Raw genomic sequence first — 57,671 nt, forward strand, 5'->3', positions numbered from 1 at the left:
GCCGATGACGGTGGCCTTCGAAGCGGCCGCCGAATTGGCGTCCGATTCGGTGATGCCGCCCACGCCGGAGTGGATCACGTTGATGCGGATGTCTTCGTTGGACAGCGCGACCAGTGCCTGGCTCAGGGCCTGCACCGAACCCTGCACGTCGGCCTTGATGACCAGGTTGAGGACCTGCTGGCCCTCGCCCTTGCCCAGGGTCGCCATGATGTCTTCCATGCGGCTGCCGGCAGTTGCGACCAGACGCGATTCACGGCGCTTGGTCTCACGCTGCTGGGCAACGTCCTTGGCCAGGCGCTCGTCCTCGACGACCACGAAGTCGTCACCGGCTTCCGGCACGCCGGACAGGCCCAGGACCTGCACCGGGATGGACGGGCCGGCGAACTCCGGCTGCTTGCCGGTTTCGTCGAACAGCGCACGCACGCGGCCGTACTGGATGCCGCACACCAGGTAGTCGCCCTTCTTCAGGCGGCCCTGCTGCACCAGCACGGTAGCGACCGGGCCGCGGCCCTTGTCCAGCGACGATTCGATCACCACGCCGGAGGCGCGGCCTTCGTCGACGGCCTTCAGTTCCAGCAGTTCTGCCTGCACCGACACCGCGTCCAGCAGGTCGTCGATGCCCAGGCCGGTCTTGGCCGAGATCTCCACCATCTGGATGTCACCACCGAAGTCTTCGGCCACGACCTGCTCGGAGAGCAGCTCGTTCTTCACCCGCATCGGGTCGGCGCCGGACTTGTCGATCTTGTTGATCGCCACGATCAGCGGCACACCCGCCGAACGGGCGTGCTGGATCGCTTCCTTGGTCTGCGGCATGACGCCGTCATCGGCCGCCACCACCAGCACCACGATGTCGGTCAGCTTGGCACCGCGAGCACGCATCGAGGTGAACGCGGCGTGGCCCGGGGTATCCAGGAAGCTGATGACGCCCTTGGGCGTATCAACGTGGTAGGCGCCGATGTGCTGGGTAATGCCACCGGCTTCGCCGTGGGCGACCTTGGTGCGGCGGATGTAATCCAGCAGCGAGGTCTTGCCGTGGTCGACGTGGCCCATGATGGTGACCACCGGCGGACGCTGCACGGCTTCGCCCTGGTTTTCACCGGTCGAGGCCAGCAGTGCGTCTTCGGCGTCGTTGTCATTGGCACGGATGGCCTTGTGACCGAGCTCTTCGGTCACCAGCGCAGCGGTGTCGTGGTCGATGGACTGGGTGATGGTGGCCATCACGCCCATCTTGAACAGCGCCTTCACCACCTCGCCGCCCTTCAGCGCGAGCTTCTGCGCCAGGTCAGCCACGGTGATGGTTTCGCCGATCGCCACTTCGCGCACCACCGGTGCGGTCGGACGCTCGAACGCGTGCGGGCCGGCATTGTTGCCACCGCGCGACATGTCGCGACGGCCACCGGCCTGGTTGCGGCCACCCGGACGCCCCGGGTGTTGCTGTTGTTGCTGTTGCCACGACGCGCACGATCGGCAGCCGACAGGTGCATCTGGCCGGCGAAACGGTCGCCCGGGCCACGCTCGTTGCGCGGCGCGCTGCGGTTGTTGCGGTCGTCGTTGCGCGGCGGCGGCGGTGCACCACGCGGCGCTGCCGGAGCGGCGGCCGGGGTACGCGGCGGGCGCGGCGCGGTTTCATCGATCGGAGCACGCTTGGGCTTGCTGGCCGCCAGCGCCTCGGCCGCCTTGGCGGCAGCCGCTGCTTCCTCGGCAGCCTTCTTCTCGGCCTCTGCGCGTTCCTTGGCCGCAACCTCTTCCTCACGGGCACGGACGATGGCTTCGTCGCGCAGACGATCCTTCTCGGCCAGGGCCTGCTGTTCGGCCAGGTTGCGGGCACGCGACTCTTCCAGCTTGCGCAGGATGTCGGCGCGCTCTTCGTCCGGGGTCATGGCGCGAGCACCATCCTTGACGTAGGTGCGCTTCTGGCGCACCTCGACATTCACGGTCGTCTTGCTGCGACCGGAATTGACCGTCACTTCCTGCTGCTTCCGGCGGTTGAGCGTGATCTTCTTTGCAGACTGATCGGTCTCTTCCGGGGCCTGCTCGGGCTTGCCGTGCGAACGACGAAGGAAGCCCAGGAGCTTCACCTTCTCGGAGCTGGTCACGACCTGGTCGGGACCGCTGAACTTCATGCCGGCACCGGCCAGCTGTTCCAGCAGTTTTTCGACCGGCGTGTTGACCAGTTCGGCAAGCTTGCGGATGGTGGTTTGCTGCGACATTCGGATCCTATGATCTTGTGGGCGCCCCCGCATCTGGAGGTGGCGCGGATTCTACGCCCTGAGCGGCTCAGGGCCCTGTTCATTGCCGGCTCATTCGCCGCGTTCCAGTCGGGCGATCTCCTCGGCACGCGCGGCCAGGATCAGCGCCGCGGCGCGCTCCTGGTCCAGCCCTTCGATGCCGAAGTCCATGACCTCGTCGGCGGCCAGGTCGGAAAGCTCCTCGCTGGTACGCACGCCGTGGCCGGCCAGCGCATACGCGGTGGCTTCGTCCATGCCCTTCAGGGACAGCAGGTCCTGCGCCGGCTGGCCGTCTTCAAGGCCTTCCTCGACTGCCAGGGCCTCATTGAGCAGCGCATCGCGGGCACGAGCGCGCAGCTCTTCGACGATGTCTTCGTCGAAACCTTCCACGGCCAGCAGCTCGCCAACCGGGACATAAGCGATTTCCTCGACGGTGCCGAAGCCTTCGCTGACCAGGATGCCGGCGATTTCCTCGTCCACTTCCAGCTTGTCCATGAACAGCTGGCGGGCCGACGCCTGCTCGGCTTCCGACTTGGCGGTGACCTGGTCCTGGGTCATCACGTTGAGCTGCCAGCCGGTCAGGCGGCTGGCCAGGCGCACGTTCTGGCCGCCCTTGCCGATGGCCTGGGCCAGGCGGTCTTCAGCGACAGCCAGGTCCATCGAGTGCTTGTCTTCATCGACGATGATCGACTGCACTTCGGCCGGCGCCATCGCGTTGATGACGAAGTTGGCCGGGTTGTCGTTCCACAGCACGATGTCCACGCGCTCGCCATTGAGCTCGTTGGACACGGCCTGCACGCGCGAACCGCGCATGCCGATGCAGGCACCGATCGGGTCGGTACGCTGGTCGTGGGCCAGCACGGCGATCTTGGCGCGGTCGCCCGGATCGCGGGCACAGGCCTTGATTTCCACCAGGCCCTGGCCGACTTCCGGCACTTCCAGCTTGAACAGCTCGATCATGAATTCGGGGGCGGCGCGGCTGATGAACAGCTGCGGGCCACGCGGCTCCGAGCGCACTTCGGCCAGATAGCCGCGCACGCGGTCACCGGCGCGCAGCACGTCGCGCGGAATGCCCTTGTCCTTCGGAATGAAGCCTTCGGCGTTGCCACCGAGGTCGACGTAGATGTTGCCGCGCTCGGCGCGCTTGACCACACCGGTGATCAGCTCGCCGACGCGATCCTTCCACGCATCCACGACCTGCTGGCGCTCGGCTTCGCGCACGCGCTGGACGATGACCTGCTTGGCGGCCTGGGCGGCGATGCGGCCGAAGTCCGGGTTTTCGATCTGCTCTTCGATGTAGTCGCCGACGTCCACGCCTTCGGCTTCATCGACGGCGTCCATCAGGCGGATCTGGCGGTCCGGCGATTCCATGACCACGTCATCGGCCACCACTTCCCAGCGGCGGTAGGTTTCGTAGCTGCCATCCTTGTGGTCGATGACCACGCGGGTCAGCACTTCCTCGTCGGGATAGCGCTTCTTCGCTGCCGAGGCCAGGGCGGCCTCGATGGCATCGAAGATCACTTCACGCGGCACGCCCTTCTCGTTGGCGACTGCGTCGACTACCAGCAACAGTTCCTTGCTCATTGGCTCACTCCGCGCGCGGCTTCTTTGCCGCCGGCTCGTTGGAAGAAGAATTCGGGTTCGGCTTCGGACGCTTCGGTGCCGGACCGGTCGGCTTGCTCGGGGCCAGCCCCAGCGCCACCCAGTCGGGCATGATCCGTGCCTTGTCGATGTTGTCGGCCGACACCACCACTTCGGTTTTGTCGACGATGAAGGTGATGGTGCCCGCGGCTTCGTCGGTCGCTTCGATGCGGCCCTGCAGACGACGACGATTGTCCTGCGGCAGCTTCAGCGTGACCTTGGCCGATTCACCCTGGTGGCGGGTGAACTGCTCCAGGTTGAACAGCGGGCGGTCCACGCCCGGCGAAGACACTTCCAGCGTGTAGTTGCCGCTGATCGGGTCTTCGACGTCCAGCTGCGCCGACACTTCGCGGCTGACCCGCTCGCAGTCGTCGACATTGATGATGCGCTCGGGCTGTTCAGCCAGCGGCACGTCGATGTAAAGGCGCAGGGTCGCACCGCCGGGGGCCGGCAGATACTCAACGCCCAGCAGCTCCAGGCCCAGCGACACAACGGTCGGGGCGAGCAGATTCGCGATGTCGGTTGCCTTGTCGCTCACAGCCTGCCTTGATCTCTTGGTTGGGTGCCGGCCTTGGCCGGCGTGAAAACATGACGCCCCGGAAACGACAAAGGGCCCGCTGGGCCCTTTTCCGGAAAGACTCCGGTGACTGGATTCCGGTTGCAACCTGCATTGCCTGCCGGTTGCGGCCCTCCTTCCGGGTCCGGACTCCCGCCGGGAGGCCGCCTTCAGGGGTAGTGCTAGGCCACTGATGATAGCGGCTGCACCGCACTGGTGCAAGGTGCGGGGCCCGGGGTCAGATCCCTTTTCCCGCAGGTAGTCGAGCATGGCTCGACTCTACAGAAACGGAAGGACCCCAAAGAAAAACGCCTTCGAAGCAGGACTTCGAAGGCGATCTCTTTACTTGGTAGCGGGGGCAGGATTTGAACCTGCGACCTTCGGGTTATGAGCCCGACGAGCTGCCAGACTGCTCCACCCCGCATCAGAAGCGGAATTATGAGTGATGGCCTCAAAACATGCAAGCCTCCCCTCATTCATCAAGCCGGTTGGCGCCGGTTCGATGTTGGTAGCGGGGGCAGGATTTGAACCTGCGACCTTCGGGTTATGAGCCCGACGAGCTGCCAGACTGCTCCACCCCGCACCGGAAGTGTTTGAACTGCTGCCCTGCTCCTTCGAGGAGGGCTACCGCAACGATGTTCTGGCTGAACCGCTGCAGTGACAACTCAGGCTGCGCATATTACACGAATCGCGCAGCTTTGTGTCAACTTTTATGCAAGATGCGCAAAAGCCTTCTGACACCACAGCATGATCGGGTTCCAGGACAGGCCCAGGGCCAGCAGCGCCAGCGCGTTCACGCCCAGCACCACGCCCAGCACGCGGTCGTTGCTACGCGGCATGGCCTCGCCCACCGGCTCATCGAAGTACATGACCTTGATGACGCGCAGGTAGTAGAAGCAGCCGACCACGGCACACAGCACGCCGAGGATGGCCAGCCACAGCAGGCCGCCGTTGACGGCAGCGCCCAGCACCGCCAGCTTGGTCCAGAAGCCCAGGAACGGCGGGATGCCGGCCAGCGACGCCATGATGCACAGCACCAGGCCGGCCATCCACGGGTTGCGGGCATTCAGGCCCTTGAAGTCCTCGATGTTCTCGGCTTCAAAGCCGGCACGCGACAGCGCGATGATCGCGCCGAAGGCGGCGGTGGACATGATGGCGTAGGCCAGGGCGTAGAACAGCGCCGCCGCATAGCCCTGCGCGCCGCCACCGGCAATGCCCATCAGCAGGAAGCCGATGTGCGAGACGGTGGAGAACGCCAGCATGCGCTTGAGGTTGCTCTGCGCGATGGCCATCAGGTTGCCGATCACCAGCGAAACCGCGGCCAGGCCGGCAATCAGCAGCTGCAGCTCGGTCGACAGCGGGCCCACGCCCATTTCCAGCAGGCGGTAGGCCATGCCGAAGGCGGCCAGCTTCGGCGCCGAGCTGATGAACAGCGCGATCGGCGCCGGGGCACCCTGGTACACGTCCGGCAGCCACATGTGGAACGGCGCGGCGCCGAGCTTGAAGGCGACGCCGGCGATCATGAACACCGCACCGGTGATCAGCAGCACGCGCTCTTCCGAGTGCGGGATGGCATCACGGATCACGTCCAGGTGCAGGCTGCCGGTGGCGCCGTAGATCAGCGACATGCCGTACAGCAGCAGGCCCGAGGCCAGCGAACCCAGCACGATGTACTTCATCGCCGCTTCCGAGGCCAGGCCGTTGTCACGGTTGCTGGCGACCAGGGCATAGGAGCACAGCGCCAGCAGTTCCAGGCCCAGGTAGACCATCAGCAGGCTGCCGGCCGAGACCAGGATCATCATGCCGGCGGTGCCAAACAGGATCAGCACCGGGATCTCGCCCTGGAACAGGTTGCGGTCACGCAGGTAACGCCAGCCGTAGACCAGGGTCAGGCCGCTGAGCAGCACGATCCCGGTCTTCATCACGTCCGCGGCGGTATCGCGCACGAACATGCCATGGAAGACCTCGCCCTGCCCGCCCACGCCGGTAGCCAGCATGAACAGCACCACGGCCAGCGCAGCGAGCGAGAACAGGTGGGTGACGATCTTGTTCCGGTTGCTGACGAACAGGTCGAGGATCATCAGGGCGAAGGCGCTGCCGATCAGCACCAGCTCGGGAGCGAGCGGTGGCAGGTCAGCGGCGGTCAATGGCAGCAGCGGCGAGGTGGTCATCATCAAATCCTGGAATTACAGCAGCTTGCTGGATGCGATCTGCATCGCCAGCTTCGCGATCGAGGGCTCCATCAGGTCGGTCAGCGGCTTGGGGTAGATGCCCAGGGCCAGCACGCCGATGGCGAACACGCCCAGCACCAGCCATTCGCGGCCGTTGATGTCCTTCAGTTCGGCCACGTGGCTGTTGGCCACTTCGCCGAAGAAGATGCGCTTGTACAGCCACAGGGTGTAGGCCGCGCCGATGATCAGCGTGGTGGCCGCGCCCAGCGCGATCCAAGGATTACGCTGGAACGCCGACAGGATGACCATGAACTCACCGACGAAACCGCTGGTGCCCGGCAGGCCGGCATTGGCCATGAAGAACAGCATGGCGAAGGTGGCGAACCACGGCATCACGTTGACCACGCCGCCGTAATCGGCGATGCGGCGGCTGTGCATGCGGTCGTACAGCACGCCGACGCAGGAGAACATCGCGCCGGACACGAAGCCGTGCGAGATCATCTGCACCATGGCGCCCTGCAGGCCCAGGCGGGCCGCATCGGCGTTGCCGGCTTCACGCACCAGCCACAGGGCGATGAAGGTGCCCAGGGTGACAAAGCCCATGTGCGCGATCGACGAATAGGCGATCAGCTTCTTCATGTCGTCCTGCACCAGGGCGACCAGGCCGACGTAGATCACTGCGATCAGCGACAGCGCGATCACCAGCCAAGCCCATTCCTGCGATGCGTCCGGGACGATCGGCAGGTTGAAGCGCAGGAAGCCGTAGCCACCGATCTTCAGAGCGATGGCAGCCAGGATCACCGAACCGGCGGTCGGCGCTTCCACGTGCGCGTCCGGCAGCCAGGTGTGGACCGGGAACATCGGCACCTTGACCGCGAAGGCGATCAGGAAGGCGAAGAAGATCCAGGTCTGTTCCTTGGCCGACAGCGGCAGTGCATACAGGTCGGCCAGCTGGAAGCTGCCGCCCTTCATGTACAGGTAGATCAGCGCCACCAGCATCAGCACCGAGCCGAGGAAGGTGTACAGGAAGAACTTCAGCGCAGCGTAGATGCGGCGCGGGCCGCCCCAGACACCGATGATCAGGAACATCGGGATCAGCATCGCTTCGAAGAACACGTAGAACAGCATCGCGTCCGTCGCCGAGAAGATACCGACGGTGACGCCTTCCAGGATCAGGAAAGCGGCCACGTACTGGTTCACGCGCTTGTCGATGGACGTCCAGGCACCGATCAGTGCCAGCGCGCCCACCAGGGTGGTCAGCAGGATCAGCGCGATGGCAATGCCGTCCACGCCCAGGTTGTAGCCGATCTTGTACGCCGGGATCCACGCATGGGTCTCGACGAACTGCAGGCCGTCGACACCCGGGTTGTAGCCGCTCAGCAGCGAGAGGCTTGCAACGAAGGTGAGCACCGCCACGCCCAGCGACGCCCAGCGGGCGGTCTGCGCATCACGGATCGCAAGGATCAGGGCGCCACCGATGATCGGCAGCCAGATGAGGACACTGAGTAGAGGCCAGTTCGACACGTCTTCTTATTCCGTACAGGTCATCAACGCAGGTAATGCATCAGCACGCCCAGCAGGGCAATCAGGCCGATGATCATCGCGAAGGCGTAGTGATAGAGGAAACCGGATTGGGTACGACGCAGCACGCCGGCTGCGACGTCCACAACACGTGCCGAGAGATTGACCACGCCGTCGACGATGTTGCTGTCGATCCAGCGCGAGACCTTGCCCAGCTTGACGCTGCCGCCGGCAAAGCCATCGATCCACAGCTTGTCGAAGCCGTACTTGTTTTCCAGCACCGAAACGATCGGGGCGAAGGTCTTGCGCGCCTTGCCCGACAGGTCCGGCTTCCACAGGTAGAACAGTGCAGCCAGCAGGAAGCCTGCAACAGTCAGGAAGAACGCAGGCGCCATCATGCCGTGCAGCGCGAAAGCGACCGGGCCGTGGAACTCTTCACCCAGGAAGCCTATGGTGTTCTTGGCCGGATCGTAGAAATCGACGATGCCGGTGAAGAACGTATGCGCCTGGCCCTTGATGGCATCGTGCGCGTGGTGGCCGGCCCAGTCGGTGCCGTACAGCATCGGACCGATGCTGAAGAAGCCGATGGCGATCGACGGGATGGCCAGCAGGATCAGCGGCAGGGTCACCACCCACGGGGTTTCGTGCGGCTCATGCGGACCGTGGCCATGGCCGTGGTCGTCGTGGTGCGCATCACCGTGGTGGGCGTCGGCGGCGTGGTGATCGTCATGACCGTGGCCATGGGCATGATCATCATGCGCGTCGCGGAAGCGTTCCTTGCCATGGAAGGTCAGGAACAGCAGGCGGAAGCTGTAGAAGCTGGTGACGATCACGCCACCCAGCACCGCCCAGTAGCCGTAGGTGGCCACCCAGTTGTTGGACAGGTGCGCGTGCAGCTCGGCCGCCTCGATGATGGTGTCCTTCGAGTAGAAGCCGGAGAAGAACGGCGTACCGACCAGCGCCAGGGTACCGATCCACATGGTGATGAAGGTGATCGGCATGTACTTGCGCAGGCCGCCCATCTTGCGCATGTCCTGCTCGTGGTGCATCGCGATGATGACCGAGCCGGCGCCCAGGAACAGCAGGGCCTTGAAGAAGGCGTGGGTCATCAGGTGGAACACGGCGGCCGAATAGGCCGACACGCCCAAGGCGACGGTCATGTAGCCGAGCTGGGACAGCGTCGAGTACGCGACCACGCGCTTGATGTCGTTCTGCACGATGCCGATCAGGCCGGTGAAGAACGCGGTGGTGGCACCGATGAACAGCACGAAGTTCAGCGCGGTCTGTGACAGCTCGAACAGCGGCGACATGCGGGTGACCATGAAGATACCGGCGGTCACCATGGTCGCGGCGTGGATCAGTGCCGAGATCGGGGTCGGGCCTTCCATCGAGTCCGGCAGCCACACGTGCAGCGGGACCTGGGCCGACTTGCCCATGGCGCCGATGAACAGGCAGATGCAGATGACGGTGGCGATCGACCAGATCACCGGCTCGTTGAGCAGCTGCATGCCGAGGATCGTGCCGTCCCAGATCTGCAGCTGGGCGCGCGGGTCGGCCAGCATGCCGGCCTGCGAGAACACCTGCGAGTAGTCCAGGGTGCCGAACACCCACAGCACGCCGGCGATGCCCAGCAGGAAGCCGAAGTCACCGACGCGGTTGACCAGGAACGCCTTCATGTTGGCGAAGATCGCGGTCGGGCGCTTGAACCAGAAGCCGATCAGCAGGTACGACACCAGGCCCACCGCTTCCCAGCCGAAGAACAGCTGCAGGAAGTTGTTGCTCATCACCAGGGTGAGCATCGAGAAGGTGAACAGCGAGATGTAGCTGAAGAACCGCTGGTAGCCCGGGTCGTCCTGCATGTAGCCGATGGTGTAGATGTGGACCAGCAGCGACACGAAGGTCACCACCACCATCATCATCGCGGTCAGCTTGTCGACCATGAAGCCGACGTGGGCCGAGTACTGGCCAACCTCGAAGAACGTGTAGATGTTCTGGTTGAACGGCTGCGCGCCGCCCCACATCAGCTGGTAGAACGTGTACATCGACAGGCCGCAGGCAACTGCGACGCCGAGGATGGTGAGGGTCTGCGCGCCGAAGCGCTTGACCTGGCGACCGAACAGGCCGGCGATGATGCTGCCGAACAGCGGTGCAAGCACCACTGCGATCAACAGACTCTTGGAGAGAGTGATTTCCATCTGTGGATCAGCCCTTCAACGAATCGACTTCGCCGACATTGATCGTGCGGCGGGTGCGGAACAGGGTCACCAGGATCGCCAGGCCGATGGCGGCTTCCGCGGCGGCGACGGTCAGGATGAAGAACACGAACAGCTGGCCGGACGGGTCGCCCAGCTGGCGCGAGAAGCCGACGAAGTTGATGTTCACCGACAGCAGCATCAGCTCGATCGACATCAGCAGGACGATGACGTTCTTCCGGTTGAGGAAGATGCCGGCCAGGCTGATGGCGAACAGCACCGCGCCCAGCGCGAGGATATGGCCCAGCGTGATCATGCCTTGGTCTCCTCTTCGCCTGCGGCAGGCGTGTTGTTGCTGTGGACCACCGGCTGTTCGGCATCCATCTTGACCATGCGCAGGCGCTGGTCGGCCTTGACCATGGTCTGCTCGCCCGGGTTCTGGCTCTTCACGCCGGTGCGGCGACGCAGGGTCAGCATCACGGCGGCAACCACGGCCACGGTCAGGATGACGGCGGCGAACTCGAACGGCAGCAGGTACTCGGTGAACAGGGTGCGCGCCAGCCAGGTGATGTTGGAGCTGTCGGCGGCGATCGCGGCGGCGTTGTCGGCCGGGAACGGGTTGACCGCCCTGCCCTTCACGCCGATCAGGATCAGCATCTGCACCAGCATCGCCACGGCCACGATCAGGCCGACCGGCAGGTAGCGCACCCAGCCTTCACGCATCTTGGTGGGATCGATGTCCAGCATCATCACCACGAACAGGAACAGCACCATGACCGCGCCGACGTAGACCAGCACCAGCGCCACGCCGAGGAACTCGGCGCCCACCAGCAGCCACACGCAGGCAATGGAGAAGAAGGTCAGCACCAGGCACAGCACGGCGTGAACCGGGTTGCGCACGCTGATCACCGCACCGGCCGAAACCGTTGCCGCGATGGCGAACACCCAGAAAGCGATATTTACCCAATCCATCTCTCGACCTCAGCGGTAAGCGGCGTCGGCGGCACGACGCTCGGCGATCTCGTTTTCGAGACGATCGCCAAGGGCCAGCAGCTGCGGCTTGGTAACGATGTTTTCGCCACGGTTCTCGAAGTGGTACTCGAGGATGTGGGTTTCGACGATCGAGTCCACCGGGCAGCTTTCTTCACAGAAGCCGCAGAAGATGCACTTGAACAGGTCGATGTCGTAGCGGGTGGTACGGCGGGTGCCGTCCTCGCGCTTGGCCGAATCGATGGTGATGGCCAGCGCCGGGCACACCGCTTCGCACAGCTTGCAGGCGATGCAGCGCTCTTCGCCGTTGGGGTAACGGCGCAGCGCGTGCAGGCCACGGAAGCGCGGCGACTGCGGGAACTTCTCCATCGGGTACATCATCGTGTACTTCGGCTTGAAGCTGTACTTCAGCGTCAGCCAAAGACCGGCCAGCAGTTCGAGCAGCAGCAGGCTCTTGAAGTAATGGGTAATCCTGTTCATCACTTAGACGCCCTTTTGAATCACGCCGAAGAACACCATGACGGCGGTAACCGCGATCCACAGAATGGCCAGCGGGATGAAGACCTTCCAGCCCAGGCGCATGATCTGGTCATAGCGGAAGCGCGGGAAGCTGGCACGGAACCAGATGTAGGCACTGGCGAAGAAGAACACCTTGACGAACAGCCACGGTGCACCGCCCTTCCAGATCCAGTCGACCAGCGGCGAGACATCACCGAAGTTGACCCAGCCCTGGACCGGGCTCAGCCAGCCGCCGAGGAAGAAGATCGAGATCAGGAAGCTGATCAGGATCATGTTCGCGTATTCGGCCAGGAAGAACAGGGCGAACGCGCCGCCGGAGTACTCGACCATGTGGCCGGCCACGATTTCCGATTCGCCTTCCACCACGTCGAACGGCGCGCGGTTGGTTTCGGCCACGCCCGACACCCAGTAGATGACGAACAGCGGGAACAGCGGCAGCAGGAACCAGTCGAAGAAGCCGGAGCTGCCGGCCTGCGCCATCACGATGTTGCTCAGGTTCAGGCTGCCGGCGGCGATCATCACGCCGACCAGGGCGAAGCCCATCGCGATTTCGTAGCTGATCATCTGCGCCGAGGCGCGCATCGCACCCAGGAACGCGTACTTCGAGTTGGAGGCCCAACCGGCCAGGATGATGCCGTAGATGCCCAGCGAGGTCATCGCCAGCAGGTACAGCAGGCCGGCGTTGGCATTGGACAGCACGATCTGCGAATCGAAGGGCACCACCGACCAGGCCGCGAAGGCCGGCGCCAGGGTGATCAGCGGCGCCAGCAGGTAGATCGCCTTGTTGGCGCTGCTCGGCTGGACCACTTCCTTGAACAGCAGCTTGAAGACGTCGGCGAAGGCCTGGAAGATGCCCATGCCCACGTACATCGGGCCGTGGCGGACGTGCATCCAGCCGATCAGCTTGCGTTCCCAGACCACGTAGAAGGCCACCGAGACGATCACCGGCACGGTGATCACCAGGATCTTCAGGATGATCCAGATCAGCGCGCCGATGTCACCGAGGCCAAGCAGCCACTGGTGCAGCGGGTCGACCGCGTTCAACAGCAATTCGTTCATGCAGCCACCACCGATACGCGAGCGGCACCCAGCGGCGCGGTCGCGCCGTGGCCCGATTCAATCCAGACCGAACCCGCAGCGACGCGGGCGTCGACCACCACCGGCAGGGTGGCCTTGCCGGCATCGGTGCCGACCTTGGCCATCTGCCCTTCCTGCAGCTGCAGGCGAGCGGCATCGTCAGCGTTGAGCACGATGCGCGGGGCATTGTTGAGCGGATGCGACTGCAGCGCCGGGGCGCGACGGACCACCGCATCGGTGCGGTAGATCGCGGCGGTCGAAGCCACTTCCAGGCCTTCACCGGCAACCGCCGGCTGTGCCGAAGCGGCGACGGTGACCGACACCGGGGCCAGGCTGGCGCGCAGGCCGGCCAGGTCGGTGAAGTCGAAACCGGCCACGGCCAGGTCGCCGCCCAGGGCGCGCAGCACGCGCCAGCCCTCGCGGGCCTCGCCCGGCAGCTTGCCGCCGGCACGCGCCGACTGCTCGCGACCATCGAGGTTGGTCAGGGTAGCGTCGATTTCCGGCAGCGCACCGATCGGCAGGATCACGTCGGCAACGTCGCGGGTCGAGACACAGGCGAACTGGCTGAAGGCCACCACCTGGGCACCGGCCAGCGCCTTGCGCGCGGCCGGCGCATCGGCGAAGTCCAGGCCCGGCTCCAGGCCGTACACCACGTAGGCCTGGCGCGGCTGCGCCAGCATTGCGGCCACGTCCTTGCCGGCCGGCAGCACGCCGGTGCGGGTCAGGCCAACAGCGTTGGCGCCCTGCGGGATGCGGCACAGCTTGGCACCGGTGGCGGCGGCGAAGTCACGCGCGGCAGCGCGGATCGCGGCAGCCTGCGGATGGTTCTCGGCGATGCCACCGACGATCAGCACGGTGTTGTTGCCGCCCTGCACCGCCGAACGCAGCTCGGCGTTGGCCAGCGCGTCGACGAACTTCGACGGCGCGACGATCTGCTTGCCGGCAATGCTGAAGGCGAAGTCGAAGTCCACCGGGTTGACGACGTGGATCTTGGCGCCGTTGGTGGTCTGCGCCTTGCGCAGGCGGGCGTGCAGCAGCGGCAGTTCGTGGCGGATGTTGCTGCCCAGAACGACGATGCGGTCGGCGCCTTCGATTTCGGCCAGCGGCAGGCCGAACACTTCGGCGGCTGCGGCGTCGGAGAAATCGCGGTTGTTGATGCGGTGGTCGATGTTGCTCGAGCCCAGGCCCTTGGCCAGGCGGGCCAGCAGCGCGCCTTCCTCGTTCGAGGTGGACGGATGCACCAGCACGCCCAGGTTGTCGCCCTGGTTGGCCTTCAGGATCTCGGCGGCCGCGGCCAGGCCTTCGGCCCAGCTCACTTCCTTCCACTCGCCATTGACCTTGCGCAGCGGCTTGACCGCACGGTCTTCGCTGTACAGGCCCTGGTGCGAGTAGCGGTCACGGTCGGACAGCCAGCACTCGTTGACGGCTTCGTTGTCGCGCGGCACGGTGCGCAGCACTTCGCCGCGACGCACGTGCAGGAACAGGTTCGAACCCATCGCGTCGTGGTAGCCCAGCGACTCGCGCGCGGTCAGTTCCCACGGGCGGGCGCGGAACTGGAACACCTTGTTGGTCAGCGCACCGACCGGGCAGACGTCGACGACGTTGCCGGACAGTTCGGTGGTCAGCGGCTTGCCGTCGTAGGTACCGATCTGCAGGTTCTCGCCACGGTACATGCCACCCAGTTCATAGGTGCCAGCCACGTCGGCGGTGAAGCGCACGCAGCGGGTGCACTGGATGCAGCGGGTCATCTCGGTGGCAACCAGCGGGCCCATGTCTTCGTCGGGCACCACGCGCTTGCGCTCGTTGAAGCGGCTGACCGAACGGCCGTAGCCCAGCGACACGTCCTGCAGTTCGCACTCGCCGCCCTGATCGCAGATCGGGCAGTCCAGCGGATGGTTGATGAGCAGGAACTCCATCACCGAGCGCTGGAACTTCAGTGCCTTTTCGCTGCGGGTGGCGACCTTCATGCCATCCATCACCGGGGTGGCACAGGCCGGCGCCGGCTTCGGCGACTTCTCCACGTCCACCAGGCACATGCGGCAGTTGGCGGCGATCGGCAGCTTCTCGTGGTAGCAGAAGCGCGGAATGGAGATGCCGGCCTTGTCAGCGGCCTGGATGATCATCGAGCCCTTGGGCACGACCAGCGACTTGCCATCGATCTCGATGGTGACGTGATCGGGTGGGACGCTCGGATTCCCACCCGGATTATTGGGTTGCGCGCTCATGCAGCGGCTGCCTCCACCTTCTTGCCGTCAACCATCGAATGACCGTTGACGATGTAGTACTCGAACTCGTCCCAGAACTGGCGCAGGAAGCCCTGGATGGGCCATGCAGCCGCTTCGCCGAACGCACAGATGGTGTGGCCTTCGATCTGGCCGGCCACCGCCTTCAGCTGGTGCAGGTCTTCCATGGTGGCCTTGCCGGCAACGATGCGCTCCAGCACGCGGTGCATCCAGCCGGTACCTTCGCGGCACGGGGTGCACTGGCCACAGGATTCCTTGTGGAAGAACTGGCTGATGCGGCAGGCGAACTTGACGCAGCACACGCTGTCATCCAGCACCACGATCGCACCCGAACCCAGGCCGGAGCCCAGTGCACGGATGGTGTCGTAGTCCATCGGCAGGTCCTTCAGCTCGGCCGCGGTCAGCACCGGCATCGACACGCCGCCCGGGATCGCGCCCTTCAGGGTGCGGCCCGGACGCAGACCACCGGCCATTTCCAGCAGGTCGTGGAATTTGGTGCCGAGCGGCACTTCGAAGTTGCCACCGTTCTGCACGCAGCCGGACACCGAGAAGCACTTCGGGCCGCCGTTGCCGGTCAGGCTCAGGCCCTTGAACCACTCCGGACCGTTGCGGATGATCGCCGGCACCGAACCGTAGGTTTCGGTGTTGTTGATCGTCGACGGCTTGCCGTACAGGCCGAAGTTGGCCGGGAACGGCGGCTTGTAGCGCGGCTGGCCCTTCTTGCCTTCCAGCGATTCCATCAGCGCGGTTTCTTCGCCGCAGATGTACGCGCCGGCGCCCAGCGCACCGTAGATGTCGATGTCCACGCCCGAGCCCATCACGTTCTTGCCCAGCCAGCCGTTCGCATAGGCGTCGGCCAGGGCCTGCTCGAAGTGCTCGAACGGCTCGTGGTGGAACTCACCGCGCAGGTAGTTGTAGCCCACGGTCGAACCGGTGGCGTAGCAGGCAATGGCCATGCCTTCCACCACCGAATGCGGGTTGTAGCGCAGGATGTCGCGATCCTTGCAGGTGCCCGGCTCGGATTCGTCCGAGTTGCAGAGGATGTACTTCTGCATGTTGCCCTTGGGCATGAAGGACCACTTCAAGCCGGTCGGGAAGCCCGCGCCACCGCGGCCGCGCAGGCCCGAGGCCTTGACCATCTCGATGACCTGCTCCGGCGGGATCTTCTCTTCGAGGATCTTGCGCAGGGCAGCGTAGCCACCGGTCTTCAGGTAGCTTTCGTACGACCACGGGGTGTCGTAATGCAGGGTGGTGTAGACCACCTGGTGCGGCAGCGGCGCGGGGCCGACCGGACCCTTGGATTCGTGGTGATGTGCCATGCCCTTACTCCAGCCCGTCCAGCAGCTCGTCGACCTTTTCCAGGGTCAGACGCTCATGGTAGTGACCGTTGATGACCATCATCGGTGCGCCGCCGCAGCCGGCCAGGCACTCTTCCTCGCGCTTGAGGTAGACGCGGCCGTCCGGGGTCGATTCACCGTGCTTGATGCCCAGCTTCTTCTCGCAATGGCGCACGATGTCTTCGGCGCCATTGAGCCAGCAGCTGATGTTGGTGCAGATGGCCACGTTGTTGCGGCCAACCTTCTCGGTCTCGAACATCGAGTAGAAGCTGGCCACTTCGTAGGCCCACACCGGCGGCAGGTCCAGGTACTTGGCCACGCCGGCGATCAGCTCGTCGGTCAGCCAACCCTCGTTCTGCTCCTGGGCCGCATGCAGGCCCTGCAGCACGGCAGAGCGCTTGCGGTCCGGCGGGAACTTGGACAGCCAGTGATCGATGTGAGCGCGGGTCTTGTCGCTCAGCACCACCATCGGGTCGACGTCGCGCGCCGCCTCGAAATTACCTGTCGCCTTCATCGGCCGACCTCAGCGAAATGCATAACGTGAAATTGCAGAAACTGCGGCGCCGGCTTGCGCCGGCTGCCTGCAGCGGGCGTTGGCGTGGCGGACGGCATTACCGGTCAACCTCGCCAAACACCAGATCGTAGGTACCGATCATGGCCACCACGTCGGCCAGCATGTGGCCGCGCACGATCGAATCGATCGAGGACAGGTGGGCAAAGCCCGGTGCACGCAGGTGCACGCGGAACGGCTTGTTGGCGCCATCGGAGACCAGGTAGCAGCCGAACTCGCCCTTCGGGGCCTCCACCGCCGCGTAGGTCTCGCCGGCCGGCACGCAGTAGCCTTCGCTGAACAGCTTGAAGTGGTGGATCAGCGCTTCCATGTCGTCCTTCATGTCCTCGCGCTTGGGCGGAGCGACCTTGAAGTTCTTCACCATCACCGGGCCCGGGTTGGCCTTCAGCCACGCCACGCACTGCTTGATGATGCGGTTGGATTCGCGCATTTCGGCAACGCGGACCAGGTAACGGTCGTAGCAGTCGCCTTCCTTGCCCAGCGGGATGTCGAAATCGACGGCATCGTACTTGGCATACGGGCGCTTCTTGCGCAGGTCCCAGGCAACGCCCGAGCCGCGCAGCATCACGCCGGTCATGCCCCACTGGTGGGCCAGTTCCGGGCTGACCACGCCGATGCCGACCGTACGCTGCTTCCAGATACGGTTGTCGGTCAGCAGGGTTTCGTATTCGTCGACGCGACCCGGGAACTCGTTGGTGAAGTTTTCCAGGAAGTCCAGCAGCGAGCCTTCGCGCGAAGCATTGAGCTGCTTCAGCGCCTTGCCCTTGTGCCAGCGCGATTCCTTGTACTTCGGCATATGGTCCGGCAGGTCGCGGTAGACACCGCCCGGACGGTAGTACGCCGCGTGCATGCGCGCGCCGGAGACCGCTTCATAGCAGTCCATCAGCTCTTCGCGCTCGCGGAAGGCGTACAGCATCACCGCCATCGCACCCAGGTCGAGTGCGTTGGAGCCCAGCCACATCAGGTGGTTGAGGATGCGGGTGATTTCGTCGTACATGGTGCGGATGTACTGCGCACGCTCCGGCGCTTCGATACCCATCAGGGTCTCGATCGCGCGCACGTAGGCGTGCTCGTTGCACATCATCGATACGTAATCCAGGCGATCCATGTAGCCGATCGACTGGTTGAACGGCTTGGATTCGGCCAGCTTTTCGGTACCACGATGCAGCAGACCCACGTGCGGGTCGGCGCGCATGATGGTTTCGCCGTCCATTTCCAGGATCAGGCGCAGCACACCGTGCGCGGCCGGATGCTGCGGGCCGAAGTTCATGGTGTAGTTGCGGATTTCCTGCCGTGCTTCGGCCGGATTGCTCGCGAACGCTTCGCGGGCCTGGTGGAACTCGCTCACTTCACTGCCTCCTGCGCGCGCTCGCCTTCTGCGGTCTGCAGACGGGCGTCGTCACGGATCACGCGCGGCACGCCGACGCGCGGCTCCACCGAGGTGACCGGTTCGTAGATCACGCGCTTCTTTTCTTCGTCGTAGCGGACTTCGACATTGCCGATCAGCGGGAAGTCCTTGCGGAACGGATGGCCGACGAAACCGTAGTCGGTCAGGATCCGGCGCAGGTCCGGATGGCCTTCGAAGATCACGCCGTACAGGTCGAACGCTTCGCGCTCGAACCAGTTCAGGCCCGGCCAGATGCCGGTCAGCGAGGACACCACCGGCAGTGCTTCGTCAGGGGCGAAGCAGCGCAGGTGCATCATCAGGTTGTGCTGGTACGAACGCAGCTGGGCGACCACGGCGAAACGCTGGGTCGGCATGTGCTGCGGGCGGGCGCCGTCGGCACCGTTTTCCTCGGTGGGGAATTCACCCCACGCGAAACGGCCCTGGGCCTTGCCTTCGACGCCGCGGCTGAAGCCCTGCGAGGACACGTCAGCTGTGTCCCATTCGTCGGAGCCATAGCCGAGGTAATCGACGCCGCAGAGATCCACGGCCTGTTCGAAACCAAACTCGTCACGCAGCGCCAGGGCGGTGGCGTGCCACTCGGCGGCAGGCACTTCCAGCGTCACTTCGCCGCGGGTTCGACCACGATGACCTTCGCACCTGCGAAACGTGCGGAGAGTCGGTCGATGAAGGATGCTTGCTCTGCCATGGGGGCTTGGCGCGCTCTTGTCAGGTGAAGGGGTCAGCGGGCGATGGTCTGTGTACGCCAGATCTTCTTCTGCAGCTGCAGGATCCCGTACACCAGCGCCTCGGCGGTCGGCGGGCAGCCCGGGACGTAGACGTCCACCGGCACCACGCGATCACAGCCGCGCACGACAGAATAGGAGTAGTGGTAATAGCCACCGCCGTTGGCGCAGCTACCCATGGAGATGACCCACTTCGGGTCCGGCATCTGGTCGTAGACCTTGCGCAGCGCCGGGGCCATCTTGTTGACCAGGGTACCGGCCACGATCATCACGTCGGACTGACGCGGCGACGGGCGGAACACCACGCCGTAGCGGTCAAGGTCCAGGCGCGCGGCGCCGGCGTGCATCATCTCGACCGCGCAGCAGGCCAGACCGAAGGTCATCGGCCACATCGAGCCGGTGCGCGCCCAGTTCAGCAGTGCGTCGACGCTGGTGGTGACAAAGCCCTTTTCCAGCAGCGGGTTGTCGCCTTCCGGCCGCAGGATGTCATCAACCCGGCCTTCCGGCGTGGGGTTGTTCATGAGGCCATCGAGAGTCTGAATCACTCCCATTCCAGCGCTCCCTTCTTCCAGACGTAAATGAAACCGAGGAACAGCATGCCGACGAACAGGCCCATGGTGACCAGCGATCGGGCACCGAGTTCCATGAAGACCTGGGTCCACGGCACGATGAAGATGATTTCCAGGTCGAAGACGATGAACTGGATCGCGATCAGGTAGTAGCGCACGTCGAACTTCATGCGCGCGTCTTCGAAGGCTTCGAAGCCGCACTCGTACGGCGACAGCTTTTCCAGATCGGGGCGGCGGGGACCGAGGAATCGGCCAACCAGCATCAGCGTAATGCCGATACCGGTGGCAACGATCAGAAACAGCAGAGAAGGCAAATATTCGGCCAGCACAGCGATTCTCTCTTGCCTCTGCCGCCGCGCCTGCAGGCGCTTTGGCATGGGGAGTGGACGGGAATGCGCCTGGCGCCTTGCGCGCCAGACCAACCCGCTTTACTTACAAATGGTGCCCAAGAGGGGACTCGAACCCCTACGACTTGCGTCGCTACCACCTCAAGGTAGTGCGTCTACCAATTCCGCCACCTGGGCAAACGATCACATCAGACTATCTTCCCGATGCGCCGCGTATTGTAACCGGCTTCAGTGTTTCTGGGAGCCTTCCGAAGGCTTTTCTTCACCAGAAACCGAAGATTCCGCCTGAGCCGGCACATTCGCGGCCGGAACCGGGGCGGCCGGGACCGCATCGGCCTTCGGAACGGCCGGCAGTTCGCCCGCCGGAGCCGCCGGAGCAGTCGCCGCCGGGGCCGACATCAGACCCAGGTCCTGGTCGGCCGCCGGACGGCTGCCGTGGCCGGCGTACCAGGCCATGAAGAGGCTGATGCCAAAGAACACGACAGCCAGCCACTTGGTCGACTTGGACAGGAAGTTCGAGGCGCCGCGCGCACCGAACACCGTCCCCGAGGCGCCGGCACCAAAGCCCGAACCCGCCGCCGCACCCGAGCCACGCTGCATCAGGATCAGCGCGATCATGGCCACAGCGACCAGCACGTAGACGACATTGAGGATCAACATCAGCATTGGAAACCGCCCTCGGACAATACTTCTAGGATTAGTTCGCGGCCGCCGCCCGTGCGATGGCCAGGAAGTCCGCGGCCACCAGGGAGGCGCCGCCGACCAGCCCACCATCGACATCCGGCTGCGCGAACAGTTCCCCGGCATTGTCGGGCTTCACGCTACCGCCGTAAACAATGGGCAGTGAATCAGCAATTCTAGCATCGAAGCGCGCGACTTCGCCACGGATGAACGCGTGCACCTGCTGCGCCTGCTCCTTGCTGGCGGTGCGGCCGGTGCCAATGGCCCAGACCGGCTCGTAGGCGACCACGGCCTGGGCGAAACCGGCCGCACCGGTAAGCTCCAGCACCGGGGCCAGCTGGCTGGCGATGACCGCTTCGGTCTGCCCGGCTTCGCGCTGTTCCAGGGTTTCGCCCACGCACAGCACCGGCACCAGCCCGGCATGCAGGGCCGCGGCGAACTTGCGCGCGACCAGCTCACTGCTCTCATGGTGGTACTGGCGGCGCTCGGAATGGCCGACCAGGCCATAGCGGGCACCGACCTCATGCAGCATGGCGGCGCAGACCTCGCCGGTATAGGCGCCCTTCTCGTTACTGCTCACGTCCTGGGCGCCGAACACCAGGCCGGTGTCGGCGAAGTCCTCGACCAGCTCCCCCAGGTACGGCAGGGGTGGCAGGATCACCACGTCCACTCCGTCCAGCGGCAGCCCGGCGGCCACCTGCCCCAGCAGTTCATTGGCGAATTGACGGCTGCCATGCAGCTTCCAGTTTCCGGCGACGATCTTGCGGCGCATGAGCGGGTGGCTCCTGTGTGAAGTCAGCCGAGCATGATACCCGTTACGGCAAAAATCCGTTTCCGTGTAAGCGGTTACATGCGTTTTCAGCCAACGGCGCAGCCCCTCGTGGCGGGCGGGCCGGGTGGGGTTGGTCGCGGACAGCCCGGTGGGTTGATGGGCTTGGCCGGGCGGGTGGGGCTGGCGGGGGACGCCGTAAACCCGTCCCTGGGGCTTGGCCGCGGCATCCATGCCGCGGACACCCCCGCCAGCCCCACCCGCCCGACCCCTGACACATTCCGGCGGTTTTGCCCGCCACGGAAAGAAAAAGAAGATCAAAGGCAAAAGCGCGTTGCGGGTGGTTGCCGGGGTCAGATCCCTTTTCCGCAGGAAAAGGGATCTGACCCCTACTCCGCTTCAATCTGGCAGATCTCATCCACGCATGGCGTGGATCTACCGTGCCGACCAAGGTCGACACCTACCGGAAACGCGATTTGCCTACCGTCACCCGGAAACTGTCAGGGGTGGGGCGGTGTGGGCTGGCAGGACCGTTGGCGCCATGGATGGCGCCATCGAGCCCCCATGGATGGGTTCACGGCGTGTCCTGCCAGCCCACACCGCCCCACCCAGCCAGCAGAAAACCCGAGCCGCTTCGGCTCTGGCTTTGGCTTTGGCCTCTGCGGGTGCAGGGTGCAACCCTGCAAAGAAAAGGCCGCCTTTCGGCGGCCTTCTCACTCATTACTTCAGCTTGATCTCGCGCAGGCGTTCCTCGAGGAAACCATGGGCGGTGATCGCTTCCGGGTACCGGCTCGGGTTCTCGGCGGTGATGCACGAGGGCAGCACGTCGATCAGGAAGTCCGGGTTCGGGTGCAGGAAGAACGGCACCGAGTAACGCGGCTGACGCGCCAGCTCGCCCGGGGGATTGACCACGCGGTGGATGGTCGACGGGTACACATGGTTGGTCAGGCGCTGCAGCATGTCGCCGATGTTGACCACGATGGTGTCCGCGTCCGAGGTGAACGGCACCCACTGGCCATCATGCGACTGCACTTCCAGGCCTGCGGCGCTGGCGCCGACCAGCAGGGTGATGAAGTTGATGTCGCCATGGGCACCGGCACGCACGTTCGGGATGTCGTCGGTGGTGATCGGCGGATAGTGGATCGGGCGCAGGATCGAGTTGCCGAAGTTGGTCTTGTCGGCAAAGAAGTTTTCCGGCAGGCCGATATGCAGGGCCAGCGCCGACAGCACGCGCGAGCCCAGGTTGTCCAGCGCCTGGTACAGGCCATAGCCGCGCTCACGGAAACCCTCGACCTCGGTCGGCCACAGGTTCGGTGCCATCACGTCGCGGTACTTGGAGTCGTCGGCGATCTCACGACCGATGTGCCAGAACTCCTTCAGGTCGAAGTGCTTGGAGCCCTTGGCGGTTTCCACGCCGAACGGGGTGTAGCCGCGGGCACCACCGCTGCCGGCCACGTGGTACTTGCGCTTGACCTCTTCCGGCAACGCGAAGAAGGCCTTGAAGACGTCGTAGGCCGCGTCGATGTCGGCCTGCGGGATGCCGTGGTTGCGGATGCCCGCGAATCCCCATTGGCGGTAGGCCGCGCCCAGCTCGGCCACGAAGGCCTCGCGGTCGCTGTCGAAACGGGTGATGTCGAGGGTGGGGATCTGGCTCACAGCGGTTCCTGGCTTGTCGTTGGTCTGGGCGGGCCGCGCATTCACGGCCCACCTGAACATTGTGACAGATCGCCCGGGGTACGCCACCCGATACGAAGAAACAAACCGATACAATGCGCCACCCGCGCGCGGATTAACGATTCCGTCACAACCGGGACTCTCCTTTCATCCCGCGCCCCTGCCCCGATCGTCCATGCACACTGCCGCCCCTTCTACCGATGCTTCGCTGCTGCCCAGTGCCGCCCGCCGCTGGCATCGCCTGGCCTGGTGGTCGCTGTTCGTGGCGGGCAATGCGGTGCTGGCCGCAGCGATCGCGCTGGGCAACGTGCCCCTGCGCGACAACCCCGGCGGCGCTGCCGGCCTGGCCTACCTGGCCATCGCCCTGCCCGGCCACCTGCTGGCCTTCGGTGCCCTGGCCGGCCTGCTGCCCCTGCTGCTCGGCCTGTGGCCACGCAGCGCGCGCATCCTGAGTGTCAGCGCCGTGCTGCTGCAGGGCCTGTGGCTGTGCCTGCTGCTGGTCGACGCCAAGGTGTTCACCCTGTACCGCTTCCACCTCAACGCCATGGTGGTGAACATGGTGTTCGGTGGCGCTCTGCAGGACCAGGTGGCTCTGTCGTGGAAGACCTGGCTGCAGGTCGGCATGCTGGTCGCCGCAATTTTCAGCGCCGAGGGCCTGCTGGCCTGGGCCTGCTGGAAACTTCTGCCTGCCGCTCCGCGCCGGCGCCGCGTGCTGCAGGCGTGGGCGGTGGTTGCGCTGCTGATGGGCGGCGGCCAGGTCGCCACGGCCTATTACGATGCCCGCGGCGACCGCGACGTGATCGCGCAGTGGAACTACCTGCCGTGGGCACAGCCGATCACCGCCAAGAGTTTCATGCGCCATCTGGGCGTGGTCAGTGAGCAGCAGGCCGGCCTGCCCGACCCGCGCCATGCACAGCTGCAGTACCCACTGCATCCGCTGCGCTGCCAGAGCACGCAGCGCCCGAACGTGTTGATGGTGGTGCTCGAGTCCCTGCGCCAGGATGCACTCACCGCACAGGTGATGCCCAATACCACGGCATGGGCGCAGGACGCGCGCGTCTACGACCACCATTTCAGTACCGGCAACGCCACCCGCTACGGCCTGTTCGGGTTGCTCTATGGCCTGCCCGGCGGCTATTGGCCCAGCATGCTTGACGAGCAGCGCGGCTCGCAGCTGTTCCGGGTGCTGGGCCAGCAGGGCTATGACCTGCATCTGTATGGCAGTGCGCCGCTGTACAGCCCCGAGTTCGACCGCACCGCATTCGCCGATGTGCGCGACCAGCTGCACCAGGGCCCGTCGCAACTGAAGTCCGACGGCCGCGATCGCGCGATTGTCAGCGCGTTGCAGCAGGACATCCGGGCCAGCCAGGCGGCACAGCGCCCCTGGTTCGGCTTCGTGTTCCTCGACTCCACGCACGCGCCGTACCACATGCCGGCGGACTATCGCCCCCTGGCCACGCCGATGGCCGGCGACATCGACTTCCTGGCCTTCGGCCCTGACCACGACCCGACCCCGGAACTCAACCGCTACCGCACCGCCGTGCACTACGCCGACAGCCTGATCGGCACGCTGCTGGACGACCTGCGCGCGCAGGGGCTGGAGCAGAACACGATCGTGCTGGTCACCGGCGACCATGCCGAGGAGTTCAACGATCTGCAGCTGAACTACTGGGGCCACAACGGCAACTTCTCCGACTTCCAGCTGCAGGTGCCGTTCGTACTGCATTGGCCCGGGCAGGACGCCGGCAGGCAGGCCCGCACCAGCTCGCACGAAGACTGGGTTCCCACGTTGATGCGCCACGCACTGGGCTGCGAGAACCCGCTGGCCGACTACAGCACCGGCCAGGACCTGCTGGCCGAGCCGCAGGGCCCGCGCGCACTGGTGGTCGAAAGCTGGTCGCAACGCGCGGTCCGCTACGGCGATGCCATCTACGTGTTCGACAAGTTCGGCAATGCCACGGCACTGGACCGGCACTACCGCCCGCTGCCACAGCAGAGCCCCGATGCCAGCGCGGTGCGCGCTGCATGGGAAGCGTTGACCCGCTTCCGCAACCGCTGACCCTCAAGGATCGATTCCGCATGAACCGTCCGCTGCGCATCCTGCACACCGAAGCCGCCAAGGGAATGGGCGGGCAGGAGATCTATATTTTCCGCCACATGCAGGTGATGCGCGCGCGCGGCCACGAGGTGTCGCTGCTGTGCCAGCCCGATGCCCGCCTGGCTGCGCTGGCACGCGACGACGGCTTCACCGTGCACACCCTGCGCATGGGGGCCTGGGGCGCCTGCTGCGGGGCATCTGGTCGGTGTCGCGGCTGGTGCGGCGCGAGCGCTATGACGTGGTCAATACCACCAGCCGCCGCGATGCGCTGATCGCCGCTGCCGGCGCACGGCTGGGAGGCACGCCGCTGGTGGTGCGCTCGCGCCACCTGATGAGCCCAGTCAATTCGCTGCTCACCTATACCGGCCTGCCACACCGGGTGCTGACCGTGAGCAGCTTCGTCAAGCAGCTGCTGGCCGACCGCGGCATCCCCACCGAACGCATCGGCATCGTGCCGCCGATCGCGGTACCGCCGCGCTGGAGCGATGTCCGCAAGGATGATCCCTGGCAATGCCTGCAGGACGTGCGCGCCGAAGTGCGTGCCGAGCTCGGCTTCGGTGCGCAGGACATCGTGGTGGGCTGCGTGGCGGTGCTGCGTGAGCCCAAGGGCCATGTCGATCTGCTGCAGGCGATGGTGCCGCTGTGCCGGACCCACCCCAACCTGCATCTGGTGGTGATCGGCGATGGCCAGACCGTGATGGAACGGCTGCAGGCGTTGCGCGACGAGCACGGGCTGCAGCAGCAGGTACACCTGCTGGGCTACCGCGACGGGGCCTGCCGGTTGATGGCCGGCTTCGACATCTTCGCCCTGGCCTCGCACAAGGAGGCCGCCGGAACCGTGTTCCTGGAAGCGGCCTATGTCGGCGTGCCGATCGTGGCGACGCGGGTCGGTGGCGTTCCGGAAATGGTGGTCGATGGCAGCAATGCGATCCTCACCCGGCTGGGTGACGGCGCCGCCCTCACCGGTGCGTTGCGCCTGCTGGTGGATGATCCGGAAAGGCGCCGGCAGATGGGCCGCGCCGGCTGGGAATGGATGCGCAGCGCCCACCGCTTCACCCCCGCCGGCCACGGCGAGACCACCGAGTACTATTACCACCAGTGGCTGAAGGAGCTGGGACATGGCTGATGCGCGAACCGTACCGGTGCTGATGCACCATCACGTCAGCCCCTCGCCGGGCATGATCACCGTGTCACCGGAGAACTTCGAGAGCCAGATCGCGTGGCTGGCGCGCAATGGCTGGACGTCGCTGACCCTGGACCAGTACGCCGGTTTTCTGGCGGGCAGGCCGGTGCCGCGCAGATCGATCGTGATCACCTTCGACGATGGCTATCTGGACAACTGGGTGTATGCACATCCGATCCTGCAGAAGTACGGCATGCACGCGGTGGTGTTCGTGGTCACCGGCTGGATGGGCGAAGGCCCCGAGCGCCCGCACGCCGGCATCGCCGGCGCGGCACTGCCGGCCACGCCGGACCATCGCGGCTGCGAAGCGGCCATCTACGAGCACAAGCGCAGCGATGAGGTGATGATGCGGTGGAGCGAGGCCCGCGCGGCGATCGCCGCCGGCACCTTCGAAGTGCATTGCCACACCCACACCCATACCCGCTGGCTGCGCCGCGACGACCTGGACCGCGCGCAGCGCCGCGCGGGCCTCAGCCACGACCTGGCGATCTCGCGCGAGGTGCTGCGCGACAAGCTCGGCGAGGTATCGGACACGCTGTGCTGGCCCTATGGTGATTTCGACCAGGACCACATCGAGGTCGCGCGCGAGCACGGCTTCCGCTACCTGCACACCACCCATCCGTTTGGACGCAACGTGGTCGGTGGTGATCCGGAGCGGATCTACCGTTTTGCGATCCGCAACCGGCCGGCAAGCTGGTTGCGCAAGCGCATCGCGCAGAGCTACAACCCGCTGCTCGCACCGCTGTTCAATGGCTTCAAGGCGCGCCAGAAGAAGATGGTGCCGGGGCCGTAACAACGGCCTCAGAAGAAGCGCCCGTACACGACCTGCACGATCTCGCCGTTGCGGGTGTTGATCAGCAGCGCGTCCGGCCCATAGCGCACCCATTCAAGCCCCACCGGCGGCACATCCAGGCCGAACAGCCAGAAGTCGTTGAGGATGTAGTCGCCCACCCAGTAGGGGCGCGGCAGGATCTGGCCATAATGCCAGCGCTGATAGGCGTAGCCGACCGGCGGATGGTAGGGACCGATGCGGAAGGCGTGGTCGGCGCGGAAGTTGTGCCGGTAATCCTCGCGGTACGCCGGCCGGGCAGCGCCCAGTTCACGCGGGCGCTCCATCCGCGGGTAGCCCCACGGCGCGCGCATCGGCTCTTCGCGCGGCGCGGACATGTGCGGTCCGCCTTCAGGGCGGCGTTGCGCGCTGGCAACAGAAACGCCCCCAGCAACGGCAGCACCAGCAGCGCACCTGCCAGCAGGCAGCGGCTGTAGCGCAGTGAGGTGTTCATGGTCGTGGTCCTTGCAGTGAAGGAAGAACAATGGAGCGTGATCGGCTCCGACCGGGTCCTCTTCTGCGCAGGCATCGGGCAGAAGCAGGAATCCTGATGCCCGGAATACGCCGTGCTTCGTTCACGCCACGTCAGCAAGCGCATACGCTGCGCTGAACGCGATTGCCGGTCGCGGTGGGTTCAGCCAACAGCACCAGAAAGCGACATGGCCGCTGTCGCGGCCATGTCGGGGTTACCTCTGCGCGGTGCCGACCGGATCGGCCGTCTCAGCCGGCAGCGTCGCGCACGGCGGCCGACAGGCGATCCAGCGTGTCCTGCATCAGCGTTGCATCGTCGGCCTCGACCGTGACCCGCACCACCGGCTCGGTGCCGGACGGGCGCAGGAACGCACGGCCGCGACCGGCCACCGCCTGCTGCGCGTCGGCCAGTGCCGACTGCACGCGTTCGGCCTGCACGGTGGCCTTGGCCGATACATTGCCCAGGCGCACGTTGACCGTCTTCTGTGGCACCCGCACCAGCCCCTTCAGGGCCTGCCGCAGGGTCTGCCCGCTGTTGCGCAGCGCCACCAGCACCTGCAGGGCACTGATGATGCCGTCGCCGGTGGTGGCCCGATCCAGGCACAGCAGGTGGCCGGAGGCTTCGCCGCCGAGCACGCCGCCGCCTTCCACCAGCGCCTGGTGCACATAACGGTCACCGACGTTGCTGCGCAGGAAGGGAATCTGCAGGTCGGCGAAGGCCTTTTCCACGCCGTAGTTGCTCATCAGCGTGCCCACCACCGGTCCATGCAGGCGCCCTTCGGCTTTCCACGCACGCGCCAGGATGTACAGCAGATCATCGCCATCGACCGGGTTGCCCTGGTCGTCGGCCATCAACACCCGATCGCCGTCGCCGTCGAAGGCGATGCCAAGATCGGCGCGGGTCTCGCGCACCTTGGCCGCCAGGTTGTCGATGTGGGTGGATCCCACGCCTGCATTGATGTTGACGCCGTTGGGCTCGGCACCGATGCCGATCACTTCGGCGCCCAGTTCGCGGAACAGCAGCGGCGCGATCTGGTAGGTGGCGCCGTGCGCACAGTCGAGCACCAGGCGCACGCCACGCAGGTCGAACGTGCGCGGCACACTGGCCTTGCAGAACTCGATGTAGCGGCCCACCGCCTCACGGGCGCGCGAGGCCTTGCCCAGCTTCTCCGATTCGGCGGTGGTGAAGGCGATGTCCAGCGCCGCCTCCAGCGCCAGCTCGGTGGCATCGTCCAGCTTTTCGCCCTGGGCGGAGAAGAACTTGATCCCGTTGTCGTAGTGCGGGTTGTGCGAGGCGCTGATGACGATGCCGGCATCCACCCCCAGCGTGCGGGTCAGGAACGCCACGGCCGGGGTCGGCATCGGGCCCAGCAGCTGCACATCAACGCCGGCAGCGACCAGCCCGGCTTCCAGCGCTGCTTCGAACATGTAACCGGAGATGCGGGTGTCCTTGCCGATGATCACGATCGGCCGGCGCCCGTCCTGGCCGCGCTGGGCGACCAGGACGCGGCCGAGCGCATTGCCCAGGCGCAGCACGAAGTCGGCCGAGATCACGCCCTGCCCGACCCGCCCACGGATGCCATCAGTACCGAAGTACTTGCGGCCTCCCATCAAGCCACCTCCGGCGCCGGCTGACGGCCGAGCATGGCCAGCAGATCGGACAGCCGGTCGCGCAGTTCACGACGGTCGCAGATCTGGTCGATGGCACCGTGCTCGAGCAGGAACTCCGAGCGCTGGAACCCTTCCGGCAGCTTCTCGCGCACCGTCTGCTCGATCACGCGCGGGCCGGCGAAACCGATCAGCGCCTGCGGCTCGGCGATGTTGATGTCGCCCAGCATCGCGAACGAGGCCGACACGCCGCCGGTGGTCGGGTGGGTCAGCACCGAGATGTACGGCAGCCCGGCTTCACGCAGCTTGCCCAGCGCAGCCGAGGTCTTGGCCATCTGCATCAGCGAGAACAGGCCTTCCTGCATGCGCGCACCACCGCTCTGCGAGAAGCACACGTAGGGCGCGCCGATCTCGACAGCGGTTTCCGCGGCCAGCGCGAAGCGCTCACCGACCACCGACCCCATCGAGCCGCCCATGAAGGCGAAATCGAACGACGACGCCACCAGCGCACGGCCCTTGAGCAGGCCGCGCATGGCGATCAGTGCGTCGTACTCGCCAGTGTTCTTCTGCGCGATCTTGATGCGCTCGCTGTACTTCTTCTGGTCCTTGAACTTGAGCAGGTCGGTCGGCCCCAGGCGCGCACCGATCTCGGTGGTGCTGTCGGCGTCGAACAACGCCGCCAGCCGCGCACGCGCGCGGATCGCCATGTGGTGGCCGCACTTCGGGCACACCTCCAGGTTCTCTTCCAGTTCCGGCCGGTACAGCGCGCTGCCGCAGTTGCTGCACTTTTCCCACAGGCCCTCGGGGACGCTGCGCTTCTTGCTGGGGGTGTTGTCGGTGCGGATGCCGGACGGCATCAACTTGCTGAGCCAACTCATGCGGGAGGACACTTCCGTTCAGGGCGGCCCGGGGGCCGCAAAGGCGGACAGTCTAGCTCCGCTTCCCCGCCCGTGCACCCCTTGCCGGGCTTCGGGCTGGCGGGAAAAACCATGCTGGGACGTACGTTTAGCGCGGCAACGCCGTGCGGGGCACGACCCTCAGTCATCCAGGGCCTCGCCGGGAGTGCCGGCCGCTGGCCGGCAAACCGTTTGTGGGTGCGGGCCAAGTGTATGCCGGCCAGCGGCCGGCACGACCGTCAGGCGTCCAGCGCCTGCCGCAACGGGCTGAGGAAGGCCCGGGCACGCCGCGCGGCCTCGTCGGCCGAGTCCGCGTCGGCCAATGCGGCCACCAGCGCGCTGCCGACCACCACACCGTCCGCCTGCCGCGCCATCGCCGCAGCGCTGGCGGCATCCTTGATGCCGAAACCGGCCACCACCGGCACCGTCGCACGTTCGCGCAGGGCCTGCAGGCGTGCACCGGCCGCATCGCTGTCCAACCGCTCCGACGCGCCGGTCACACCGGCAAAGCTCACGTAATAGAGGTAACCACGGGCCAGCGTCAGCAGCTTGCCGGCGCGCGCTTCGCTGGTGGTCGGCGAGGCCAGCAGCACCAGCGCCAACCCGGCCGCGTCGAACGCCTGCTGCGCCTCCCCGGCTTCTTCCGGCGGCAGATCGACCAGCAGCACGCCATCCACGCCGGCCTCGACGGCGGCCTTGGCAAATGCAGCGTAACCGTGGATCTCCACCGGGTTCAGGTAGCCCATCAGCACCACCGGCGTCTGCGCATCGCGCTCCCGGAACTGCGCCACCGCCTGCAGCACGTAACGACTGCCGGCACCGCGTGCCAGCGCGCGTTCGGAGCTGCGCTGGATGGTCGGGCCATCGGCCATCGGGTCGGAGAACGGCACGCCCAGTTCGATCACATCGGCACCGGCCTCGACCAGTGCATGCATGACCGGCACGGTCGCTTCCAGCGAGGGATCACCGGCGGTGACAAAGGGAATCAGCGCCTTGCGGCCAGTGGCACGCAGGCGGGCGAAACAGGCATCGATACGCTCAACGGACATGTCAGGTACATCCTTCAATCAGGTCAACGGCGCCGCTGGCGCCCCAGTACATTCTCGATACAACGCCATCGACGATCTCCACGCGGATCGCCAGGTCCGAACCGGGGTCCTGCCAGAGCAGGCTCTCTCCGGCTTCCGGGTCGTCGCCATAGGCCTGCACGGTCACACCGGACGGGAGCAGCTGCAGTGCCTGCGCGCGGGGCATGTCCAGGCGCAGGCCGAACGGACCCGGCTGCACCACCACCTGCCCGGAATCATCGATCGGGGCCAGGTCGAAACGAACCACGTCGCCGTCCTGCACCATCATCGCCACGCCTTCCGGCAGCGTGCCGCGCTCGTAGTATTCGCAGCGCCCCTGCGTGGCCTCGTGCAGCCCGGCCGAATGCCAGGCGCCCTCCGCTTCGACTTCGCTGAACCGCTGGCCGATCAGCACCTCACCGGCATGGTCCAGGGCCACCGAGACCACCGCCGGTGCGCTGTCCTCATCGGCCTGCGGGGGGACCACCGGCGCAGGGGCGTCATCGATCGGGCGATGCGCCATGTCGTCGTTGCTGGCCGGGCGCTGCGCCGGCGCAATCGCCGCCGGTGCGGCCGGCGCAGGTGCCAGCACCGGCGGATCGGGCGGCGTGCATCCCCCAACCCCACCGCCAGCACCAGCGCGCCGCCGTGGCGCAGCATCGGATTCACAGCACCAGGCCTTCGCGCGCGGCGATGGTGTGCACGTCCTTGTCGCCACGGCCGGACAGGTTGCACAGCACGATCTGGTCGCGCGGGCGCTCACGCGCCAACTTGATCGCCTGCGCCAGCGCATGGCTGGATTCCAGTGCCGGCAGGATGCCTTCGGTGTGCGCCAGCAGGTGGAAGGCCTGCAATGCTTCCTCATCGGTGATGCCGAGGTAGCGCGCACGGCCGGTATCGGCCAGGAAAGCGTGTTCGGGGCCGACGCCGGGGTAATCCAGGCCCGCCGAGACCGAGTGGGTCTCGATGATCTGGCCATCGTCATCGCACAGCACGTAGGTGCGGTTGCCGTGCAGCACGCCGGGGCGGCCGGCGGCGATCGACGCGGCGTGGCGACCGGTGTGGATGCCGTCGCCTGCCGCCTCGGCGCCCACGATCTCGACCTGGCGATCGTTGAGGAAGGCATGGAACAGGCCGATCGCGTTGCTGCCGCCGCCGACGCAGGCGGTGATCGCATCGGGCAGGCGGCCATACTCGGCCAGCATCTGCTCGCGCGCTTCGCGGCCGACGATGGCGTTGAAGTCGCGCACCATGCGCGGGTACGGGTCCGGGCCGGCCACGGTGCCGATGATGTAGAAGGTGTCCTGCACGTTGGTCACCCAGTCGCGCATGGCTTCATTGAGCGCGTCCTTGAGGGTGGCCGAGCCGGAGGTGACCGGCACCACCGTCGCACCGAGCAGCTTCATGCGGTAGACGTTGATCTTCTGCCGCTCGATGTCGGTGGCGCCCATGTACACCACGCATTCCAGGCCCAGCCGTGCGGCAACGGTGGCACTGGCCACGCCGTGCTGGCCGGCGCCGGTCTCGGCGATGATGCGCTTCTTGCCCATCCGCGCCGCCAGCAGCGCCTGACCGATGGTGTTGTTGATCTTGTGCGCGCCGGTGTGGTTCAGGTCTTCGCGCTTGAGCAGGATCTGCGCGCCGCCCACATGGTCGCTCAGGCGCTGGGCGTGGTAGATCGGGCTCGGCCGGCCGACGTAGTGGGCCAGGTCGCGGTCGTAGGCCTGCTGGAAGGCGGGGTCCTGGCGGGCCTGGTCATAGGCCTGGGCCAGTTCCTGCAGCGGGCCGACCAGGGTTTCGGCGACAAAGCTGCCGCCGTAGCGGCCGAAGTGGCCCTGGGCATCCGGGAAGGCGTGGAAGTCGGCAATGGGGAAGCTGACATGGAAGCGACCGCTGGTTCGAGACAGGTGGATACTCTAGCGCACGGGTCGTGACCGGAAAATGGATATTATCTGGCGCATCCTGTCAGGAAATCTCACATGAGCAGCTCATCGCTTCCGCCGCTCAACGCGCTGCGGGCGTTCGAGGCCACCGCCCGCCTGGGCGGTGTCGGCCGTGCCGCGCAGGACCTTCACGTCACCCACGGTGCGGTCAGCCGGCAGCTGAAGCTGCTGGAGGACCACCTGGGCCTGGCGCTGTTCCAGCGCGCTGGCCGTGGCCTGCGCCTGACAGCGGCCGGCACCCAACTGCACGCCGCGTGCGGTGAGGCGTTCGGTCGCATCGAAGACTGCGTGCGTGAACTGCGGCGGCCTGCGGCGTCGCCGGCGCTGGTGCTGGGGTGTAGTGGCAGCGTGCTGGCACGCTGGATGATCCCGCGCCTGCCCGCACTGCAGGCGGCCCTGCCCGGCGTGCGCCTGCAATGGTCGGCGCTGGACGGCAGCTTCACCGAGGCGCAGGCGGCGCTGGACGCGGTGCTGCTGTTGGCACAGGGGCCGTGGCCGCGCGGTTGGCAGGTGCGCGAGCTGGCGCCGGAACGGGTGGGCGTGGTGGTCGCGCCCTCCCATCCGGCCGCGCAGCGCCTGCGCAACGGGCCACCCTCGGTACTGCTGCAGGAGACACTGCTGCACACCCGCTCACGGCCGCAGGCATGGCCGGCATGGGCGCAGGCGCATGATCTGGATACGGCGAAGCTGCAGCTGGGCACCGCCTTCGATCACCTCTACTACCTGCTGGAAGCGGCGGTGGCCGGGCTGGGCCCGGCCATTGCGCCCGAGCCACTGGTGGCCCAGGACTTGGCCGCGGGCCGGCTGGTGGCCCCATGGGGATTCACCGCCACCGGTGGCTTCTGGGTGCTGGCCCGGCCCGATGGCCCATCGGATGCGCGGGTCGATGCCCTGGCCGATTGGTTGGTGGGGCAGCTGTAGCGTCGAGCTTGCTCGACTGCCTTCGCTTCAGTCGAGCAAGCTCGACTCTACGGTACGGCCGTCGTCGAGCAAGCTCGACTCTACGGTACGGTCGCCGTCGAGCAAGCTCGACGCTACGGCGCGGTGGGTGCCGCCAGGCGTTGCTGCAGATCGTCGCGCAGGCGCGCCAGCTCGACTTCGGCCTGCTGGCGCTGCTGCATGCCTTCGCGATGGATGCTGCGCACTTCCTCGACCGTGGCAATCAGCTGGTCGTGCACATGACGCAGCGTGGCAACGTCGATCACCCCACGTTGGTTGCTGCGCGCGGTATCCACCGATGCCTGGCGCAGCAGGTCCGCATTGCGCCGCATCAGCTCATTGGTGGCATCGTCGATGGCGGTGGACAGTTCAACCGCCGCCTTCTGCTCTCCCAGCGAAAGCTGGATCGCGAACTGGCGCTTCCACGACGGAATGGTGATGTCGCGGACGGTATTGAACTTCTCGATCAGCTGCAGCGCGTTGGCCTGGATCAACCGGATCATCGGCAGCGACTGATCGGCAGCATGCTGCATCAGCTGCAGGTCGGACACGCGCTTGTCGATCAGCCGGATCGCATTGTCGATCTCGCCCTGGCGGATGCGCTGCTGCGGATCCTCACTGCCCTGCCCGGCCAGTTGCTCGGCCTGCAGTTCGGCCAGCCGCTGCTTGCCCGCCGCCGCATACAGGCCGAGCGCATGGCGCTCCTCGCGGACGATGTCATGCATGCGGTCGAACTCGCCCACGCGCTTGGCCATCAACGCCTGCTGCACGCCGACATCGCCCAGCAACTGCTCGATCTGCGCGTTGGTATCGCTGAACTTCTGTACCAGCTCGCCCTTGGATACGCGCAGGCGATCGATCAGGCCACCGATCACCGGCACTTTCGACCGTTGCGCGAAGCCGTCCAGCTTCAGGCTGCGTGCAATGCGCACCACTTCGCCCAGTTTCTCGCCACTGGCGTCCAGGTCGCGGTTGCGCACCTGGTCCAGCAACTGGCTGGAGAACGCCGCCGTGCGCGTGGCGGCCTCACGCCCGAACACCTGCAGGTTGCCCGGTCGCAGATCGTCCAGCTCCATGCGGATCTCGGCGATGCGCGGCAGATCCTCGCGGCCCAGGCCCAGGGCCTGCAGTGCGCCCTCATCGAGCGGAGCGGCGGTCGTCGTGCCGGGCATGAGCGCACCGGGGGTCTGGCTGTCCTGGGTCATCGGGCAGTCTCCTTGCAGTTGGGTATGCGGCAACGGCGGCCGGCTCAGGGCAGTCTAGCCTGAGCCGCCGCCACCTCGTCATCGATCTGGGCGTGCAGTGTGCTGGCCCTCGCGGCCAGGGCGGCACCGGCACCGGCCTGCTTCGCCAAAGCGGCCTGTCGCCAGGCCGGCAGCAGAACATCGTGGATGCGCGCGAAGCGCTGCAGCAGCACCGCGTCCTGGTCCTGCAGCAGCTGCCACTGAGCGGCCTCGACACGATGCAGCGCGGCCAGCCGGCGCAGGTGATCCAACCGCTGCGACAACGCAGCCTGGCCGGCCGCATCACATCGATCCAGCCCTGATACGCCCAGCTCGACCCAGGCGTCCAATGCCGTGGCCGCCTCTGCACGCTCGGTGATGGCCAAGGCTCGCGCCTGCTGATGCTGTTGCAGGTGCTGGGCCTGCTCGCGCGCCTGCAGGACCAGTACGCCCAATTGCGACTGCAACGCATGCCCTTCCGCCTCGCGGTCGACATCGCGCCCAAGCAGTCGCCCCCACCAGCTCTCCTGGCGTCGGATCTGCGCAGGGTTGCCGGCCTGGAGTGCCAAGGCAATGTGTGCCAACGCGGCCACCAGGCCTTCGCCGGCAACCGAGGGCGCGCCAGCGGCGCGCTGGGTGAGCGCCTGCAGAAGCGGCGTACCGTAGTCGGCCAGCACGGCGATATCGGCCGTGTCCGGCAACACCGGTGACGGCAGTGTCGCGGGCGCGGTCACGGCAGCGGCGGCGGCTGTGGGCTCGATGCCACGCTGCCTTCAGCATCTTCCGGTGGCAGCGACTCGCCGTAGAAATGGCGCATCAGGGCTTCGTCCAGCGCGCGTTCTTCCGGCGTCGTGGCGCGGCGAACGCGTGCACGCTGCGGCACCGCACTACCGGGCCCACGATGCTCGACCTGCTGCCGCGCCCAGCCGGCAAACGCGGCCAGGGTCTGCGACACCTGTACCTGCTGTGCCTGCGATGCCGCCAACAGCTCGACCAACGGTGCCAGGCCGGCCTGCAGGTCTTCGGCCAGGACCGTGGCCGGCACGCTGGGAGCCGCCGCGATCGGTGCCGACGTGGCAGAGGGCTGACGTGTTTCAGAAAGGCGCTGCAGGGCCTCCAGCAACGCCTGCCACGGCACCGGTGCCGCAACTGCGATGGCTTCCGGCGCCGGCGGTGGCTGTTGCAGGGCCGTGGCGATGTCGGCCAACTGCGCGACCACTCGCCCACCGACGTCGCTGTCGTCGGCGCCCATGGCCTTGTTGCGCAGGAAATCGCGCTTGATCTGTGCCCAGCGCTGGGCCTGCGCATCATCCAGCACGCCGCGCAGTTCGGCCAGCTTCAGCAGGTTCTCCTCGGCGCCGGTGGTCAGCAGCTGCGCCTCGCCCAGGTAATGGTCGGAGATCAGCTGTTGCAGCTCTTCTTCGTTCATCACCGGCGAGATCTTCTCGGCCAGCTTGTTCATGTTGCGGTAGCTGCCCTGCAGTCGGAACGGCGGCTCGGTGCGGTAGCGGTCATCCTGTGCGGCGCTGGCGATGTACTGCTGGTTGACCCGATAGACCACATCGCGCACGCGCAGCATGCGCTGCAGGGTCGCGGTGATCTCGTTGATCTCAGCGCTGCTGTAGGCGTGGCTGAGACCGTTGGTCGACACCTCCTTGCCCATCGCGCGGTCGACCAGCACGTACAAGTCGGCCATGTCACGGGTGGCCAACGGCGCCAGCACCGGATTGGAGGTCAGGCTGTTCTCGATATAGCTGAGGGTGAACGCCGCTTCCATGCCGCCCAGCACATCACCGAGGTTGTAGATGTCGGCACGGTTGGCCAGCATGTCCGGAATCTTGAACACCTCACCCGACTCGGTATAGGGGTTGCCGGCCATGACCACGCAGAATTTCTTGCCGCGCATGTCGTAGGTGCGGGTGTGGCCACGCCACACACCCTCGATACGGCGGGTACCGTCGCACAGCGAAATGAATTTCTGCAGGAACTCGGGATGGGTGTGCTGGATGTCGTCGACATACAGCATGGTGTTGTTGCCCATCTCCAGCGCCAGGTTCAGCTTCTCCAGTTCCCGCCGCGAGGTGGCATCGGGCGCCTGCTGCGGATCGAGCGAGCGCACCTCATGCCCCAGCGCCGGGCCGTTGATCTTCATGAAAACCAGGCCCAGGCGATGCGCCACGTATTCCATCAACGTGGTCTTGCCGTAGCCGGGCGGCGAAATCATCATCAGCAGGCCCATCAGGTCGCTGCGCTTGTTTTCGCCGACCGTGCCCATCTGCTTGGCCAGGTTGTCGCCGATCACGCCCAGGTAGACGTCATTGATGAGCTTGTTGCGCACGAACGAGGACAGCGGCCGCGCCTTGAACTCGGACAGGCGCAGGGCCTGCCGCTCGCGGCCGATGATGCCCTGACGCACGCTCTGGTAGGCATGGAAGGAGGGCACGAAGCGCTGCAGGTGATGCTGCAGCCGCGACTGGAAATCGTCCAGCGTCAGCACCAGCGTGCCGCCCTGGATGCGCGGGTGCTCGCCGAGCAGCCCCTTCACCTCGGCGCGCAGCGTGGCCTCGCTGGCGCGCGTGCGCAGCTGCCGCTGTACCAGCAGCAGCGCGGCGGCTTCGTCGACGTAACCAGCGTGCGCGGCCTGGGCCGGCAGGCTGGCCAGCGCACGCAGCCACTGCCCAGCCAGGGCCCAACGCGTGGCCAGTGGATCCTGGTTGCGCTGCAGCGCGCGTTCGAAAGCATCGCGCTGACCGGCCTGCTCCAACTGTGAGGACAAGGCATCCAACAGCGCCTGCGCGTGGCGGCTGATGCTGAAGATCGGTTCACCATCGCGCAGTTCATCGGCCAGATAGGCGGCCGCATCGGCGGCCATGTCGGCGTCGAACGGAAGGGCCTGCGCCTGCGCATAGTCGTGCAGGGCCTTGGCCATCTCGACGCGCAGCGCCTGACGGCCCTCGTCGGACCCGAACAGACGCGCAATGGTGTCAGCGCCGGCCTGGCGGCTGGGCCACTGCGCCACGCCATCATCGCGTTGCAGCGCGGCCCAGAACACCTGGGCCAGGGCGCGTACCCGTGGCGCGTGCCGCAGCGGACCGGCGGCCTGCTGCAACGGCAACAGCGCCCGAAGTATCAGCGCGGCGTCGTGGTCGTGGATGCCGCGCTCGTAGCCCTCGCGGTAACGCGGCGCGGCAAACGCACGCACGCGCTGGTCCAGGGCCTCCGGTTCGGCGGCGTCGTGCAGCAGTTGCGGCAGATCCAGCCCCTCGCGCCCTTCCTCGGCGGCGCGCAGCAGGCAGCCGGCCAGGTACTCGCCGCGATAGATCGCTGCGGATTCCGAATCCAGAGTGACCGGCCAGAACGGCTTCAGCGCATCCAGTTCCGGGTCGTGCAGGGTTTCCAGGAAATCGGTGCCGGTGAGGTGGATGGCCAGCGTGTCGCCGCGCGGCAGCAAGGTCAGATCCAGTGCCTGTGTGTTGACGCTGAATCGATGCCGCGGCCCCAGCCGCACCACATTGCCACCGGCTTCGTACAGATCGCTGCGGTCGCGCAGCTGGCGCACCGCCTGGTCACGCACGCCCTTCAGGCGCGCCTCGATATCGTCGGCCTTGACGTTGTCATGCAGGGTGCGCAGGCGTTCGGCCAGCTCGCGCAGCTTGAGGATCAACGGATCGCCGGCGAAGAACGCATTGAGCTCATCAGGGCTGGCGAAGCGTTCGGTGCGCTTGGCCAGGCCTTCAAGGATGCGATTGGCCGCATCAAGCACTGAACGCGCCTTGCGCTGGCGATCGTCCAGCAAGGCCTGCTTGTGCGTATCAAATGCCTCAACCAGTTCTTCGCGCTTGCTCAGGATGTCGCCGAGGAATTGTTCATGCTCGCCGAACTGGCTCTCCAGCTCTTCCAGCTGCACCAGCAGGCGCGACAACTGCTCGTCGGCGCGCTCCGGGTCGGTGGCCAGCGCCAGCGCGCTGGTGATCGATTGCGAGAACAGCGCGAACTGTGCGGCGAACTGCGCCACGGCCTCGGCCGAGCCCAGCGATCGGCGGCGCTGATCAGCACGTGCGCGAGCCTGGTTGAGGCGGCCATAGAGCACCGAGATCGACTCGACCACACGCGTTCGGGCGGTGGCATCGTCCACCTTCAGCCCAGCCATCAGCTCGGACAGCATGTCCAGGTCGGCGGCCATGCCACGCAGCCCTTCCAGCTGCTCGTCCAGCTGGCGGGCACTCTGCGCCTGCTGGGCAGCGTCATCCAGCGCCTGCAGCCGTAGGGTGAGCGGCGCCAGTGCGGCCTCGCCCGCCAGGAATTCACCGGTGGCGGCGCCAACGCGGTCCTGCGCCTGTACCAGCTCGGCGGTCATCGCCTCGATGCGCGCGGTGTCGATGTAGCGCAGCTCGCGGATGGTCAGCAGCCGTCCACGCAAGGCAGCGATCGCATTGAGGGCCTCGACGAAGGCCTCCACTTCATTCCAGTTCTGCGGCTGCAGCCGGCCAAGCAGCGCCTTGTGCGCGGCCTCGGCTTCGACCATCGCCTGCGCCGACTGCTGGCGGATCGACTGCACCTTCTCGTATTCGTCCAGCACCGATTCGCCGGTGGCGCTGATCTGCCGCAGCAGCGCCGCAGCGCCATCGCAGGCCTCATCGCCCAGCCAGTGGTGGGCGTCGAACAGCCGACGGGTATCGGCCACCAGGCGCTGGTAGCGCTGGACCGACACGTCCTGGCCGTCGATCTCACGCGCCAGGTTGTACAGATTGGAGATGCCACGCACCAGTTCGGCGTTGCCGATGCGGCCCATGAAGGTGTTGCCGGGCGGGCGGCTGGCGGCGAACTCGTCGCTGCTGAACGGCGTCTGCCAGACCTGCATCGGATGGATGCGGGTCGGTTCGCTGCCTTCGGCATGGAACAGCACCATGCGTCCATCCTGCAGGAAGGCATAGCCGTGGCCGAACACGGGGTTCTGCAGCACGCGCTGGATGGTGTTGTAGACGAACAGCGCCGAGCGCCCACCCTCGCGCTCGTAGAAGATGTACAGCACGTCCTCGCCGTTGGGCGAACGGAGGCTGCGCTTGAACTGCATGCCGGCCATCGAGGCGTCGAACGCCTTGTGCTCGCCGCCCTGCAGGTAATAGCCGCCCGGGAAGATCACGCCGTGGTCTTCGGGCAGCTGCACGCAGGCCTGCACGATCGCATCGTTGCGCACGATGTCGCCGGTGAGCGTGTTGTAGATCAACCCTCGCCACACGGTTTCGCGGTAAGGCAGCACCTTCAGCAGCAGCAGCGAGCCAACGCGGGCGAATTCGAACTGGGCGTCGTCCAGCGACTGCGTGCTGTCCTCGACCGGTTCGCTGAAGATGCCCTGCCCGGTCTCGGTGTTGTTTTCCACCTTGATGGTGAGGTCGCCACCGGTGGTTTCCACGAACAAGGTGTCGAGGATGTTCAGGTGTGAATGGCGGCCGCTGACTGCCAGGTCACGCGTGGCCTTGGTCCATTCGAAATCGAACGGCGGCGGCAGGGCGATATCACGCTCACCGCGCGCATCGAGGTAGGTCAGTTCGCCTTCGCGCGACAGCGCCCAGCGGAACACGCGCACGTCGCTGCTGCGCTCGCCGATCTGGAACGAGGCCAGCAGCTTGTCGCCGACCACGATCAACTGCAGCAGGCGCGCATGCTTGTAATAGGCGTACAGCTCGTTGAAGTCATGCACGAAGCCGGGCTGGTCGAGGAAGCTGCCCTTCAGCTCCAGCGCGGCGACGTCGTAGCCATCGGGGCCCTGCACCAGCCGATACAGGCCGAACACATCCTCGATGCGGGTCTGGGTCTTGAGCCCGATGAAGACGTTGTAGCCGAAAAGGAGGCGGTCCGGGCCCACCTGCACGATGTCACGGCCGACGCAGTTGTTCTCGCTGCGGATGCGGAAGCGACCGACCACCTCCAGCCGGCTGTCGCCGAACTCGGTCAGGCGCTGGCGGTTGAGCGTTTCGGCCAGGCTCTGCAGGCGCTGGCCCTGCTCGGCCAAGCGGCGGCGCAGGACTTCGTAGGCACCGCCCTGGGCAACGGCCTGGTCGACGCTGGTGGCGCCGGCCTCCGCTGCGGTGGATTCGGCGGTCGGTTGGGTTTCAGACATCAGCAGGCTTCCGGCTCACGGGCGGACGGCCGCGGTTGCGGCCGGCGCGGGCGGGCGGTGGTCACAGCGGCCACCGCCCGATGCATCAACGGGCGCTGTCGAGCACGGTGGCCGACACGGTCGGCACCGCTTCGGCGTCCTCGGCGATCTGCCGCGGTGCAGGCTCGGCCACGGCCACGCCCAGGTAGCGCTGCATCAGCTCCTGCACGATCGGGCTCTTGCCGGCGAAGCCTTCGATCGACTTGCCCAGCGACACGGCCTTGACCAGGTTCTCGAACATGCCGCCGTCGCCGCCGACCAGGTCGATGTCGGCGTTGCGCAGCGCGCTGGCGATGACGTTGGCGTTCTCGCGCGACACTTCCTTGCCCGCTTCGATCGAGGCCAGCGCCTGCTTCAGGCTGTTGTCCAGCATCATGCGGAACTCTTCGTGGCCGCGCGCCTGGTCGCTCAGCGAAGCGATCGCCTCGAACTTGCGCACCAGACCCTCGGCCTCGGCCAGCAGCTTCTTCTGCACCACACCGGCCTCGGCGTTGCCCAGCGATTCGGTGGCCGTGGCACGCGCCAGGCCCATCTTTTCTTCGCCCTGGGCCTGCGCCTGCAGCGTTTCGGCCAGCACACGGGCCTCGTTGCTGCCCTGCTTCAGGCTGGCTTCGGCCTTGGCTTCGATCACGCGCGCCTCGGCAATACCGACCTTCTCGATGGCCAGTGCCGAGGCCTCGCGCACCTGCGCCTCGGCCAGGCCCGGTGCGGCCTGTTCGGCACGCAGCGCATCGGCCAGCAGGCGCTTGGCCTCGGCCTGCTTGCCGGCCGCTTCGTGCTCGGCCTGGGCCAGGGTGGTCAGTTCCACCGCACGGTGCTTGGACGCGGTTTCGCGCGCCTGCGCTTCCTTCACTTCGCGCACCAGCGATTCCTGCGCTTTGGCTTCGGCTTCCAGGATCAGCACCTGCTTCTGGCGGTCGGCCTCGGAGACCTCGCGCACTTCCTTGATGCGCTCTTCTTCCTGCGCCACGGTCTTGTCAATGGAGATGCGTTCGCGGGTGATGTTGGCCACGTCCATCTTGCCCTGCTCAACCACCTTGTCACGCTCCACGCCCTGCAGCTGCACTTCGCGGTCGGTGGTGACCTGTTCCAGCTGGCGGGCGCGCTCGACGCGCTCGGCCTCGATGGCCACCGCGCGCTGGCGGTTCTGTTCGGCCACTTCCACCTCGCGCAGGCGGTTCTGGTCACGGATCTCGATCAGCTGCTGCGCTTCGATGCGCGCGTTCTCGGACAGCTGGCGCTGTTCTTCCTGCACCTTGGCGGTCTCGGCCTCCTCGCGCGCGCGGATGGTCTCGATCTCGCGCTTCTGCCGCGCCTCGGCCTCGGCCTGTTGGCGTTCCAGCGCCAGCAGCGCTTCACGTGCCTCCACGTTCTTCTTGGTGATGGCAAGTTTCTCGTTCTGCTCCAGCTCGTTGGTCACCACGTTCTGCGCAGCGGTCAGCTCGGTGATCTTGCGGATGCCCTGCGCGTCGAGGATGTTGAACTGGTCCAGCAGCGACTTCGGCGTCTGTTCCAGGTAGTCGATGGCCACGTCTTCGAGCACATAGCCGTTCAGATCGTTGCCGATCACCGCGATGATCTCGTCGCGGAATTCCTGGCGCTTCTCGAACAGTTCGGTGAAGTCGAACTTCTTGCCGACCGTCTTCAGCGCCTCGGAGAACTTGGCGTTGAACAGTTCGTCCACCGCATGCTTGTCGGAAGCGCGGTCGGCGCCGATGGCCTTGGCCACGCGCAGCACGTCGGCCTGGGTCTCATTGACCCGCAGGTAGAAGGCCACGGCGATGTCGGCCCGCATGTTGTCGCGGCAGATCAGCCCTTCCTTGCCGCGGCGGTCGATCTGCAGGGTGATCAGGCTGATCCGCATCAGCTCGGCGCGGTACAGCACCGGGATGATCAGTGCGCCGGTGAAGTGCACCTTCGGCGTGGAACTCATGTCGTTGACGATCAGGGCCACACCCTGGTCGACCTTGCGATAGAAGGCCTTGAACAGCCCGGCCAGGCCGAGCAGGCCGACCAGCAGGACGGCCACGCCGATCAGGAAGGGGGCCATGGTTGCCAACGTCATCAGTGATTCTCCTTGTTGCCCGGAAGCAGGTTGTCCTGGAAATCGAGGGCGACCGCGTCGGCGCGGACCACCCGGTAGTAATGCTGTTCGGCCACGTGCTCGACCAGCACGATGCGCTCGCCACGCTGCAGTTCGATGTCGCTGCGCACCTGCAGCACCAGCCCGGCGCCGCCATCGTCGACCGTAGCGTGGCCGCTGCGTGCGTCCACCTTCGGCGAGGCGACCACGCCGATGCGCCCCAGCAGCGAGGCCTGGGCCACCGGCCGCAGGCGCAGCAGGAACCGACGGATCGGGCGCAGCAGCAGTGCCGTCACCGGTATCGCCGGTAGTGGAGCGAGCACGGCCACCAGCGCACCGAACCCCCAGCGCAGCAGGTCCGGCAGTGGCAACAGTACGAACAGATGGATGAAGTAGGTCAAGGCCCAGCCGAAGAAACCCAGCAGGGTGACCACGACCATGACCGGCACGCCGCCCAGGCCGAAGCGCTGCAGCAGGGCCGACAGGCCGCTGAGATCGTTGCCGCCGTCCAGTGCGCCGTCGGCGCCGAGGTCGCCGAATCCGTCATCCACCAGGCCAAACGCAGCAAGCCCCCAATAGACCAGCGCTACCGCCAGCACGATGCTGTACGGCAGGGTCGGGAAACCAAACACCACGGTGAGGAATTCCTGCATCGCTTGCCTTCCTGGGCTGAGGGCGGCGGTCGCCCGTTCGGGACGCGCAGAGCGCGCCCCGTCGATCCTCGCGCCCGCCTTCATGGCAGGCGCAGGGGACCATCCTATGTGAAGAATGCGTGCAGGCTCAAATCCGGCGGCAGATCACGACAAATAGTGACGTCAATCACTCCAGAACCGTGCAGTCCGCGCGGCGCACTTCCTCGACGAAGGTACGCATCTTGTAGCCATCCTTGATGCCCGGTTCCAGCTCGATGCCGCTGGAGACGTCCACGCCCCACGGCAGTGTGGCCAGCACGGCATCGTAGACGTTGTCGGGGTTCAGCCCGCCGGCCAGCAGGAACGGCCGGTGCAGCCCGGTCGGGATGCGGCCCCAGTCGAAGGCCACGCCGGTCCCGCCACCGCCGCCCGGGGCGTGGCTGTCGAACAGGAAACCGGCCGCGCTGGGATAGCGCAGCTGCAGGGTGCGCGCGTTGACCTCCTCGCGCCCGCCCATGGCAATGGCCTTCAGGTAGGGCATGTTGAAGCTGCGGCAGAAGCTCTCGTCTTCCTCGCCATGGAACTGCAGCAGGGTTGGCCGCACCGTGCGCAGCACCTCGCGCACCTCTTCCTTGCTGTTGTTGCGGAACAGGGCCACCACATCGACCATCGGCGCGATCGCCTGACGCATCGCGCGCGCCTCGGCCGGGGCGACCCGGCGGCTGCTTTCACGGGCGAAGATGAAACCCACCGCGTCCACGCCCAGCTCACCGGCCAGGCGGACGTCGCCGGCACGGGTCATGCCACAGAACTTGATGCGCGTACGGTAGTAGGAGCGGCTCATAGCGTGACCTCGGCGGGCAGATGCCAGTTGTCGGGGTACAGAGGCCCAAGGAACACCAGGCCCTGTGGCGGTGCGGTGGGACCGGCTACGGTACGGTCGCGCCCGGCCAGCAGTTCGGCGATCCAGTCCACCGGTTTCTCGCCGCTGCCCACCAGGATCAACGAACCGACGATATTGCGGACCATGTGATGAAGGAATGCATTGCCCTGCACGGCCACCTCGATCACCTCGCCGTGGCGGCTGACCTGCAGCGACTGCAGCTCGCGGCGCGCGTGCAGCGCCTGGCACTGCACGGAGCGGAACGCGCTGAAGTCGTTCTCGCCAAGCAGGGCCTGGCCGGCGGCGTGCATCAGGGTTTCGTCCAGCGCCCGGCGCTCCCAGCTCAGGGTCTGCCGATCCAGCGCCGGCCGCACCTCGCGGTTGAGCAGGCGGTAGCGGTAGCGCCGCGCACGCGCCGAGAAGCGGGCGTGGAAATCGTCGGCCACCGGTACGCACCAGCGCACCGCGATCGAACGCGGCAGGCGGGTGGTGGTGCCCAGCATCCAGGCACGTGGATCACGCACCACGCCGGTATCGAAATGCACGACCTGGCATTGGCCGTGCACACCGGCATCGGTGCGACCGGCGCAGACCACCTGCACCGGCGCATCGGCCACCGAAGACAGGGCCTGTTCAAGGCTGGCCTGCACGCTGGGGCCACCTTCTCCCAGGTTCTGCCACCCCCTGAAATCGCTGCCGTCGTATTCGACGCCGAGCGCGTAACGCATGTGCTACCTCGATGTTGCAGATGGGACGGCGCTCAGGCCGGATCGCGTTCCGACCAGACCGCCAGTTCGTTGCCACCGGGCTCGACGAACTGGAAGCGGCTGCCCCCGGGAAGGAAAACACCGCGCGCACGATCTCGCCGCCGGCGGCGCTCACTGCGGCCTGCACCGGCAGCAGCTGGTCGGCGTACAGCACCAGCAGCGGCGCGCCGCTTTCACTGGCCTGCGCAGGCTGGCCGCGGAAGAACCCGCCCTGCAGGCGGCCATCGTCGAAGGCGGTGTAGTCGCAGCCATAGTCGACGAACGACCAGCCGAACACCTTCTCGAAGAAGGCACGGCTGGCCGCCGGATCGCGGGAGGCGAATTCAACGTAGTCGATGCGGCGCTCGCGGCTCATGGCAGGGTCCTTGTTGGCGGAATCGGTCACGGCAGACGGGCCAGCAGTTCGCGGGCCTGGTTCTGGCAGTGCAGGTCGCCGCCTTCGGCCACTTCCTGCAGCAGCATGCGCGCGGTCTGCGCATCGCCCAGGTCGAGATAGGCGATGGCCAGTTCCAGCCGCTCCTGGCCCGCGCGGGGTGACCAGCCGGCATCACTGCCCGGCGCGGCGACGTCTTCGTGCGCGGCCCCGGCCGGCAGGTCATGCAACGCCGCGCTGGAATGCACGTTGTCCTGCGCCTCGGCCGGCAGGTCGAACACGCCGCGGAACTGCGGCTGCTGTTCGGCCTGCAGCGCGTAGTCCGGTACCACCACATCGATGGGGGCCGCCGGCGCGTCCGGCTCATCCCGCACGGATGCAACCGGCCCCCGTCGTCCTGTGCGGCCACGGGCTCGTCCCAGCGTGGCAGATCGGTCACCGCCGCAGGCAGTTCCACCACCTGTTCATCGCGCAGCGTCTGCGCCTGCCATTCGGCCGGGGCAGCGGTGCCGGCGACCGGTTCGCCGCCCACCTCGTCCTGCACCTCCACCTCGGTCGCCCAGGCCGGCATCGCCGGCTCGTGGCGGCCTCCGTCGGCCACCGCCGACGACCAGGAGGACTGCTCGGCCAGCGTATCCAGTGCTGCACCGGCCGGTACCGCTGCGGCCAGACCGGCGGCATCGTCTTCTTCGCGCAGCGGCGGCAGCGGCGACGGTTTGCGACGGCGCAGCAGCCAGGCTGCGGCGGCCGCCAGCAGCAGCACCGGCAGGCCCAGCCAGTACCACGGGGTGGCCGCGTCACGTGACTCCGGCGCCTGTGCCAGCCGCTGCTGTGCGGCGGCCAGGTCGTTGTCCTTCATCGCGATCAGCGATTGCTGCTGTTCCTTCAGTTTTTCCAGATCGGCCACACGCTGCTTCAGCTCACCAATCTCGGCATCGCGGGTGGCGATGTCCTCGCGGGCCTGGCGCAGTTGTTCGTTGCCCAGCATGTCACCCTCGCTGCCGGCACCGGTGCCGGTGGTTGTGCCCGCGTGCGCGGCGTCGGAGGCCAGCGCCGGGGCGATTTCAAGTCGTGCCCCGTTGGCCGCAGCCGGGGAGGAAGCGTCTGCTGTGGCTGCCTTGGCAACCGGTGCGACGGTACCGGCGGGCTGCGGCACGGTACGTGCCTGGCGCCACTGCGCGGTGTGCTCGCGCACCAGCGCGGCGGCCTCGCCTGCATCGATCGCGGCCACTGCATCGGTACCCGGCATGCGCAGCACCGCGCCCTGCTTGAGCAGATTCACGTTGCCGCGGATGAAGGCCTCCGGATTGGCACGCAGCAGGGCGATCATCGCGCGGTCGCGGCTGACCTGGCTGCCGCGCGCGACCGTGGCGGCGATCTGCGACAGCGTCTGGCCGCGCTGCACGGTGAGGCTGCCATCGGCCGCAATCGATGCCGATGCCGGTGCCGGTGCCGAGCGCGACGCTGCCGGCGCCACCCGGGCGGCCGCTGCACGGGCCGGTTCGGCCTGGGTAGCCGGCGTGGGGGCCGGCTCACGGGCGATGGTGTTGGACAGGGTCCCTGCCGGGGCAACAATCTCCGGTTCGGCAACGGCCAGCGCACTGGCCGGCGCGTCAACCAGCGCCGAATACTCGCGCACCAGCCGGCCCTGGCCCCAGTCGGCCTCGATCAGGAAACTCAACGACGGGGTCTCGACCGGCGCCTGCGAAGTCACCCGTACCACCGCCCTGCCCTGCGCATTGCGGGTCAACTCGAACTGCAGCTCGCTGACCAGCCCGCTGGGCCGCTGCAGGCCGACACGTTCGAAGGTGACCGGCGAGGCCAGCGCAACGCGCAGGTTCTCCAGCTCGGAGGGGTCGGCCGAGACCACCGGGATCTCGGCCAGCAATGGCTGGCCGGGCTTGGACAGGACACGGATGTCGCCCAGACCGAGGGCGAGCGCCGAACTGCTGGCCAGGGCCAGCAGCGCAGCGGAAAGATAGGTGAGCGGACGCTTCGCGCCCTTGGCCCGTTTATTCATGGGCGACACTATAAAGCGTGCGGACCGGGGTCCGCACCCACCGATGGCGATACCCGGTAGAGTCGAGCTTGCTCGACTGCACGGCCCGAGCGGAGCAGTCGAGCCAGTCAGTCGAGCATGGCTCGACTCTACAGCGCGTGTGATCAGCGCGCTTCGGCGGCGACCAGCTCGGCCAGCTGCACGGCGTTCAATGCCGCGCCCTTGCGCACATTGTCCGACACGATCCACAGGTTCAGGCCGCGCGGGTGCGACAGGTCCTCACGGATACGGCCGACATACACCGCATCGGTACCCGAGGCATGGGTGACCGGGGTCGGGTAACCACCGGCTTCGTGGCGATCCACCACTTCGATGCCAGGCGACTGCTCCAGCAGTGCGCGCGCTTCGGCCACGGTCACCTTGTCGCGGGTTTCGATCGCCACCGATTCGGAGTGGCCGTAGAACACCGGCACGCGCACGGCGGTCGGGTTCACCAGGATGCTCTCGTCGCCGAGGATCTTGCGGGTTTCCCAGACCAGCTTCATCTCTTCCTTGGTGAAGCCATTGTCCTGGAAGTCGTCGATGTGCGGGATCAGGTTGAAGGCGATCTGCACCGGGAAGCGCTGCGGATCGATCTCCTGGAAGCTCAACAGCTGGCCGGTCTGCTTGCCCAGTTCCTCCAGCGCCGAACGGCCGCCGCCGGACACCGACTGGTAGGTGGAGACGTTGATGCGCTCGATGCCGTACTTGCGGTGCAGCGGCGCCAGCGCCACCAGCATCTGCATGGTCGAGCAGTTGGGGTTGGCGATGATGCCGCGCGGGCGGTTGCCGATCTGGTCCGGGTTGACCTCGGACACCACCAGCGGCACGTCATCGTCGTAACGGAAGGCCGAGGAATTGTCGATCACCACCGCACCGGCGGCGGCGAACTTCGGCGCGTATTCCTTGGACACGCTGCCACCGGCCGAGAACAGGGCGATCTGGACACCACTCGGATCGAACGTAGCCAGGTCCTGGATCTTGATCTTCTGGCCGTTGAACTCGACTTCGCCACCGGCCGAACGCTCCGAAGCGAGCAGGCTCAGGGTGCCGACCGGGAAATCACGTTCGGCCAGGATGGCCAGCATGGTCTCGCCGACCGCACCGGTGGCGCCGACGATGGCGACGTGGAAACTGCGCTGTGCATTGCTCATGGGGGAACTCTCACGAAAACGGGAATGGGAAAATCGTGCACGACAGCTGGGTTCGGGGAACCTCCTCAAGCGGGACGCGCGGAGGTTCCCTATCGTTTGCCGGTTTTTTTGCCCAGGGTCACGCGCGCAGCCAGGGCCGCGTCCGCGTTGATCGCGCTCGGCATATGCGCCGCGTCACCGGCCAGACCGAGGCCGGCCAGCAGGTTGTCCACGGCCAGCTGCACCATCGCCGTACGCGTGGCCAGCGAGGCGCTGCCGATATGCGGGGTCAGCACCACGTTGCGCAGCGCCAGCAGTTCCGGGCGCACCGCCGGTTCGCCCTCGTAGACGTCCAGACCGGCGGCGGCCAGACGGCCGTTGGCCAGCGCATCGGCCAGCGCCAGCTCGTCAACGATGCCGCCGCGGGCGATGTTCACCAGGGTGGCAGAGGACTTCATCTTCGCCAGCGCCGCCGCGTCGATGATGTGATGCGAGGCCGGGGTGTACGGCAGCACGGTGAGCAGGTGGTCGGACTGTGCCAGCAGCGTGTCCAGGTCCACATAGGATGCGCCAAGCGCGGCCTCGGTCTCGGCCGGCAGGCGCGAACGGTTGTGGTACAGCACCTTCATGCCGAAACCGTGGGCACCACGGCGGGCGATGCCCTGGCCGATGCGGCCCATGCCGAGAATACCCAGCGTGCTGCCGTGGATGTCGGCGCCGAGCATGGTCTGGAACGACCACTGCTGCCACTGCCCTTGGCGCAGCCAGCGCTCGGATTCGGTGATGCGGCGCGCAGTGGCCATCAGCAGCGCGAAACCAAGATCGGCCGTGGTCTCGGTCAACACGTCCGGCGTGTTGCTGGCGAGGATGCCGGCGGCGCTCAGCGCATCGACATCCAGATTGTTATAGCCGACGCCGACATTGGCGATCACCTGCAGCTGCGCGGCGTCGGCCACCTGGGCCGCACCGATGCGCTCGTTGAGGGTGATGATCGCGCCATCGGCGCCGGCCAGCTGTTCGGCGATCTGCGCAGGCGACCAGGCGGTAACGGTGTCGGTGACGCGCAGCTGCACGCGATCGCGCAGCGGCGCGATGGCCGCGTCGATCAGCGGCTGGCTCACCCACACCGTCGGCCGCGTGTCAGCCATCGATGCGCCCGGGAATGCGCGGGGTGATCGTGCCGACATCGCCGCACTGCGCGCGATGGCGCAGTGCCTGATCCATCAGCACCAGCGCCATCATCGCCTCGGCGATGGGGGTGGCGCGGATGCCGACGCAGGGGTCGTGACGGCCGGTGGTGACCACTTCCACCACATTGCCTTCGGTATCCAGCGACGGACCCGGCAGGCGCAGGCTGGAGGTCGGCTTCAGGACGATCGAGGCGACCACCGGCTGGCCGGTGGAAATGCCGCCGAGGATGCCGCCGGCATGATTGCTGGCAAAGCCCTGCGGGGTCAGCAGATCACGGTGCTCGGTGCCCTTCTGCGCAGCGCTGGCAAAGCCATCGCCGATCTCCACGCCCTTCACTGCATTGATGCTCATCAGCGCGGCGGCGAGGTCGCCATCGAGCTTGCCGTAGATCGGTTCGCCCCAGCCCGGCGGCACGTTGTCGGCCACCACGTCCACGCGCGCACCGACCGAGTCACCGGACTTGCGCAGCGCATCCATGTACGCCTCCAGCTGCGGCACCTGTTCGGCGTGCGGCCAGAAGAACGGGTTGTCTTCCACCGCCGACCAGTCGAAACCGGCCGGGGTGATCTCGCCCAGCTGTGACAGGTAGCCCCGCACAGTCACGCCGAAGCGTTCTGCCAGCCACTTCTTGGCGACCACGCCGGCGGCTACGCGCATGGTGGTTTCGCGCGCCGAAGAGCGGCCACCACCGCGCGGATCGCGGATGCCGTACTTGTGCCAGTAGCTGTAGTCGGCATGACCCGGGCGGAACTGCTGGCCGATGTTGGCGTAGTCCTTGCTGCGCTGGTCGGTGTTGCGGATCAGCAGCGCGATCGGGGTGCCGGTGGTCAGCCCCTCGTACACGCCGGACAGGATCTCGACCTCGTCGGCCTCGCGCCGCGCCGAGGTGTGCCGGCTCTTGCCGGTGGCACGGCGCTGCAGGTCGTGGGTGAATTCGGCCGCGTCCAGCGCCAGCCCCGGCGGGCAGCCATCGATCACGCAGCCGATGGCCGGCCCGTGCGACTCGCCGAACGTGGTGACGGTGAACAGCTTGCCGAACGAATTGGAGCTCACGGGCGCTGCGCCGCCAGATCGGTGATGCGCGCGCTGTGCGCGATCAGCTCGCGGCACTCCACTGCGAAGATGCCCATCTGGCCGACCTTGAATTCGATCCAGGAGAAGTCGACTTCCGGCAGCAGCTTGATCAAGTGCTGTTCGGATTCGCCCACTTCGCAGATCAGCAGGCCGTCTTCGCTCAGGTGCAGCGGGGCGTCGCGCAGGATCTTCAGCACCAGGTCCAGGCCGTCATCACCGGCACGCAGGCCCATTTCCGGCTCGTAGGAGTATTCCTGCGGCAGGGCATCGGTCTCGTCATTGGTGACGTAGGGCGGATTGGTGACGATCAGCTCGTAGTGGCGACCGGTCAGACCGCTGAACAGGTCGGACTTGATCAGGCTGACGTTGTGCGCCTGCAGGCGCTCCTTGTTCTCTTCGGCCAGCGACAGCGCGTCATCACTCAGGTCCACGCCGTCCACTTCCCAGTTCGGGTAGTAGTGGCCCATGGCGATGGCGATGCAACCCGAGCCGGTGCACAGGTCCAGCGCGCGGTGCACATCGCGGCCGGCCAGCCACGGCTCGAAGCCGCACTCGATCAGCTCGGCGATCGGCGAACGCGGCACCAGGGCGCGCGCATCGCTCTTGAAGCTGAGGCCGGCAAACCAGGCCTCGCCGGTCAGGTAGGCGGCCGGAATGCGCTCGTCGATGCGGCGCTGGAACAGCTCCAGCACGCGCAGCTTCTCGGCCTGCAGCAGGCGCGCCTGGCCGTAGGCCGGGCCGAGGTCGTGCGGCAGGTGCAGGCTGTGCAGCACCAGCTGGGTGGCCTCGTCCAGGGCGTTGTCGTAGCTGTGGCCGAAGGTCAGCCCGGCTTCATTGAAACGGCTGGTGCCGTAGCGGATCAGATCGATGATCGTGTGGAGTTCGGCGGCCGTTTCAGCGGTCATGGCGGTACTGCGGGCAAAGTGGCCCCCGATTATAGGGGCTGGCGTCGGCGCCGGCATCCGTTGCTGAGGAAACGATCAGGCCGCAGCCGGTATAGTGGAGCCCATTTCGCGCGGGGGCCCCCATGTTCAATCGCAACGCCGGCATCATCCTGCTGATCGCCCTGGCGGCAGGCCTGGGCCTGCTGGCCGCCCAGCAGGTGTTCGCGCCGAAGCCCCCGGCCAACGCCCCGGCCACCGAAGCGATCACGCTGTACCCGCAGCCGCGTGCACTGCCCGACTTCAACCTGGCCCAGTCCGACGGCACGCGCCTGATTCCGGGCGAACTGAAGGGCCATTGGACCCTGGTGTTCCTGGGCTTCACCTTCTGCCCGGACGTCTGCCCGACCACCCTGGCCGAACTGGCTGGCGCGCAGAACCAGTGGGAAGCCCTGCCAGACACGCTGCGCCCGCGCGTGCTGTTCATCTCGGTCGACCCGGACCGCGACAGCGCCACCCGCCTGGGCGAGTACGTGCACGGCTTCCACAAGGACACCCTGGCCGCCACCGCCGACATTCCTTCGCTGGAGCGCTTTGCCACCTCGCTGGGCTTCGTGTTCCAGAAGGTGCCGGGCAAGCACTTCGACGAGAACCCCGAGGATTACACCGTCGAGCATTCGGCCAGCCTGGCCGTGCTCGACCCGCAGGGCCGCCTGGCCGGCCTGGTGCGCCCCCGTTCAACGCGCCGGCGATCGCCCGCGACCTGCAGAAGCTGACCGAGAAAACCGCCCCATGAGCCTCACCACCGCCCTGACGTACGCCCTGCCCCACCGCCTGCTGTCCTCGATGGCGCGTTCGCTGGCGTACTCGGACGATCCGCGCGTGTCGCGCTGGCTGATCGACACCGTCACCCGCAAGTTCAACGTCAACCTGGACGAAGCGGCCAATCCGGACCCGCGCAGCTACCCGACCTTCAACCAGTTCTTCACCCGTGCGCTGAAGCCGGGCGCGCGCGTGGCCGATGCCGATCCGCGCAGCGTGGTGATGCCGGCCGACGGCCGCATCAGCCAGCTGGGGAAGATCGAGGCCGGCCGCATTTTCCAGGCCAAGGGCCAATCGTTCACCGCCGCCGAGCTGCTGGGCAGCGACGAGGATGCCAAGCCGTACAACGACGGCCTGTATGCCACGGTGTACCTGTCGCCACGCGACTACCACCGCGTGCACATGCCGTGGACCGGCACCCTGCGCGAAACCGTGCACGTGCCGGGCCGTCTGTTCAGCGTGGGCCCGGCGGCAGTGAACGGCGTGCCCCGCCTGTTCGCCCGCAACGAGCGCCTGGTCTGCCATTTCGATACCAGCTTCGGCCCGATGGTGAGCGTGATGGTGGGGGCGCTGCTGGTGTCGGGCGTGGAAACGGTCTGGAGTGGCGAAGAGATTCCCGCTTACGGCGACCGCATCACCCGCAAGGACTACCGTGGCCAGGGCATCGTGCTGGAGCGCTTCGCCGAGATGGCGCGCTTCAACTACGGCTCGACCGTGATCGTACTGTTGCCGCCGGGCGTGGCCGAGTTCGCCCCGCAGCTGGGCGCAGAAAGCCCGGTGCAGCTGGGCCAGGCGCTGGCAAAACTGCGCTGACCTGGCTCTTGCCCGGGCACGGAATGCCGGCCAGCGGCCGGCACTACCAGGTTCGTAGAGTCGAGCTTGCTCGACTGCCGACGTAGACAGCCGAGCATGGGCTCGGCTCTACAGAAATCGATCCGTTATTGCAGAGCCGGGGCCGGGCCGACGTCCATGCCGTCGTAGTCCTCCACGCCATGTTCGGCGGCCAGCGCTGCGAATTCCTGGTTGCGGCGGTCCAGCGAGGCTTCGTCGTGGATCTCCACGCGCTCCACATGCAGCACGTGGAACGGCGCGTCACCTTCTTCCGGTTCCTGCTCGAACAGGTCAACGAAGCTGTAGCCCTGGGCCTGCAGGTGCTCGGCCAGGGCCTGCAGCGGCGCCGCGCTGGAGTGGACGAAGAAGTACCCCCACAGCAATGGGCCGTTGATGTCCCAGTCGGTGTTTTCGCGGAGGTTGGCAAACAGGTTGCGGGTGGCTTCAAGGTCCATGCGGGTTCCGGAGGTCGGGGGAATTACTTGTCACAGCCCTGCAGCTTCAGCGTCTGGCCGTGGCGCAGGCTGTAGGCCGGCGCCTTGAGGCCATTGGCGCGGGCCAGGGTCGGCACGTCGCACTGGAACCTGGCAGCGATGGCGCCCAGGGTCTCGCCCCTGCCCACCTTGTGGCTGCGCACCGGCTTCGGGCGTGCGGCCGGGCGCGGCGTCGCCACCGTGGCCACCGGCGTGGTCGGCACGCTGGTCGACGCTGCGGCATCGGCCACCGGCACCACGCCGCCCACCGCCACGCTGCCGGTGTAGCTGGCCGCAGTCGGGCGCACGATTGCCGCGTTCAGATCGGCGGTGATCAGGGTCCGCGCCAGATCGGCGCGCGGGCCGCTGACGCAGTTGCGCTGGTACAGGCCAGCGATGCGGGTGGTGGCGTTGATCAGCGTGCCAGCCGGAATCCAGCCGTCGGCCTCATACCGCGGGTTGAGGTTGCGCAATGCGCGCATGTAGCCATCGCGGGTGCCGTGGCTGCCCAGGCAGATGGTCAGTTCGTAGATGGTGGTGGACTTGGCCAGGCGCAGCGTGGCCGGCTGCGCACTGATCTTCGGGAACTCCACGCCGTACTGCTGCGGGTGCAGGAAGATCCAGGCGGCGGCGATCACCATCGGCACATAGTCCTTGGTCTCGCCCGGGAACTGGTTGTAGACGCTGTCGGTCCAGAAGCTCTGGCCACCGCTCTGCTTGAACACGCGCGCGGCCCGGCCTTCGCCACCGTTGTAGGCGGCCACCGACATTTCCACGTTGTTGTTCAGTTCGCGCAGGCGCTCGTTGAGGTAGCTGGCGCTGGCCTCGGCGGCGCTGCGTGCATCAAAGCGCGTATCGAAGCCGGTGCCGTCCGGGCCCAGGCCGAAGCGGCGGCCGGTGGCCGGCATGAACTGCATCAGGCCCGCCGCACCGGCGCGCGAAGACGCGTGCACGCGGCCGTTGGATTCCTTGGCCATGATGCCGAACAGCAGCGCTTCGGGCAGGCCGCGCTTTTCCCATTCCGGCCACATCACCGCGCGCAGGTTCTGGTAGTTCTCGTAGCTGGTCAGCAGCGCCGGGCGCATGTCGGTCAGCCAGCGGCGGATGCCGGCCTGCACCGCCGGGTTGTATTCGACCATGGTGTCGAAGGCGTGCCGCTTGTCGTTCAACAGCGCGGCGGCACGGGCCGCCTCGGGCACGTCGGCGGTGAGCGGGCCGATATGGTCGGGGTCGGCCTCCAGGCGGTCACCGCCCTCGTCGGCCACGTCATCGCCGGCTGCGGCGTCGGCATCGTGCTTGAGCAGGCGCTTGTAGCTGGCCAGCAGGGTGCCCATCTGGCAGCCCTTCTGCTTCACGCAGTCGTTGAGGACGTCTTCCATGTCCTCCAGCGCGGCGTCGGCCTCGTTGCTGCCCTTGGGGTCGGCGTTGGCGACCCGCAGCAGGGCGTCGCTGTACCGCTTCTCGGCGGCGGCCATGCGCTGCTGCAGCGCATCCACCTTCACCTTGTCCCGGGCCGAAACCCGCTGTGCATGGGCGTCGGGTGCCAGGGAAACCAGGCCGGCCAGGGCCAGCAGCGGCCAACCACGGGAAATCAGGACAGGAACGGGCATTGATGGCACTGTGTGCGAAACAGGCAGGCAGAGTAGCGGCGCCGCCAAGGTCCGGGCAAGCGGACCTTCGGACCGTCACCGCCGGCGGTTAACATTGGGCTATTCACCACAAGGGCTGGACCATGGATCCGATTCTGCTCGGCAAAGGCATCACCGACGATGTGGCCGTCACCCTGCTGCCGAAACTCGGCAACCGTCACGGCCTGGTGGCCGGCGCCACCGGTACCGGCAAGACGGTGACCCTGATGACCCTGGCCGAGGGCTTCTCGCGGCTGGGCGTGCCGGTGTTCCTGGCCGATGTGAAGGGTGATGTGTCGGGCCTGGCCGTGCCGGGTACCGGCGCCGAGAACCTGCTCAAGCGCGCCGCCGAGATCGGCGTGGCCGACTATGCGCCGACCGCCAGCCCGGCCATCTTCTGGGACCTGTACGGCAAGCTCGGCCACCCGGTGCGCACCACCGTGAGCGAAATGGGGCCGACCCTGCTCTCGCGCATCCTGGAACTGAATGACACCCAGGCCGGCGTGCTCGACATCGTATTCAAGCTGGCCGACGACCGTGGCCTGCTGCTGCTGGACATGGACGACCTGCGTGCGCTGCTCGGCCTGGTCGCCGAGGAACGCAAGGACATCTCCACCGAGTATGGGCTGGTCAGCGCGCAGTCGATCGCGGCGATCCAGCGCGCGGTGCTGCGCCTGGCGCAGGATGGTGGCGAGAATTTCTTCGGCGAGCCGGCGCTGGAACTGGCCGACATCATGCGGGTCAACCACGATGGGCGCGGCGTGATCGGCATCCTCGCCGCCGACCAGCTGGTGCTCAAGCCCAAGCTGTATTCGACCTTCCTGCTGTGGCTGCTGTCGGAACTGTTCGAACAGTTGCCGGAAGTGGGCGACCTGGACAAGCCGAAGCTGGTCTTCATCTTCGACGAGGCCCACCTGCTGTTCGATGACGCACCCGCCTCGCTGGTGCAGCGCATCGAGCAGGTGGTGCGGCTGATCCGCTCCAAGGGCGTGGGCGTGTACTTCTGCTCGCAGTTCCCCGACGACGTGCCCGGCAACATTCTTGGCCAGCTCGGCAACCGCGTGCAGCATGCATTGCGTGCGTTCACCCCGCGCGACCAGAAGGCGGTGAAGACCGCCGCCGAGACCTTCGTGCCGAATCCGAAACTGGATGTGGCCAAGGTGCTGAGCCAGCTCGGCACCGGCGAGGCGCTGGTGTCCACGCTGCAGGACAAGGGCGTGCCGATGCCG

At 66.7% G+C, this 57,671-nt stretch carries 41 protein-coding genes, 3 tRNA genes and 7 pseudogenes (2 of these 51 cut by a window edge); 7 read left to right on the plus strand and 44 right to left on the minus strand.

Annotation, left to right across the window (positions count from 1 at the left end; translation table 11 throughout):
• From infB to N4G47_RS13420, 23 genes and pseudogenes are all read right to left on the minus strand, one after another.
• Positions 1-2,210: pseudogene (infB, locus tag N4G47_RS13310) on the minus strand (translation initiation factor IF-2); it reaches 435 nt to the left of the window's first position.
• 90 nt (positions 2,211-2,300) lie between these two features.
• Positions 2,301-3,812 carry a transcription termination factor NusA gene (gene nusA / locus N4G47_RS13315; RefSeq protein ID WP_107231059.1) on the minus strand — a complete coding sequence of 504 codons (1,512 nt, stop codon included), beginning with the start codon at positions 3,810-3,812 and terminating at the stop codon, positions 2,301-2,303.
• A gap of 4 nt (positions 3,813-3,816) precedes the next feature.
• Positions 3,817-4,407, minus strand: coding sequence for a ribosome maturation factor RimP (rimP, locus tag N4G47_RS13320; protein WP_475287687.1), 591 nt, complete (start codon positions 4,405-4,407; stop codon positions 3,817-3,819).
• Between the two features lie 365 nt (positions 4,408-4,772).
• Positions 4,773-4,849 (minus strand) — tRNA-Met (locus tag N4G47_RS13325).
• Positions 4,850-4,931: 82 nt separating this feature from the next.
• Positions 4,932-5,008 (minus strand) — tRNA-Met (locus N4G47_RS13330).
• A gap of 127 nt (positions 5,009-5,135) precedes the next feature.
• On the minus strand, positions 5,136-6,596 hold the full coding sequence (nuoN, locus tag N4G47_RS13335) for an NADH-quinone oxidoreductase subunit NuoN (protein WP_475287689.1): 1,461 nt from the start codon (positions 6,594-6,596) through the stop codon (positions 5,136-5,138).
• Positions 6,597-6,611: 15 nt separating this feature from the next.
• Positions 6,612-8,120, minus strand: a complete 1,509-nt coding sequence (locus N4G47_RS13340; protein WP_475287691.1) for an NADH-quinone oxidoreductase subunit M — start codon at positions 8,118-8,120, stop codon at positions 6,612-6,614.
• Between the two features lie 23 nt (positions 8,121-8,143).
• A complete protein-coding gene (nuoL, locus tag N4G47_RS13345) occupies positions 8,144-10,312 on the minus strand; it encodes an NADH-quinone oxidoreductase subunit L (RefSeq protein ID WP_107231063.1) in 2,169 nt (722 codons plus the stop codon).
• A 7-nt stretch (positions 10,313-10,319) separates the two neighbouring features.
• Positions 10,320-10,625 carry an NADH-quinone oxidoreductase subunit NuoK gene (gene nuoK, locus N4G47_RS13350; RefSeq protein WP_005417921.1) on the minus strand — a complete coding sequence of 102 codons (306 nt, stop codon included), beginning with the start codon at positions 10,623-10,625 and terminating at the stop codon, positions 10,320-10,322.
• Entirely contained in the window at positions 10,622-11,281 is a 660-nt protein-coding gene (locus N4G47_RS13355; RefSeq protein ID WP_249843340.1) for an NADH-quinone oxidoreductase subunit J, read from the minus strand. The genes nuoK and N4G47_RS13355 overlap by 4 nt, the downstream gene beginning before the upstream one ends.
• Positions 11,282-11,290: 9 nt before the next feature.
• A complete protein-coding gene (gene nuoI / locus N4G47_RS13360) occupies positions 11,291-11,779 on the minus strand; it encodes an NADH-quinone oxidoreductase subunit NuoI (protein ID WP_005410456.1) in 489 nt (162 codons plus the stop codon).
• 3 nt (positions 11,780-11,782) lie between these two features.
• The gene (nuoH, locus tag N4G47_RS13365; RefSeq protein ID WP_107231065.1) at positions 11,783-12,877 is read right to left on the minus strand and encodes an NADH-quinone oxidoreductase subunit NuoH; all 1,095 of its coding nucleotides are present in this window, start codon (positions 12,875-12,877) and stop codon (positions 11,783-11,785) included.
• Positions 12,874-15,120, minus strand: a complete 2,247-nt coding sequence (gene nuoG, locus N4G47_RS13370) for an NADH-quinone oxidoreductase subunit NuoG (RefSeq protein ID WP_475287694.1) — start codon at positions 15,118-15,120, stop codon at positions 12,874-12,876. The genes nuoH and nuoG overlap by 4 nt, the downstream gene beginning before the upstream one ends.
• A complete protein-coding gene (gene nuoF, locus N4G47_RS13375) occupies positions 15,117-16,457 on the minus strand; it encodes an NADH-quinone oxidoreductase subunit NuoF (RefSeq protein ID WP_475287696.1) in 1,341 nt (446 codons plus the stop codon). Before nuoF ends, nuoG begins: the two co-directional genes overlap by 4 nt.
• A gap of 4 nt (positions 16,458-16,461) precedes the next feature.
• Positions 16,462-16,989 (minus strand): NADH-quinone oxidoreductase subunit NuoE, encoded by a 528-nt coding sequence (gene nuoE, locus N4G47_RS13380; protein ID WP_006381132.1) that lies wholly within the window; start codon positions 16,987-16,989, stop codon positions 16,462-16,464.
• Between the two features lie 97 nt (positions 16,990-17,086).
• Positions 17,087-18,394: an NADH-quinone oxidoreductase subunit D gene (locus tag N4G47_RS13385; RefSeq protein ID WP_475287702.1), complete on the minus strand. Its 1,308-nt coding sequence runs from the start codon at positions 18,392-18,394 to the stop codon at positions 17,087-17,089.
• Positions 18,391-19,139: pseudogene (locus N4G47_RS13390) on the minus strand (NADH-quinone oxidoreductase subunit C). Before N4G47_RS13390 ends, N4G47_RS13385 begins: the two are co-directional and overlap by 4 nt.
• A gap of 33 nt (positions 19,140-19,172) precedes the next feature.
• The gene (locus N4G47_RS13395) at positions 19,173-19,727 is read right to left on the minus strand and encodes a NuoB/complex I 20 kDa subunit family protein (RefSeq protein ID WP_005410463.1); all 555 of its coding nucleotides are present in this window, start codon (positions 19,725-19,727) and stop codon (positions 19,173-19,175) included.
• On the minus strand, positions 19,718-20,074 hold the full coding sequence (locus N4G47_RS13400; protein WP_005414075.1) for an NADH-quinone oxidoreductase subunit A: 357 nt from the start codon (positions 20,072-20,074) through the stop codon (positions 19,718-19,720). The genes N4G47_RS13395 and N4G47_RS13400 overlap by 10 nt, the downstream gene beginning before the upstream one ends.
• Positions 20,075-20,184: 110 nt before the next feature.
• Positions 20,185-20,269 (minus strand) — tRNA-Leu (locus N4G47_RS13405).
• A gap of 51 nt (positions 20,270-20,320) precedes the next feature.
• Positions 20,321-20,758 carry a preprotein translocase subunit SecG gene (secG, locus tag N4G47_RS13410; protein ID WP_057497500.1) on the minus strand — a complete coding sequence of 146 codons (438 nt, stop codon included), beginning with the start codon at positions 20,756-20,758 and terminating at the stop codon, positions 20,321-20,323.
• 31 nt (positions 20,759-20,789) lie between these two features.
• Entirely contained in the window at positions 20,790-21,545 is a 756-nt protein-coding gene (tpiA, locus tag N4G47_RS13415; RefSeq protein WP_309336920.1) for a triose-phosphate isomerase, read from the minus strand.
• Between the two features lie 717 nt (positions 21,546-22,262).
• Entirely contained in the window at positions 22,263-23,198 is a 936-nt protein-coding gene (locus N4G47_RS13420; RefSeq protein ID WP_107231069.1) for an isopenicillin N synthase family dioxygenase, read from the minus strand.
• A 193-nt stretch (positions 23,199-23,391) separates the two neighbouring features.
• Between N4G47_RS13420 and N4G47_RS13425 the strand changes: the two genes are divergently transcribed.
• The 3 genes and pseudogenes from N4G47_RS13425 to N4G47_RS13435 all read left to right on the plus strand — a co-directional run bounded on the left by N4G47_RS13425 (position 23,392) and on the right by N4G47_RS13435 (position 27,290).
• The gene (locus N4G47_RS13425; RefSeq protein ID WP_475287707.1) at positions 23,392-25,275 is read left to right on the plus strand and encodes a DUF3413 domain-containing protein; all 1,884 of its coding nucleotides are present in this window, start codon (positions 23,392-23,394) and stop codon (positions 25,273-25,275) included.
• Positions 25,276-25,295: 20 nt separating this feature from the next.
• Positions 25,296-26,440, plus strand: a pseudogene (locus N4G47_RS13430) (glycosyltransferase family 4 protein).
• Positions 26,433-27,290 (plus strand): polysaccharide deacetylase family protein, encoded by an 858-nt coding sequence (locus tag N4G47_RS13435; protein ID WP_107231072.1) that lies wholly within the window; start codon positions 26,433-26,435, stop codon positions 27,288-27,290. The pseudogene N4G47_RS13430 and the gene N4G47_RS13435 overlap by 8 nt, the downstream one beginning before the upstream one ends.
• A gap of 8 nt (positions 27,291-27,298) precedes the next feature.
• Here the strand turns inward: N4G47_RS13435 and N4G47_RS13440 are convergent, their stop codons facing one another.
• The 6 genes and pseudogenes from N4G47_RS13440 to trpB all read right to left on the minus strand — a co-directional run bounded on the left by N4G47_RS13440 (position 27,299) and on the right by trpB (position 33,275).
• The gene (locus N4G47_RS13440; protein ID WP_475287709.1) at positions 27,299-27,664 is read right to left on the minus strand and encodes an RcnB family protein; all 366 of its coding nucleotides are present in this window, start codon (positions 27,662-27,664) and stop codon (positions 27,299-27,301) included.
• Positions 27,665-28,046: 382 nt separating this feature from the next.
• Entirely contained in the window at positions 28,047-29,408 is a 1,362-nt protein-coding gene (gene glmM / locus N4G47_RS13445) for a phosphoglucosamine mutase (RefSeq protein ID WP_475287711.1), read from the minus strand.
• Positions 29,408-30,283, minus strand: coding sequence for an acetyl-CoA carboxylase, carboxyltransferase subunit beta (accD, locus tag N4G47_RS13450; RefSeq protein WP_005417947.1), 876 nt, complete (start codon positions 30,281-30,283; stop codon positions 29,408-29,410). The genes glmM and accD overlap by 1 nt, the downstream gene beginning before the upstream one ends.
• 257 nt (positions 30,284-30,540) lie before the next feature.
• Positions 30,541-31,350, minus strand: a complete 810-nt coding sequence (gene trpA, locus N4G47_RS13455; RefSeq protein ID WP_475287716.1) for a tryptophan synthase subunit alpha — start codon at positions 31,348-31,350, stop codon at positions 30,541-30,543.
• A gap of 1 nt (position 31,351) precedes the next feature.
• Positions 31,352-32,037 (minus strand): annotated as a pseudogene (locus N4G47_RS13460) (hypothetical protein).
• Positions 32,034-33,275, minus strand: coding sequence for a tryptophan synthase subunit beta (gene trpB / locus N4G47_RS13465; protein WP_475289946.1), 1,242 nt, complete (start codon positions 33,273-33,275; stop codon positions 32,034-32,036). The pseudogene N4G47_RS13460 and the gene trpB overlap by 4 nt, the downstream one beginning before the upstream one ends.
• A 72-nt stretch (positions 33,276-33,347) precedes the next feature.
• Between trpB and N4G47_RS13470 the strand changes: the two genes are divergently transcribed.
• A complete protein-coding gene (locus tag N4G47_RS13470) occupies positions 33,348-34,232 on the plus strand; it encodes a LysR family transcriptional regulator (protein WP_475287720.1) in 885 nt (294 codons plus the stop codon).
• A gap of 113 nt (positions 34,233-34,345) precedes the next feature.
• On the opposite strand, the gene N4G47_RS13475 is transcribed toward N4G47_RS13470, so the two are convergent.
• The 13 genes and pseudogenes from N4G47_RS13475 to prmB all read right to left on the minus strand — a co-directional run bounded on the left by N4G47_RS13475 (position 34,346) and on the right by prmB (position 52,712).
• The gene (locus N4G47_RS13475; RefSeq protein WP_475287723.1) at positions 34,346-35,455 is read right to left on the minus strand and encodes a toxic anion resistance protein; all 1,110 of its coding nucleotides are present in this window, start codon (positions 35,453-35,455) and stop codon (positions 34,346-34,348) included.
• Positions 35,456-35,499: 44 nt separating this feature from the next.
• A complete protein-coding gene (locus N4G47_RS13480) occupies positions 35,500-36,207 on the minus strand; it encodes a hypothetical protein (protein ID WP_475287726.1) in 708 nt (235 codons plus the stop codon).
• The gene (locus N4G47_RS13485; protein WP_475287729.1) at positions 36,204-41,594 is read right to left on the minus strand and encodes a DNA repair ATPase; all 5,391 of its coding nucleotides are present in this window, start codon (positions 41,592-41,594) and stop codon (positions 36,204-36,206) included. The genes N4G47_RS13480 and N4G47_RS13485 overlap by 4 nt, the downstream gene beginning before the upstream one ends.
• Before the next feature lie 85 nt (positions 41,595-41,679).
• Entirely contained in the window at positions 41,680-43,698 is a 2,019-nt protein-coding gene (locus N4G47_RS13490; RefSeq protein WP_475287732.1) for a flotillin family protein, read from the minus strand.
• Positions 43,698-44,369: a hypothetical protein gene (locus tag N4G47_RS13495; protein ID WP_475287735.1), complete on the minus strand. Its 672-nt coding sequence runs from the start codon at positions 44,367-44,369 to the stop codon at positions 43,698-43,700. Before N4G47_RS13495 ends, N4G47_RS13490 begins: the two co-directional genes overlap by 1 nt.
• Positions 44,370-44,535: 166 nt before the next feature.
• Entirely contained in the window at positions 44,536-45,192 is a 657-nt protein-coding gene (locus tag N4G47_RS13500) for a phosphoribosylanthranilate isomerase (protein WP_006458876.1), read from the minus strand.
• Positions 45,189-45,959 carry a tRNA pseudouridine(38-40) synthase TruA gene (truA, locus tag N4G47_RS13505; protein WP_249843322.1) on the minus strand — a complete coding sequence of 257 codons (771 nt, stop codon included), beginning with the start codon at positions 45,957-45,959 and terminating at the stop codon, positions 45,189-45,191. Before truA ends, N4G47_RS13500 begins: the two co-directional genes overlap by 4 nt.
• 32 nt (positions 45,960-45,991) lie before the next feature.
• A pseudogene (locus N4G47_RS13510) lies at positions 45,992-46,353 on the minus strand (VOC family protein).
• A 26-nt stretch (positions 46,354-46,379) separates the two neighbouring features.
• Positions 46,380-48,391: pseudogene (locus tag N4G47_RS13515) on the minus strand (FimV/HubP family polar landmark protein).
• A 143-nt stretch (positions 48,392-48,534) separates the two neighbouring features.
• Positions 48,535-49,563, minus strand: coding sequence for an aspartate-semialdehyde dehydrogenase (locus tag N4G47_RS13520; protein ID WP_475287743.1), 1,029 nt, complete (start codon positions 49,561-49,563; stop codon positions 48,535-48,537).
• A gap of 89 nt (positions 49,564-49,652) precedes the next feature.
• Positions 49,653-50,690, minus strand: coding sequence for a 2-hydroxyacid dehydrogenase (locus N4G47_RS13525; protein ID WP_475287746.1), 1,038 nt, complete (start codon positions 50,688-50,690; stop codon positions 49,653-49,655).
• Positions 50,683-51,786 (minus strand): chorismate synthase, encoded by a 1,104-nt coding sequence (gene aroC, locus N4G47_RS13530; protein ID WP_475287749.1) that lies wholly within the window; start codon positions 51,784-51,786, stop codon positions 50,683-50,685. Before aroC ends, N4G47_RS13525 begins: the two co-directional genes overlap by 8 nt.
• The gene (prmB, locus tag N4G47_RS13535; RefSeq protein ID WP_475287752.1) at positions 51,783-52,712 is read right to left on the minus strand and encodes a 50S ribosomal protein L3 N(5)-glutamine methyltransferase; all 930 of its coding nucleotides are present in this window, start codon (positions 52,710-52,712) and stop codon (positions 51,783-51,785) included. The genes aroC and prmB overlap by 4 nt, the downstream gene beginning before the upstream one ends.
• 122 nt (positions 52,713-52,834) lie before the next feature.
• On the opposite strand from prmB, the pseudogene N4G47_RS13540 reads away from it, so the two are divergent.
• A pseudogene (locus tag N4G47_RS13540) lies at positions 52,835-53,484 on the plus strand (SCO family protein).
• Positions 53,481-54,323 carry an archaetidylserine decarboxylase gene (gene asd / locus N4G47_RS13545; protein WP_475287753.1) on the plus strand — a complete coding sequence of 281 codons (843 nt, stop codon included), beginning with the start codon at positions 53,481-53,483 and terminating at the stop codon, positions 54,321-54,323. The pseudogene N4G47_RS13540 and the gene asd overlap by 4 nt, the downstream one beginning before the upstream one ends.
• A gap of 125 nt (positions 54,324-54,448) precedes the next feature.
• On the opposite strand, the gene N4G47_RS13550 is transcribed toward asd, so the two are convergent.
• Positions 54,449-54,796, minus strand: coding sequence for a ribonuclease E inhibitor RraB (locus N4G47_RS13550; RefSeq protein ID WP_249843316.1), 348 nt, complete (start codon positions 54,794-54,796; stop codon positions 54,449-54,451).
• 23 nt (positions 54,797-54,819) lie between these two features.
• On the minus strand, positions 54,820-56,424 hold the full coding sequence (locus N4G47_RS13555) for a transglycosylase SLT domain-containing protein (protein WP_107231089.1): 1,605 nt from the start codon (positions 56,422-56,424) through the stop codon (positions 54,820-54,822).
• A gap of 122 nt (positions 56,425-56,546) precedes the next feature.
• On the opposite strand from N4G47_RS13555, the gene N4G47_RS13560 reads away from it, so the two are divergent.
• A protein-coding gene (locus N4G47_RS13560) for a helicase HerA-like domain-containing protein (protein ID WP_475287758.1) crosses the window boundary here: on the plus strand, positions 56,547-57,671 show its 5' portion. The gene runs 381 nt beyond the window's last position; the window shows 1,125 of its 1,506 coding nt (coding positions 1-1,125); its start codon is at positions 56,547-56,549; the stop codon falls past the right edge of the window.

It is taken from the genome of Stenotrophomonas sp. GSD10 (assembly GCF_056172695.1).

Excerpts from the sequence above, each read along its gene's own strand:
- nusA (WP_107231059.1), bottom strand. The coding sequence starts at position 3,812 with ATGAGCAAGGAACTGTTGCTGGTAGTCGACGCAGTCGCCAACGAGAAG.
- nuoN (WP_475287689.1), bottom strand. The coding sequence starts at position 6,596 with ATGACCACCTCGCCGCTGCTGCCATTGACCGCCGCTGACCTGCCACCG.
- nuoL (WP_107231063.1), bottom strand. The coding sequence starts at position 10,312 with ATGGAAATCACTCTCTCCAAGAGTCTGTTGATCGCAGTGGTGCTTGCA.
- nuoK (WP_005417921.1), bottom strand. The coding sequence starts at position 10,625 with ATGATCACGCTGGGCCATATCCTCGCGCTGGGCGCGGTGCTGTTCGCC.
- N4G47_RS13355 (WP_249843340.1), bottom strand. The coding sequence starts at position 11,281 with ATGGATTGGGTAAATATCGCTTTCTGGGTGTTCGCCATCGCGGCAACG.
- nuoI (WP_005410456.1), bottom strand. The coding sequence starts at position 11,779 with ATGAACAGGATTACCCATTACTTCAAGAGCCTGCTGCTGCTCGAACTG.
- nuoH (WP_107231065.1), bottom strand. The coding sequence starts at position 12,877 with ATGAACGAATTGCTGTTGAACGCGGTCGACCCGCTGCACCAGTGGCTG.
- nuoG (WP_475287694.1), bottom strand. The coding sequence starts at position 15,120 with ATGAGCGCGCAACCCAATAATCCGGGTGGGAATCCGAGCGTCCCACCC.
- nuoF (WP_475287696.1), bottom strand. The coding sequence starts at position 16,457 with ATGGCACATCACCACGAATCCAAGGGTCCGGTCGGCCCCGCGCCGCTG.
- nuoE (WP_006381132.1), bottom strand. The coding sequence starts at position 16,989 with ATGAAGGCGACAGGTAATTTCGAGGCGGCGCGCGACGTCGACCCGATG.
- N4G47_RS13395 (WP_005410463.1), bottom strand. The coding sequence starts at position 19,727 with ATGGGAGTGATTCAGACTCTCGATGGCCTCATGAACAACCCCACGCCG.
- secG (WP_057497500.1), bottom strand. The coding sequence starts at position 20,758 with ATGCTGATGTTGATCCTCAATGTCGTCTACGTGCTGGTCGCTGTGGCC.
- tpiA (WP_309336920.1), bottom strand. The coding sequence starts at position 21,545 with ATGCGCCGCAAGATCGTCGCCGGAAACTGGAAGCTGCATGGCAGCCGT.
- N4G47_RS13425 (WP_475287707.1), top strand. The coding sequence starts at position 23,392 with ATGCACACTGCCGCCCCTTCTACCGATGCTTCGCTGCTGCCCAGTGCC.
- N4G47_RS13435 (WP_107231072.1), top strand. The coding sequence starts at position 26,433 with ATGGCTGATGCGCGAACCGTACCGGTGCTGATGCACCATCACGTCAGC.
- N4G47_RS13440 (WP_475287709.1), bottom strand. The coding sequence starts at position 27,664 with ATGTCCGCGCCGCGCGAAGAGCCGATGCGCGCGCCGTGGGGCTACCCG.
- glmM (WP_475287711.1), bottom strand. The coding sequence starts at position 29,408 with ATGGGAGGCCGCAAGTACTTCGGTACTGATGGCATCCGTGGGCGGGTC.
- accD (WP_005417947.1), bottom strand. The coding sequence starts at position 30,283 with ATGAGTTGGCTCAGCAAGTTGATGCCGTCCGGCATCCGCACCGACAAC.
- trpA (WP_475287716.1), bottom strand. The coding sequence starts at position 31,350 with ATGTCCGTTGAGCGTATCGATGCCTGTTTCGCCCGCCTGCGTGCCACT.
- N4G47_RS13470 (WP_475287720.1), top strand. The coding sequence starts at position 33,348 with ATGAGCAGCTCATCGCTTCCGCCGCTCAACGCGCTGCGGGCGTTCGAG.
- N4G47_RS13475 (WP_475287723.1), bottom strand. The coding sequence starts at position 35,455 with ATGACCCAGGACAGCCAGACCCCCGGTGCGCTCATGCCCGGCACGACG.
- N4G47_RS13485 (WP_475287729.1), bottom strand. The coding sequence starts at position 41,594 with ATGTCTGAAACCCAACCGACCGCCGAATCCACCGCAGCGGAGGCCGGC.
- N4G47_RS13490 (WP_475287732.1), bottom strand. The coding sequence starts at position 43,698 with ATGACGTTGGCAACCATGGCCCCCTTCCTGATCGGCGTGGCCGTCCTG.
- N4G47_RS13495 (WP_475287735.1), bottom strand. The coding sequence starts at position 44,369 with ATGCAGGAATTCCTCACCGTGGTGTTTGGTTTCCCGACCCTGCCGTAC.
- N4G47_RS13500 (WP_006458876.1), bottom strand. The coding sequence starts at position 45,192 with ATGAGCCGCTCCTACTACCGTACGCGCATCAAGTTCTGTGGCATGACC.
- truA (WP_249843322.1), bottom strand. The coding sequence starts at position 45,959 with ATGCGTTACGCGCTCGGCGTCGAATACGACGGCAGCGATTTCAGGGGG.
- N4G47_RS13520 (WP_475287743.1), bottom strand. The coding sequence starts at position 49,563 with ATGAGCAATGCACAGCGCAGTTTCCACGTCGCCATCGTCGGCGCCACC.
- N4G47_RS13525 (WP_475287746.1), bottom strand. The coding sequence starts at position 50,690 with ATGGCTGACACGCGGCCGACGGTGTGGGTGAGCCAGCCGCTGATCGAC.
- prmB (WP_475287752.1), bottom strand. The coding sequence starts at position 52,712 with ATGACCGCTGAAACGGCCGCCGAACTCCACACGATCATCGATCTGATC.
- asd (WP_475287753.1), top strand. The coding sequence starts at position 53,481 with ATGAGCCTCACCACCGCCCTGACGTACGCCCTGCCCCACCGCCTGCTG.
- N4G47_RS13550 (WP_249843316.1), bottom strand. The coding sequence starts at position 54,796 with ATGGACCTTGAAGCCACCCGCAACCTGTTTGCCAACCTCCGCGAAAAC.
- N4G47_RS13555 (WP_107231089.1), bottom strand. The coding sequence starts at position 56,424 with ATGCCCGTTCCTGTCCTGATTTCCCGTGGTTGGCCGCTGCTGGCCCTG.